At 42.3% G+C, this 57,671-nt stretch carries 50 protein-coding genes and 6 tRNA genes (2 of these 56 cut by a window edge); 29 read left to right on the top strand and 27 right to left on the bottom strand.

Going from position 1 to position 57,671, the window contains the following annotated elements; all coding sequences use genetic code 11:
* The 4 genes in view from G457_RS0113520 to G457_RS0113505 are tightly spaced (at most 30 nt apart) and all read right to left on the bottom strand, a layout consistent with a single transcriptional unit that may run on beyond the window.
* Nucleotides 1–269, bottom strand: partial view of a gluconate 2-dehydrogenase subunit 3 family protein gene (locus G457_RS0113520; RefSeq protein ID WP_026946955.1) — the 5' portion only. Its footprint begins 289 nt before the window's first position; 269 of the gene's 558 nt are visible here — the first part of the coding sequence; the start codon lies at nucleotides 267–269; its stop codon lies beyond the left edge, outside the window.
* Nucleotides 270–287: 18 nt separating this feature from the next.
* On the bottom strand, nucleotides 288–1,967 hold the full coding sequence (locus tag G457_RS0113515) for a GMC oxidoreductase (protein ID WP_026946954.1): 1,680 nt from the start codon (nucleotides 1,965–1,967) through the stop codon (nucleotides 288–290).
* Between the two features lie 30 nt (nucleotides 1,968–1,997).
* Nucleotides 1,998–2,879 carry a hydroxypyruvate isomerase family protein gene (locus tag G457_RS0113510; RefSeq protein WP_035483901.1) on the bottom strand — a complete coding sequence of 294 codons (882 nt, stop codon included), beginning with the start codon at nucleotides 2,877–2,879 and terminating at the stop codon, nucleotides 1,998–2,000.
* 17 nt (nucleotides 2,880–2,896) lie between these two features.
* On the bottom strand, nucleotides 2,897–4,111 hold the full coding sequence (locus tag G457_RS0113505) for a nucleoside permease (RefSeq protein WP_026946952.1): 1,215 nt from the start codon (nucleotides 4,109–4,111) through the stop codon (nucleotides 2,897–2,899).
* A gap of 220 nt (nucleotides 4,112–4,331) precedes the next feature.
* Here G457_RS0113505 and G457_RS0113495 point away from each other — a divergent pair, with 220 nt between their 5' ends.
* The 4 genes from G457_RS0113495 to G457_RS0113480 all read left to right on the top strand — a co-directional run bounded on the left by G457_RS0113495 (nucleotide 4,332) and on the right by G457_RS0113480 (nucleotide 7,893).
* Nucleotides 4,332–5,501 carry a Gfo/Idh/MocA family protein gene (locus G457_RS0113495; RefSeq protein WP_026946951.1) on the top strand — a complete coding sequence of 390 codons (1,170 nt, stop codon included), beginning with the start codon at nucleotides 4,332–4,334 and terminating at the stop codon, nucleotides 5,499–5,501.
* A gap of 31 nt (nucleotides 5,502–5,532) precedes the next feature.
* The gene (locus G457_RS0113490) at nucleotides 5,533–6,585 is read left to right on the top strand and encodes a sugar phosphate isomerase/epimerase family protein (protein ID WP_026946950.1); all 1,053 of its coding nucleotides are present in this window, start codon (nucleotides 5,533–5,535) and stop codon (nucleotides 6,583–6,585) included.
* Nucleotides 6,586–6,711: 126 nt separating this feature from the next.
* A complete protein-coding gene (locus G457_RS0113485) occupies nucleotides 6,712–7,143 on the top strand; it encodes a c-type cytochrome (protein WP_026946949.1) in 432 nt (143 codons plus the stop codon).
* 6 nt (nucleotides 7,144–7,149) lie between these two features.
* Nucleotides 7,150–7,893: a 3-keto-disaccharide hydrolase gene (locus tag G457_RS0113480; protein WP_026946948.1), complete on the top strand. Its 744-nt coding sequence runs from the start codon at nucleotides 7,150–7,152 to the stop codon at nucleotides 7,891–7,893.
* A gap of 145 nt (nucleotides 7,894–8,038) precedes the next feature.
* On the opposite strand, the gene G457_RS0113475 is transcribed toward G457_RS0113480, so the two are convergent.
* Nucleotides 8,039–8,653, bottom strand: a complete 615-nt coding sequence (locus G457_RS0113475; RefSeq protein ID WP_248602862.1) for an SH3 domain-containing protein — start codon at nucleotides 8,651–8,653, stop codon at nucleotides 8,039–8,041.
* Between the two features lie 233 nt (nucleotides 8,654–8,886).
* Here G457_RS0113475 and G457_RS0113470 point away from each other — a divergent pair.
* From G457_RS0113470 to G457_RS0113450, 4 genes are all read left to right on the top strand, one after another.
* Nucleotides 8,887–8,959 (top strand) — tRNA-Lys (locus G457_RS0113470).
* A gap of 285 nt (nucleotides 8,960–9,244) precedes the next feature.
* Nucleotides 9,245–9,319, top strand: a tRNA-Pro gene (locus G457_RS0113460).
* An 11-nt stretch (nucleotides 9,320–9,330) separates the two neighbouring features.
* Nucleotides 9,331–9,404: transfer RNA gene (locus tag G457_RS0113455), tRNA-Arg, on the top strand.
* Between the two features lie 41 nt (nucleotides 9,405–9,445).
* Nucleotides 9,446–9,518 (top strand) — tRNA-Lys (locus tag G457_RS0113450).
* Nucleotides 9,519–9,674: 156 nt separating this feature from the next.
* Here the strand turns inward: G457_RS0113450 and G457_RS0113445 are convergent.
* Nucleotides 9,675–10,301, bottom strand: a complete 627-nt coding sequence (locus G457_RS0113445; RefSeq protein WP_026946945.1) for an LON peptidase substrate-binding domain-containing protein — start codon at nucleotides 10,299–10,301, stop codon at nucleotides 9,675–9,677.
* A gap of 83 nt (nucleotides 10,302–10,384) precedes the next feature.
* On the bottom strand, nucleotides 10,385–11,389 hold the full coding sequence (gap, locus tag G457_RS0113440) for a type I glyceraldehyde-3-phosphate dehydrogenase (protein WP_024283313.1): 1,005 nt from the start codon (nucleotides 11,387–11,389) through the stop codon (nucleotides 10,385–10,387).
* A 246-nt stretch (nucleotides 11,390–11,635) separates the two neighbouring features.
* On the opposite strand from gap, the gene G457_RS0113435 reads away from it, so the two are divergent.
* A complete protein-coding gene (locus G457_RS0113435) occupies nucleotides 11,636–12,508 on the top strand; it encodes a S1 family peptidase (protein WP_026946944.1) in 873 nt (290 codons plus the stop codon).
* Nucleotides 12,509–12,542: 34 nt separating this feature from the next.
* Here G457_RS0113435 and G457_RS0113430 read toward each other — a convergent pair whose 3' ends face one another.
* The 5 genes from G457_RS0113430 to G457_RS0113410 all read right to left on the bottom strand — a co-directional run bounded on the left by G457_RS0113430 (nucleotide 12,543) and on the right by G457_RS0113410 (nucleotide 17,470).
* Nucleotides 12,543–14,786: an NADP-dependent isocitrate dehydrogenase gene (locus tag G457_RS0113430; protein WP_026946943.1), complete on the bottom strand. Its 2,244-nt coding sequence runs from the start codon at nucleotides 14,784–14,786 to the stop codon at nucleotides 12,543–12,545.
* A 167-nt stretch (nucleotides 14,787–14,953) separates the two neighbouring features.
* Nucleotides 14,954–15,751 (bottom strand): amidohydrolase, encoded by a 798-nt coding sequence (locus G457_RS0113425; RefSeq protein ID WP_026946942.1) that lies wholly within the window; start codon nucleotides 15,749–15,751, stop codon nucleotides 14,954–14,956.
* On the bottom strand, nucleotides 15,748–16,302 hold the full coding sequence (gene def, locus G457_RS0113420) for a peptide deformylase (RefSeq protein WP_026946941.1): 555 nt from the start codon (nucleotides 16,300–16,302) through the stop codon (nucleotides 15,748–15,750). The genes G457_RS0113425 and def overlap by 4 nt, the downstream gene beginning before the upstream one ends.
* Nucleotides 16,299–16,712, bottom strand: a complete 414-nt coding sequence (ruvX, locus tag G457_RS0113415; RefSeq protein WP_026946940.1) for a Holliday junction resolvase RuvX — start codon at nucleotides 16,710–16,712, stop codon at nucleotides 16,299–16,301. Before ruvX ends, def begins: the two co-directional genes overlap by 4 nt.
* Complete coding sequence (locus G457_RS0113410; protein WP_026946939.1) at nucleotides 16,712–17,470, bottom strand: hemerythrin domain-containing protein; 759 nt, start codon at nucleotides 17,468–17,470, stop codon at nucleotides 16,712–16,714. The genes ruvX and G457_RS0113410 overlap by 1 nt, the downstream gene beginning before the upstream one ends.
* A gap of 159 nt (nucleotides 17,471–17,629) precedes the next feature.
* On the opposite strand from G457_RS0113410, the gene G457_RS0113405 reads away from it, so the two are divergent.
* Both G457_RS0113405 and G457_RS0113400 read left to right on the top strand, forming a co-directional pair.
* A complete protein-coding gene (locus G457_RS0113405) occupies nucleotides 17,630–19,285 on the top strand; it encodes a S41 family peptidase (RefSeq protein ID WP_035483897.1) in 1,656 nt (551 codons plus the stop codon).
* A 107-nt stretch (nucleotides 19,286–19,392) separates the two neighbouring features.
* Nucleotides 19,393–19,830: a VOC family protein gene (locus G457_RS0113400; protein WP_026946937.1), complete on the top strand. Its 438-nt coding sequence runs from the start codon at nucleotides 19,393–19,395 to the stop codon at nucleotides 19,828–19,830.
* A gap of 211 nt (nucleotides 19,831–20,041) precedes the next feature.
* Here the strand turns inward: G457_RS0113400 and G457_RS0113395 are convergent, their stop codons facing one another.
* Nucleotides 20,042–21,994: a M1 family metallopeptidase gene (locus tag G457_RS0113395; protein ID WP_035483894.1), complete on the bottom strand. Its 1,953-nt coding sequence runs from the start codon at nucleotides 21,992–21,994 to the stop codon at nucleotides 20,042–20,044.
* A 162-nt stretch (nucleotides 21,995–22,156) separates the two neighbouring features.
* Here G457_RS0113395 and G457_RS0113390 point away from each other — a divergent pair, with 162 nt between their 5' ends.
* On the top strand, nucleotides 22,157–23,983 hold the full coding sequence (locus G457_RS0113390; protein ID WP_026946935.1) for a TonB-dependent receptor plug domain-containing protein: 1,827 nt from the start codon (nucleotides 22,157–22,159) through the stop codon (nucleotides 23,981–23,983).
* 65 nt (nucleotides 23,984–24,048) lie between these two features.
* Here G457_RS0113390 and G457_RS0113385 read toward each other — a convergent pair.
* Both G457_RS0113385 and G457_RS0113380 read right to left on the bottom strand, forming a co-directional pair.
* Nucleotides 24,049–24,123: transfer RNA gene (locus tag G457_RS0113385), tRNA-Val, on the bottom strand.
* Nucleotides 24,124–24,146: 23 nt separating this feature from the next.
* Nucleotides 24,147–24,221, bottom strand: a tRNA-Val gene (locus G457_RS0113380).
* A gap of 279 nt (nucleotides 24,222–24,500) precedes the next feature.
* Here G457_RS0113380 and G457_RS0113375 point away from each other — a divergent pair.
* Complete coding sequence (locus G457_RS0113375) at nucleotides 24,501–24,989, top strand: hypothetical protein (protein WP_026946934.1); 489 nt, start codon at nucleotides 24,501–24,503, stop codon at nucleotides 24,987–24,989.
* 38 nt (nucleotides 24,990–25,027) lie between these two features.
* Here the strand turns inward: G457_RS0113375 and amaB are convergent, their stop codons facing one another.
* Together amaB and G457_RS0113365 are read right to left on the bottom strand one after the other, a co-directional pair.
* Nucleotides 25,028–26,572, bottom strand: a complete 1,545-nt coding sequence (amaB, locus tag G457_RS0113370; protein ID WP_026946933.1) for an L-piperidine-6-carboxylate dehydrogenase — start codon at nucleotides 26,570–26,572, stop codon at nucleotides 25,028–25,030.
* Between the two features lie 130 nt (nucleotides 26,573–26,702).
* Nucleotides 26,703–27,740 carry a DUF4421 domain-containing protein gene (locus tag G457_RS0113365; protein ID WP_026946932.1) on the bottom strand — a complete coding sequence of 346 codons (1,038 nt, stop codon included), beginning with the start codon at nucleotides 27,738–27,740 and terminating at the stop codon, nucleotides 26,703–26,705.
* A 247-nt stretch (nucleotides 27,741–27,987) separates the two neighbouring features.
* On the opposite strand from G457_RS0113365, the gene G457_RS0113360 reads away from it, so the two are divergent.
* Together G457_RS0113360 and G457_RS0113355 are read left to right on the top strand one after the other, a co-directional pair.
* Nucleotides 27,988–28,776 carry a glycosyltransferase family 2 protein gene (locus G457_RS0113360; RefSeq protein WP_026946931.1) on the top strand — a complete coding sequence of 263 codons (789 nt, stop codon included), beginning with the start codon at nucleotides 27,988–27,990 and terminating at the stop codon, nucleotides 28,774–28,776.
* A gap of 50 nt (nucleotides 28,777–28,826) precedes the next feature.
* Nucleotides 28,827–29,642, top strand: coding sequence for an FkbM family methyltransferase (locus G457_RS0113355; RefSeq protein ID WP_026946930.1), 816 nt, complete (start codon nucleotides 28,827–28,829; stop codon nucleotides 29,640–29,642).
* Nucleotides 29,643–29,645: 3 nt separating this feature from the next.
* Here the strand turns inward: G457_RS0113355 and G457_RS0113350 are convergent, their stop codons facing one another.
* The gene (locus tag G457_RS0113350; RefSeq protein ID WP_026946929.1) at nucleotides 29,646–30,356 is read right to left on the bottom strand and encodes a glycosyltransferase family A protein; all 711 of its coding nucleotides are present in this window, start codon (nucleotides 30,354–30,356) and stop codon (nucleotides 29,646–29,648) included.
* Nucleotides 30,357–30,433: 77 nt separating this feature from the next.
* Entirely contained in the window at nucleotides 30,434–31,636 is a 1,203-nt protein-coding gene (locus tag G457_RS0113345; protein WP_026946928.1) for a pyridoxal phosphate-dependent aminotransferase, read from the bottom strand.
* Nucleotides 31,637–31,767: 131 nt separating this feature from the next.
* On the opposite strand from G457_RS0113345, the gene G457_RS0113340 reads away from it, so the two are divergent.
* Nucleotides 31,768–32,622, top strand: coding sequence for a toxin-antitoxin system YwqK family antitoxin (locus tag G457_RS0113340; RefSeq protein WP_026946927.1), 855 nt, complete (start codon nucleotides 31,768–31,770; stop codon nucleotides 32,620–32,622).
* On the opposite strand, the gene G457_RS21495 is transcribed toward G457_RS0113340, so the two are convergent.
* A complete protein-coding gene (locus tag G457_RS21495; protein ID WP_051260825.1) occupies nucleotides 32,619–33,170 on the bottom strand; it encodes a lipid-binding SYLF domain-containing protein in 552 nt (183 codons plus the stop codon). The two genes, G457_RS0113340 and G457_RS21495, sit on opposite strands and share 4 nt — an antisense overlap.
* A complete protein-coding gene (locus G457_RS0113330) occupies nucleotides 33,157–33,513 on the bottom strand; it encodes a YraN family protein (RefSeq protein ID WP_026946926.1) in 357 nt (118 codons plus the stop codon). The genes G457_RS21495 and G457_RS0113330 overlap by 14 nt, the downstream gene beginning before the upstream one ends.
* A gap of 79 nt (nucleotides 33,514–33,592) precedes the next feature.
* Between G457_RS0113330 and lipB the strand changes: the two genes are divergently transcribed.
* The 6 genes from lipB to G457_RS0113300 are packed head-to-tail and all read left to right on the top strand — an operon-like array spanning nucleotide 33,593 to nucleotide 39,300.
* Entirely contained in the window at nucleotides 33,593–34,309 is a 717-nt protein-coding gene (gene lipB / locus G457_RS0113325) for a lipoyl(octanoyl) transferase LipB (protein ID WP_026946925.1), read from the top strand.
* Nucleotides 34,310–34,323: 14 nt separating this feature from the next.
* Nucleotides 34,324–34,725, top strand: a complete 402-nt coding sequence (locus tag G457_RS0113320) for a hypothetical protein (protein WP_026946924.1) — start codon at nucleotides 34,324–34,326, stop codon at nucleotides 34,723–34,725.
* Nucleotides 34,726–34,731: 6 nt separating this feature from the next.
* Nucleotides 34,732–35,481, top strand: coding sequence for a 3'-5' exonuclease (locus G457_RS0113315; protein ID WP_026946923.1), 750 nt, complete (start codon nucleotides 34,732–34,734; stop codon nucleotides 35,479–35,481).
* A gap of 41 nt (nucleotides 35,482–35,522) precedes the next feature.
* Nucleotides 35,523–37,718 carry a ribonuclease R gene (rnr, locus tag G457_RS0113310; RefSeq protein ID WP_026946922.1) on the top strand — a complete coding sequence of 732 codons (2,196 nt, stop codon included), beginning with the start codon at nucleotides 35,523–35,525 and terminating at the stop codon, nucleotides 37,716–37,718.
* Nucleotides 37,681–38,667: a polyprenyl synthetase family protein gene (locus G457_RS0113305; protein WP_026946921.1), complete on the top strand. Its 987-nt coding sequence runs from the start codon at nucleotides 37,681–37,683 to the stop codon at nucleotides 38,665–38,667. The genes rnr and G457_RS0113305 overlap by 38 nt, the downstream gene beginning before the upstream one ends.
* Before the next feature lie 3 nt (nucleotides 38,668–38,670).
* Nucleotides 38,671–39,300: a rhomboid family intramembrane serine protease gene (locus tag G457_RS0113300; protein WP_026946920.1), complete on the top strand. Its 630-nt coding sequence runs from the start codon at nucleotides 38,671–38,673 to the stop codon at nucleotides 39,298–39,300.
* A gap of 34 nt (nucleotides 39,301–39,334) precedes the next feature.
* On the opposite strand, the gene G457_RS0113295 is transcribed toward G457_RS0113300, so the two are convergent.
* The 4 genes from G457_RS0113295 to rplU all read right to left on the bottom strand — a co-directional run bounded on the left by G457_RS0113295 (nucleotide 39,335) and on the right by rplU (nucleotide 45,957).
* Nucleotides 39,335–42,397: a WD40/YVTN/BNR-like repeat-containing protein gene (locus G457_RS0113295; protein WP_026946919.1), complete on the bottom strand. Its 3,063-nt coding sequence runs from the start codon at nucleotides 42,395–42,397 to the stop codon at nucleotides 39,335–39,337.
* A 92-nt stretch (nucleotides 42,398–42,489) separates the two neighbouring features.
* Nucleotides 42,490–45,198 carry a S9 family peptidase gene (locus tag G457_RS0113290; RefSeq protein WP_155847156.1) on the bottom strand — a complete coding sequence of 903 codons (2,709 nt, stop codon included), beginning with the start codon at nucleotides 45,196–45,198 and terminating at the stop codon, nucleotides 42,490–42,492.
* 151 nt (nucleotides 45,199–45,349) lie between these two features.
* The gene (gene rpmA, locus G457_RS0113285) at nucleotides 45,350–45,610 is read right to left on the bottom strand and encodes a 50S ribosomal protein L27 (protein ID WP_024283344.1); all 261 of its coding nucleotides are present in this window, start codon (nucleotides 45,608–45,610) and stop codon (nucleotides 45,350–45,352) included.
* A 35-nt stretch (nucleotides 45,611–45,645) separates the two neighbouring features.
* On the bottom strand, nucleotides 45,646–45,957 hold the full coding sequence (rplU, locus tag G457_RS0113280; protein WP_024283345.1) for a 50S ribosomal protein L21: 312 nt from the start codon (nucleotides 45,955–45,957) through the stop codon (nucleotides 45,646–45,648).
* A gap of 597 nt (nucleotides 45,958–46,554) precedes the next feature.
* On the opposite strand from rplU, the gene G457_RS0113270 reads away from it, so the two are divergent.
* From G457_RS0113270 to G457_RS0113260, 3 genes are all read left to right on the top strand, one after another.
* Nucleotides 46,555–47,532, top strand: coding sequence for a ribonucleoside-diphosphate reductase small subunit (locus G457_RS0113270; protein WP_026946917.1), 978 nt, complete (start codon nucleotides 46,555–46,557; stop codon nucleotides 47,530–47,532).
* Nucleotides 47,533–47,574: 42 nt separating this feature from the next.
* Nucleotides 47,575–49,971, top strand: coding sequence for a ribonucleoside-diphosphate reductase subunit alpha (locus G457_RS0113265; RefSeq protein ID WP_026946916.1), 2,397 nt, complete (start codon nucleotides 47,575–47,577; stop codon nucleotides 49,969–49,971).
* A 78-nt stretch (nucleotides 49,972–50,049) separates the two neighbouring features.
* Nucleotides 50,050–50,490: a DUF1569 domain-containing protein gene (locus G457_RS0113260; protein WP_026946915.1), complete on the top strand. Its 441-nt coding sequence runs from the start codon at nucleotides 50,050–50,052 to the stop codon at nucleotides 50,488–50,490.
* Nucleotides 50,491–50,627: 137 nt separating this feature from the next.
* Here G457_RS0113260 and G457_RS0113255 read toward each other — a convergent pair whose 3' ends face one another.
* On the bottom strand, nucleotides 50,628–53,153 hold the full coding sequence (locus tag G457_RS0113255) for an ABC transporter permease (RefSeq protein ID WP_026946914.1): 2,526 nt from the start codon (nucleotides 53,151–53,153) through the stop codon (nucleotides 50,628–50,630).
* Nucleotides 53,146–53,823, bottom strand: coding sequence for an ABC transporter ATP-binding protein (locus G457_RS0113250; RefSeq protein ID WP_026946913.1), 678 nt, complete (start codon nucleotides 53,821–53,823; stop codon nucleotides 53,146–53,148). The genes G457_RS0113255 and G457_RS0113250 overlap by 8 nt, the downstream gene beginning before the upstream one ends.
* 196 nt (nucleotides 53,824–54,019) lie before the next feature.
* Between G457_RS0113250 and G457_RS0113245 the strand changes: the two genes are divergently transcribed.
* The 4 genes from G457_RS0113245 to G457_RS0113230 all read left to right on the top strand — a co-directional run.
* Complete coding sequence (locus tag G457_RS0113245; protein WP_026946912.1) at nucleotides 54,020–54,721, top strand: arylesterase; 702 nt, start codon at nucleotides 54,020–54,022, stop codon at nucleotides 54,719–54,721.
* Between the two features lie 122 nt (nucleotides 54,722–54,843).
* Complete coding sequence (locus G457_RS0113240; protein ID WP_026946911.1) at nucleotides 54,844–56,586, top strand: GMC family oxidoreductase; 1,743 nt, start codon at nucleotides 54,844–54,846, stop codon at nucleotides 56,584–56,586.
* A 3-nt stretch (nucleotides 56,587–56,589) separates the two neighbouring features.
* Nucleotides 56,590–57,294, top strand: coding sequence for a gluconate 2-dehydrogenase subunit 3 family protein (locus tag G457_RS0113235; RefSeq protein WP_026946910.1), 705 nt, complete (start codon nucleotides 56,590–56,592; stop codon nucleotides 57,292–57,294).
* Nucleotides 57,295–57,364: 70 nt separating this feature from the next.
* A protein-coding gene (locus G457_RS0113230; protein WP_026946909.1) for a DUF4221 family protein crosses the window boundary here: on the top strand, nucleotides 57,365–57,671 show its 5' end (the start). Its footprint extends 890 nt past the window's final position; 307 of the gene's 1,197 nt are visible here — the first part of the coding sequence; it begins with the start codon at nucleotides 57,365–57,367; its stop codon lies off the right edge, out of view.

The following is a 57,671-nucleotide window of genomic DNA, read 5'->3' as shown; positions in this document are numbered from 1 at the left end:
AAGGTCTTCTGTTGGTTTTCATCGTAAGTGTCTTTGACCATCATGACCATGAAAGTGCCGATTCCGGCAGCTTTTGCCCCTGGAGTATCAGTCTCTGGAATGATCGTATCTCCAATTTCATCCAAAAAAGCGATGTCCTCTGGACTGAAATCCAATCCTTCAATTTGTTTATCCGGTGCACATCCTGTCAGAATAGCGGTAGCTCCGACCATGGTTCCTCCCATCATCAGTACTACGCTTTTGAGTGCATCTCTTCTATTCATATTCATAGTTTCTCTGTTTTCTGATTAAAGATTCTGACGCTTCAATTCTTCTACTGCAAAATTTGCTGCTCTCGCTGTCAACGCCATGTAGGTCAGGGATGGGTTTTGAGCAGCAGCAGAAGTCATGCAAGCTCCATCAGTGACAAATACATTTTTGGCATCCCAAACCTGATTATTTCCATTCAGTACCGATGTTTTTGGATCGCGACCCATACGAGCGGTTCCCATTTCATGAATACCCTGTCCAAATGTATAACCTGCATCGTAGGTTTGTACGTCTTTGAATCCAGCTACTTCAAGCATTTCAGCTGCATCAGCCATCATGTCTTTCCGCATGTTTTTCTCATTCTCCTTGATCTCCGCGTTCATTACCAAAGCTTCCATTCCCCACTTGTCCTTCACGGTATCACTGAGACGGATATGGTTGTCATGATAAGGAAGAATCTCTCCAAAAGCAGTAAATCCAATACTCCATGGACCTGGCTGAGTCAAAGCATCCTTCATTGGCGCCCCAAAGTTCAATTCGGCAACGTCTCTACTCCATCCACTGCGGCTCGCACCACCTTGATAACCGAACCCACGTACGTAATCTCGTTTTTCACCATTTAAGTTTCGGAATCTAGGGATGTAAAGGCCTGTAGGTCTTCTACCGAAATAGTATTTATCCTCATATCCATCGATGGTTCCTCTTGCTCCTAATCGGAAATGGTGATCCATCACATTATGACCCAATTCACCCGAGCTAGATCCCAATCCGCCTGGCCAAATATCAGTGGCAGAACGCATCAAGATCGCAGTGGAGTTGAAGGCTGAAGCACAGAGGAATATGATTTTGGCATCATATTCTACAGTCTGGTTAGTCTCTGCATCCAGTACCTCTACTCCGGTAGCTTTTTGAGTATCCTTATCATAGATTAATCTTCTCACGATAGACCAAGGTCTTAGCGTAAGATTTCCTGTCGCATCTGCAGCTGGTAAGGTTGAGGCTTGGGTACTAAAATAACCCCCAAACGGACAGCCCAATGAGCATTTATTTCGGTATTGACAGCCTACCCGGCCTGGAAGTGGCTGAGTAATGTTGGCTGGTCGGCCCATGATCCAATGGCGGGCCCCCTTGTAATGCTCCTTGATCCGCTTCACTGCATCCTCTTCCACACAGTTCATCGGCATTGGTGGCATAAACTCCCCATCTGGAAGGATATCTAAGCCATCCTTATTTCCAGAAATCCCTGCGAATTTTTCTACATATGAATACCAAGGTGCCAAATCTTTGTATCGAATGGGCCAATCCACAGCTATTCCTTCCTTCGCATTTGCTTCAAAATCAATATCTGCCAAGCGGTAGGATTGTCTTCCCCAAAGCAAAGATCTTCCACCAACTTGATATCCTCTGAACCAGTTGAATGGCTTTTCCTCCACATATGGAGACTCGTCCTCGTGTGCCCACCAGTCTACATTCAGTTCATTCAGCACATAATCTCTACGGAGAACAGGATGCTTTTCTAGCATTTCAATAGTTCTCCTACCTCGATGGGGTACTTCCCAAGGTGGCAAGGTTGCTGTCTTGTAATCTTTTACGTGCTCGACATTCGGTCCTCTCTCCAAGAGCAATACTTTCAGCCCTTTTTCCGTCAACTCTTTGGCGGCCCAACCGCCACTTATTCCTGACCCGACTACAATCGCATCATACTTTTCATTTGCCATAAATTATATGGTTTATTGGTTAATTAATTTTCAAACATCGCAGACTTCAATCGCTTGCTGCAAAGCAAGCAATTTATCCTCCTGTTTTGGAACAAATTCATGGGACACAAATCCCTTGTATCCAGTATCAACTATGGCCTGCATGACGGCAGGGTAATTGATCTCCTGATTTTGATCCAGTTCGTTTCTTCCAGGATTACCCGCAGTATGATAATGCCCAAAGTACTGGTAATTGTTTTTAATTGTGCGAATAATATCCCCTTCATCGATCTGCATATGGTAAATATCATAAAGCAGCTTAAAGTTTTCGCTATCAATCCTTTTGCACAATTCTATGCCCCAAGGGGACAAATCACACATATAGTCTTTGTGGTCAACCTTACTATTAAGTAGCTCCATTTGAATCACGACACCATGCTTTTCAGCTGTAGCCATAATCCGCTTTAGACCTTTGACACAATTTTCCAAACCCGTTTCATCATCCATCCCTCTTCGATTACCGGAAAACGCAATCAAGTTCTTGTACCCATTTTTTGCGACGATGGGAATGACTTCTTCATAGTTTTTGACCAATTGATCGTGGAATTTTGGATCATTCCAGCCATCGGCTATACTAATTTCGGCACCATTTGACATGGAGCACTGAAGCCCATATTTCTGAAGCGTGGGATAGGCATCCGGGCCTACAATATCCACACCTTGTATTCCGAGTTTCTTAGCTCCTGCACATAATTCCTCCAAAGAAAGGGGACGCATGGACCACAGGCAAACTCCGTGATTGATATTTCCTTTGAGAGATAAAGGCTTCTTTGATTCTTCAAAATCAAATGAACTTAGGCTCCCGAGAGCTGCTCCTCCAAGCAAAACTTTCTTGAAAGACTCTCTTCTTCCTGGGTTGATAGGTTTGGTCATGATGGGTTATTTTGAGGTTAGATTTTTTCTTTTTTGAAAAAGAGTATGAAAAATAGTAAAACCAAAACGGAAATACCAGAAGGAATTAGCCAAATCGACTGCCAGTCATGTAATCCTGGCGAAATGAGGTAGTAATCTGAGATTTGCCCGGCAGCCCAAAAGCCGATCAACATCCCCACCCCGTAAGTAGCTAAGGTAATTAATCCCTGAGCGGAGGATTTATATTTATGCCCAGCATGAGCATCCGTGTATATCTGCCCGCTGACAAAGAAAAAATCATAGCAAACTCCATGAAGTGCTATTCCTACTAGTAGCATCCAAACATTTTCGTTCGCATTACCATAGGCAAAAAACACATACCGAATAGCCCATGCAAGCATTGCAACAATCAATGTTTTTTTGATTCCAAACTTTGAAAAAAAGATCGGTAAGGCTAGCATAAAGAGCACTTCGGAAATCTGTCCGATTGTCATTTTTCCGGTAGAGTTCTCTACTCCAATTTCGGTCAGAAATGGACTGGCATTTTGATAATAAAATGCAAGTGGGATACAGATCAGGACAGAACTCAAAAAGAAAATGGCATAATTCCGGTTTTTCAAAAGAGCCAAGGCATCCAGACCCAACAACTCGGATAGTTTGATCTTTTCACTGCTACTTGCACGAGGGGGTGCTGCTGGTAAGGTGAAACTGAAAATCCCCAACACCAAAGAAACAATTGAAGCCATCAGCCAAGTATTGCCAAGCAGTCCGCTTTCGAGCCCATCTGTACTATCCCATGCTAAGGTACTGATGAGAATTCCTGCTGCTATCCATCCGATTGTACCCCAAACACGAATGGTAGAAAATTCCTTTGCCGGATCCTTCATTTGATTGAAAGAAATGGAATTGACCAAGGCCAAAGTCGGCATGAATAGAATCATGTAAGCGAGTAAAAGCGGGAAAAAGCCTGAAAAATCCTCACTTCTATACAATAAATACATCAGTACGGCCCCCAAGAGATGAATCACTCCCAAGATCCGCTGCGCATGGAAATACCTATCTGCAATCAATCCCACAATAAACGGGGCTATGATTGCTCCAAAAGACTGGGTGGAGAAGGCCAGGGAAATTTCTTGATCTTTTGCTCCTAGATTCGCTCCCAAGAATGTACCCATCGTCACATACCAAGAGCCCCAGACGAAAAACTCCAAAAACATCATAAAAGACAGGCGCATCCGCACAAATAGACTCATAGAAAAACTGGGTTGGGAATTAAGTCAAAGTTTAGAATTCGGTGAATTTAGCGTATTTTAAGCAAGTCCTTTGAATTTTCGAAATTAGGCCGATAATTATTTTGAAAAAGCCACTCATAACGGGATGGGGCTATTTGTAAACATAATCTGTGAAGCTCAGCAAAAAATGGCTTTTTTTCGATTATTCAACTATTTTCAAATCCAAATAACCTGATAACCTATGTCCACAAATAAGAAACTTAAAATTGGTCTTGTCGGTGGTGGTCCGGGCTCTTTTATCGGAGCGATTCACCTCAACGGCGCACTGATGGACGGCCTGTTTGAACTTGCGGCTGGAGCATTTTCATCTAATCCTGAAAAGTCTAAAAAAAGAGGCGAAGAGCTCAGACTCAACCCTTCCCGGGTCTACTCCAGCTACGACGAGATGTTCGAAAAGGAGCTACAGCTTCCCGAAGATGAGCGAATTGATGTAGTGGTGATCGTCACCCCAAATAATGTTCATTTTGATCCGACTGCAAAAGCCATCCGGGCTGGATTTCATGTGGTGCTTGACAAGCCCCTCACACTCAACTATCAAGAAGCAAAAGAGCTTTATCATATCGTCAGCAACAGCGATCGGAAGTTTTTACTGACACATACTTATTCTGGCTACCCGATGATTAAGCAAGCCAAGCAAATGATCGAAGAGGGCAAGCTGGGAAAAATTCACAAAGTATATGTAGAGTACCCACAAGGCTGGCTGTATAAACTCCTTGAAAAAGAAGACAACAAGCAAGCCGAATGGCGAACAGACCCCAAGCGAAACGGAATGGCTGGATGCATGGGAGATATTGGTACCCATGCCTTTCACCTGGCTGAATATGTCTCGGGGCAAAAAGTAGAAAAAATCTGTGCTGATCTTTACATCAAAGTCGAAGGACGCCCGATTGACGATGACGGTGTTGTTTTGATGCGGTTTGAAAACGGTGCATCCGGAGTTCTAATGGCATCTCAGACCGATACTGGTTTGGAAAACAATCTAAAAATCAGGGTGTTTGGTGACAAAGGCGGAATCGAATGGCAACAAGAAGACAACAACAGTCTAATTGTTCGCTACCCAGGCCAACCTGCACAAATTTTCAGAGCTGGAACTGGCTATCTCGGGTCCCTGGCACAAGAAAACACCCGGACTCCTGCCGGTCATCCCGAGGGTTACGTAGAAGCCTTCGCCAATTTGTACAGAAATTTTGCCCGGTGTATTTATGCAGAGCGAAATGGGGAGACTCCTAAGGAGGAGTGGAAGGATTTCCCAGGTATTGAAGATGGTATCCGTGGGATGGCCTTCATCGAACATGTCTTGAAAAGTACCGAGACCGAATATAAATGGACTTCTTTTGTAGTTGAAAAATAAATAACTCTTAAACCTAAAATAAAAATTCATAATGAAAACGATCAAAGGACCAGCCATATTTTTGGCGCAATTTGCGGATGACCAAGCACCTTTCAATAACCTGAAGAATATCTGTAAATACATGGCAGATTTAGGTTATAAGGGAGTTCAAATCCCCTCTTGGGACGCGAGAATGATTGATCTTCAAAAGGCTGCGGAAAGCAAGGATTATGCAGATGAAATAGCTGGAACGGTCGAGGAGGCAGGGTTGGTCATTACTGAGCTCTCCACTCACCTGCAAGGTCAGCTTGTCGCTGTTCACCCAGCCTATAATGAACTTTTTGATGGATTTGCACCTGCATCGATGGCAGGCGATCTGAAGGCAAAAACCGAATGGGCTACTCAGCAATTGAAGTATGCTGCAAAAGCTTCACACAATCTTGGACTTTCTGCGCATGCGACATTCTCTGGAGCGCTGATGTGGCATACTGTTTATCCATGGCCACAGCGTCCTGCAGGTTTGGTCGATACAGGATTTACTGAATTGGCCAGAAGATGGACTCCCATTTTGGATGAGTTTGACAAATATGGCGTAGATGTCTGCTATGAATTACACCCTGGCGAGGACCTTCATGATGGTATCACCTTTGAGATGTTCCTTGAAAAAGTGAATAATCACAAACGTGCAAATATACTCTACGACCCAAGTCACTTCGTGCTACAATGCTTGGATTATCTACAATTCATCGATTTCTATCACGACCGGATCAAAATGTTCCATGTGAAAGACGCTGAATTCAATCCAAGTGGAAAGCAAGGTGTCTATGGAGGATTCCAAGGATGGGTAGAGCGTGCAGGTAGATTCCGATCATTAGGTGACGGTCAAGTTGATTTTGGTGGAATTTTTAGTAAACTTTCGCAATATGATTTTGACGGTTGGGCGGTACTAGAATGGGAATGCGCGATCAAGCATCCAGAGCAAGGAGCTGCAGAAGGTGCTCCATTCATCGATGCTCATATCATTAGAGTCACAGAGAAAGCCTTTGATGACTTCGCCGGAAGTGGCGCAGATGAAAATTTCAACAAAAAAATCTTAGGAATTTAAGAAATCAAGAAATCAATATTTCGGAAATTAGCAAAATAAAAAAGTCAAGTAAAGACTTAGGATAGTTGTACGATATCCTCTTCAAGCCTAAAGAAAAACGACATTTAAATATCAAATTACAATCGAATGAAAATTAAAAATCAAATCAGTTTGGGAGTACTAGCATTGGCTAGTTTGACATTTGCCTGTGGCGGTGGAGAAAGCTCTTCCGAGTCTACTTCTACCACTTCTCCAGCTGCTAGCAGTTCTGCTCCCGCGAAGGAAATGAGTTTGGAGGAAAAATATCAGGATGACCCGATTTATATCAAAGGCTTAGAAAAAGTGAAAGGATCGGATTGCCAATCCTGTCATATGGTAGAGCGGAAAATCGTTGGACCTTCTTATGCTGAAGTAGCTGCAAAGTATGAAAGCACAGAAGAAAATGTAACAATGCTCGCTCAAAAAGTAATCAATGGTGGAGTCGGTGTATGGGGAGAAGTTCCTATGCCAGCACATCCAGGATTGAGTGAAGAGGATGCAAAAGATATGGTTAGATACGTTTTACTTTTGAAAAAATAATTGACCATGCAACGAATCAAATACCTACTAGTAGCAGGACTAGCAATGGCTTGGGGATGCAGCTCCCCAAGTACCGATACAGCATCCGAGGAAACCATGACTGAAACAAGTACTCCCGCTGAGTCTGAATGGATTTCCCTTTTCGATGGAGAAACTTTCACAGGCTGGCACAAATACGGAGGTGGAGAAGTTGGTAAAGCCTGGAAAATAGAAAATGGAGAGCTTTATCTAGATGCAGCCAATAAAGACGGATGGCAGACTGGAGATGGAGGTGATATCGTCACTGATCAGGAGTTTGAAAACTTCCACTTTCAGACAGAATGGAAAATAGCCCCTAATGGAAATAGCGGTATCATCTTCCTCGTCAATGAATCTGAAGAGTATGATTACCCGTGGCAGACAGGTCCAGAAATGCAAGTTCTGGACAATGACGGACACCCTGACGCAAAAATCATCAGTCATCGGGCAGGAGACCTATACGATCTAATTTTGAGTAGTGAAGAAACTGTCAAGCCGGTAGGCGAATGGAATCTTGCTGAAATCATCGCAAACGAAGGTGAGTTAACGCTTCGTCTCAACGGGGTTGATGTCGTAAAAACCACGATGTGGACTCCAGAATGGGAAGCAATGATTGCAGATAGTAAATTCAAGGATATGCCTGGATTTGGGAAGTACAAAAAAGGACGAATTGCTCTTCAGGATCATGGAGACATCGTTCACTTCCGAAATATCAGAATAAAAGAACTTTGAGTTTAATATCTTTTTGAAACAAGAAATCCCGAAAAAATTCGGGATTTTTTTATGCTTTAATACGGATTAAGAATTAGGTTCTAAAATTAGCCTGGCCCTACCCGATTTATTTGGATTCAGGAAGAAAGCTAATTCATATTCCGGATCAAAGTCTAGTAATATGATCCTTCCGGATATAGGCTCGCTGATTTTTCCATTCTACCTCAAACCAAATATCTTTTGAGGATTTGATTTTGACACGGTGACCAGGCTCTATCTGATCGACTAGCTCGCCCCCTGCACTTGGATGTGTGGTAATGTAGGTAGGACTATGTGTAATCAAGCCCGTACTTGGCTTATCCAAAAAATTATTGACAAGAAAGATCAAAATCATCAAAGCAGCGGTCGGCCAATAACTGACACGAGATTCATTTTTTCGACTCGTCCAAAAAATCATGATTACTGAAAGAAGCAAGATAGCTGAGAGAGCCATCAATAGGTATTGCTTGTAGTTCACTAGAAAAAGAACAAATCTATCTCTATCGTCTACCTCATATCCAAACAGCGTAGTCTGCCCTGTCAATGTCTTAATTTTGGAGATAATTTGTTCATTGGGATTGAGATCATAATACTTACCCAAATAATGTGTAGCCTGCTCCTTGTCGCCCATCCCTTCAGCAATGAAGGCCATTTTCAAAAGCATGGCTGGAGAATAGAGTCCTTCCTGATAGTTTTCAGAGTAAATTTCGAAGGCTTCCTTGTAACTTCTGCTTTCAAACAAAGAATCTGCTTTAAGAAGTGAATTCGTAACCCCCTGTGAATAAACAGGTTGAAAAACAATCAAGAAAAAGAACAGAAGATTTACCAGAAAGATTGGTCTAGTGCTTTGCATTTAAATTCAAGAGTCATAAATTTGCAGTCCAATTAAGGCAATGATCTACCAAAAAGCAAGGTTGGGAGCCAGATTTGACAAATATTTACATGGAAATTCGAGAGGATTTCTAAGCCAAAAATGATTCCGTAGCTCAGCTGGTAGAGCATAACACTTTTAATGTTAGGGTCCTGGGTTCGAGCCCCAGCGGGATCACAGTTATTTAGAGATTCTTAATAGGGCGAGAAGTCTATCCCGATGAGCAAAGCGATTTCGGGAAGCCCCAGCGGGATCACAGTTATTTAGAGATCTTGGTAGGGCGAGAAGTTTATCCCGATGAGCGAAGCGATATCGTCCCGATAATGATCGGGACCAGCGGGATCACAGTTATATTGAGCTTCTTGACTGATCGAGAGACTCATTCTGAAGAGCAAATCGATATCGAAAAGCTCAAAGAAAAAAAAGAGAAAACTTACAAAAGTGTAAGATCAAACTAATTCTCGGGGTGTAGCGTAGCCCGGTTATCGCGCCTGCTTTGGGAGCAGGAGGTCGCAAGTTCGAATCTTGCCACCCCGACAATTTTACTGGGTCCTGTAGCTCAACTGGATAGAGCAACTGCCTTCTAAGCAGTAGGTTTCAGGTTCGAGTCCTGACAGGATCACTTTACAAGGCGGATATTGTCCGCTTTTTATTTGAAATTTTGATTCCGTAGCTCAGCTGGTAGAGCATAACACTTTTAATGTTAGGGTCCTGGGTTCGAGCCCCAGCGGGATCACAGTTATTTAGAGATTCTTAATAGGTCGAGAAGTCTATCCCGATGAGCAAAGCGATATCGGGAAGCCTTTTAGGAGAATCCAAAGCAAAAAGCAGGTTTTGAAACCTGCTTTTTTTGTTTCCAAGAATTTTTCGAGTATGATTTATTCTAACCCTCTCAGAAGTTCAAGGGATCTAGGTTTTTGAAATGACCGTTTTGACGGATGATTTCCTTAGCCCGCTCAATACTCTTTACTACAGGAATGATTCGCTTAAAATGTCTAATGAGGTATTCCATCCGCTTTCCTTCTTCTTCAATCTGAAGTAACTCTAATTCTTCTTCCAACTTAAGCCCTACCTTGTGAGCATAAGTAAAAGAAGTAGTGGCCGAAGGATCGATTTCATTTGGAAAGTGGAGTAGGTAGAGCAATTCCTTGAGATAAAATATAAACTCGTGATTCTGGACTGCATTTGTGACAGGAATATTTTCAATAAAATCTACCTCTCCTCCCGCATACAACTTTCCTTCCATAGGATTATGAAAAGAGAGTATTTTAAAGGCCCTTTTTCCCTTAGTCTGAACATCGAGTCGGCCATCTTCATAACGCTTATAAACCTTTTCGAGGGTTACTTCCGTTCCGAATCCGGAAAGTTTATCCAAATACGCACAAACCCCAAAGGAACCTCCTGAGGCTTCAACATCCGCTAAAAGCTCCCTGTAACGTGGCTCAAAAATGTGTAGATTAAGCTCTTCTCCGGGAAAAGCGATAAGTTTCAATGGAAAGAAAGGAAGATAAGTACTCATAATAGATTAATAACTTCTAAAGCTTCATTTAGTTCTTTCCATTCAGCCATAAAAAAAGCTCCTTCTCAGGAGCTTTCTATGAATTACTTATTAGCGATGTAGGCTAGCAAGTCTAAGACTTTGCAAGAATAGCCCCACTCATTGTCATACCAAGAGACTACTTTCACGAAGGTATCGGAGAGTTGGATACCTGCTCCAGCGTCAAAAATGGATGTACGGGAATCACCAAGAAAGTCATTGGAAACCACAGCATCTTCCGTGTATCCTAAAACTCCTTTCATTGCTCCCTCAGAGTATTCTTTCATTTTTGCACAGATCTCTTCATACTTCGCAGGCTTCTTCAGTCTGACAGTCAAATCGACTACAGATACGTCCGGAGTAGGAACTCTAAACGCCATACCTGTCAACTTTCCGTTAAGATCAGGAATAACTTTACCTACGGCTTTTGCTGCACCTGTCGAAGAAGGAATGATGTTTTGACCTGCTCCTCTTCCACCTCTCCAGTCCTTTGCTGAAGGACCATCCACAGTTTTCTGGGTTGCAGTGGTAGCGTGAACGGTAGTCATTAGACCTTCTTCGATTCCCCAGTTATCATTAAGAACCTTAGCGATTGGAGCTAGACAGTTCGTAGTACAAGATGCATTAGAAACAAAGGTCATGTCTGGAGTGTAAGAACCTTCATTTACACCCATGACGAACATCGGCGTGTCATCTTTAGAAGGTGCAGACATAATTACTTTTTTGGCACCAGCATCGATGTGAGCTTGTGCTTTATCCTTAGTTAGGAAAATTCCGGTAGACTCGATCACGTAGTCAGCTCCTACTTCTCCCCACTTCAAGTCGGCAGGGTTTCTTTCTGAAGTCACGCGAATAGACTTTCCATTTACCACCAAATGGCCGTCTTTGACATCCACAGAGCCCTTGAAAGTCCCGTGGGTGGAATCATACTTCAACATGTATGCGATGTAATCTACATCGATCAGGTCATTGATTGCTACCACTTCCATATCATCCCGCTCTTGGGCTGCACGAAATGCCAATCGACCAATTCTTCCGAATCCGTTAATTCCAACTTTGATTTTGCTCATGATTTTATTGTTTTTGATATAGGTTTGATCTAAAAGCTAGTTCACCTAGTCAGGTTTAAAATATAAGAATTGGCTTAAAGTTATTACAATTTTTTGGCTAGCCCAAAACAAAACAACTGGCTCATTTACACATCACGCTTGTTTCCTTTTTCAATCGATTTCGAAGATTTTTTCAAATAATTCTCCATTTCAAAGGCTTTTGGAAAATCAATCCCTAATTTGAAATTTGTCCAATAAAACCTTTTTATGTTTGTAAAAGCTATTCAGGAAGTCGCCGGATTCACCCGGGCTATCCATTCAATTTCGAGAAATTTTGGAGGAAAAAATATCCAACGGGGATCGGCTACTTTATTTTTTGTCAATCAGGATGGCTGGGCTCTCACTTGCAAGCATGTCGCACAATGGATCATGCAAGCGGATGCTATCAATAAGAATTACAGAAGCTTCTTGGACCAAAGTCCTTCCTTGAGTGGAAAGCAGCAAAATATTTTGGCAAAATCACTCAATCTCTCACAAGATAAAGCCTGCGAAATGCGGATTACCTTTGTGGACTGTGTAGATAAAATAAAAAACATCAAGTTTGTCCTTCATCCTACCTTTGACCTGGCTCTATTAAAATTTGAAGGGTTTGACAAGTCCCTATCACAGGGAAAACCACGCTTTTTGAAAGATGATCAGAGTGTTCAGCCGGGAGCAATGCTGTGCCGCCTGGGCTTTCCCTTCCCGGAATTTTCCAATTTTCAGTTTAATGCTGAGAAAAACCAACTTGAATGGACCTCAAACGGAGTAGCCCGATCCCCAAGATTTCCGATTGAAGGAATGCTTACCCGATTTTTGGGAGACCAAAACAAGAAAATATACGGCATCGAACTCAGCACTCCGGGTCTTCGCGGTCAAAGTGGCGGTCCATTATTTGATGATGAGGGCAGAATAGTCGGCATGCAAAGCCGGACAAAGCATCTTCACCTGGGATTTGATATTGAGGATAAGGAAATAGTTGCCCATGGAAAGACAAAAAAAATCAACGACTATGCCTTCATTCATCTAGGTGAATGTATTCATATAAGTATCATCAAAGAATTCCTCAGAGCTCAAAATGTCAGTTTTGAAGAAGGATAAAAAAAGCCGCAGTTTGAGCTGCGGCTTTGATTTTTTACGCTTCCACGAAATTTAATGAGTCTAAAATCTGATTAAAGAGAACACTCGGCTGCATGGCCTTGGCAGTCTTTTCTGTATCTGGACGGAAATAACCACCGATATCGACCTTCTTGCCCTGTGCTGCGTTCAACTCCTCTTCTATCTCAGCAGCCTTGCTATTCAAAGCAGCAGCAACCTGAACAAATTTCCGCTTCAATTCCTCATCTTTCTCCTGAGCAGCCAAAGCTTCGGCCCAATACATTGCCAAGTAGAAATGGCTTCCCCGGTTATCGAGTTTGCCCACTACCCTCGCAGGTGACTTATCATTTTCAAGCCATTTTCCGGTAGCCTGATCGAGTGTTTCTGCCAAAATCATAGCACGGTCATTCTGGTAGGTTCTGCCCAAATGCTCCAAAGAAACCGCCAAAGCCAAAAATTCACCCAAAGAATCCCATCTCAAATGACCTTCTGCAGTGAATTGTTGCACATGCTTTGGTGCAGATCCTCCCGCACCAGTTTCGAATAGACCTCCTCCGTTCATCAAAGGAACGATTGAGAGCATTTTTGCAGAGGTACCCAATTCTAAAATTGGGAACAAGTCTGTCAAGTAGTCTCTAAGGACATTTCCCGTGACGGATATAGTATCCAATCCTTCCTTGATTCTAGCAAGAGAAAAATTAGTAGCCTCAATTGGAGACATAATATGGATTTCTAGTCCCTCGGTATCATGGTCGAGTAAGTAGGCATTGACCTTTTTGATCAATTCAGAATCATGGGCTCTCTGTGGATCCAACCAGAATACTGCAGGGGTATCAGAAAGCCTTGCACGCGTTACGGCAAGCTTAACCCAGTCTTGAATTGGAGCATCTTTGGTTTGACACATTCTCCAGATATCTCCTTTTTGCACGGAGTGCGAAATCAAAACATCACCATCCTGATTAATCACTTCCACTTCCCCGTCATGGGAAATCTCGAAAGTCTTGTCATGTGACCCGTATTCTTCTGCCTTTTGAGCCATAAGACCGACATTGGGTACCGAACCCATCGTCGAGGGATCAAATGCTCCATGCTTCTTACAAAAATCAATGGTAGCTTGATAAACTCCCGCATAGCTTCGGTCAGGAATCACCGCAAGCGTATCCTGCAGCTTACCTTCTTTATTCCACATTTTTCCGGACGAACGAATCATAGCCGGCATAGATGCATCAATGATCACATCAGATGGAACATGAAGATTGGTAATTCCTTTGTCAGAATTCACCATTGCCAAATCAGGCTGATCGGACAAACATGCTTCAATCTCCTCCAAGATTTCAGCTTTCAGATTCTGATCTAGTTTATCAATCGCTGCAAGTACATCTCCGAAACCATTATTGGCATCAGCACCCGCCTCCTCAAGTTGATTTTTATATTTTGCAAATACAGGCTCAAAAAAGGTCTTAACTCCATGTCCAAAAATAATAGGATCAGAAACCTTCATCATGGTTGCTTTCATGTGAAGAGAGAAAAGCACACCCTCTGCCTTTGATTCGGCTATAGCTTTTTTGAAGAAGTCACGCAGTGCAGATACACTCATGGTAGAAGCATCGATGATTTCACCTTCCAAAAGCTTAAGACCTTCTTTCAAAACGACCTCTTCTCCGTTCGTTGCCTTGAGCAAAATCTTGATTTCATCTGCTTTCGTCAAGGTGTGGGACTTTTCACTTCCGTAAAAATCCCCACTTTCCATGCTTGCTACCCGGGTTTTAGAATCAGCAGACCACGCGCCCATGGAGTGTGGATGCTTTTTGGCATAGGCCTTAACTGCCTGCGGAGCCCTTCTGTCTGAATTTCCTTCCCTTAGAACCGGATTTACCGCAGAGCCTTTGATTTTATCATAAGTGTCTTTGATAATTCTTTCCTCATCATTTTTGGGCTCATCCGGATAGTTTGGAAGTGCATATCCTTTCTCTTGCAATTCTTTGATAGCAGCTTTGAGCTGGGGAATAGAAGCAGAGATATTGGGTAGTTTGATGATATTAGCCTCAGGGGTTTTAGCAATGGCCCCTAACTCAGCCAAAGCATCATTAAGCTGCTGTTCCGGCTTAAGGTAAATGGTGAAATTTGCAATAATTCTTCCTGAAAGAGAAATGTCGCGAGTTTCAACTTCAATACCAGCTGATTGGGTAAAAGCTTTTACTATAGGTAAAAAAGAATAAGTTGCTAGTGCTGGAGCCTCATCAGTGAGAGTGTAAAGAATTTTTGGAGTTTGTGTGCTCATTTATAATCGAAATGTTTGAATGTAATCCTGTCCTATCAACAGGATGAAATTAGGTTTGAAATCAGTAAAATAGGTGATAACAGGATGATTTTGAGGTCGCAAAAATACAGATTTTACAATGCTTTCAAATTCCGGTCGTGGAATTCAGGGAAAAATCAAAGAATAACTTAAAGCAACTTAAAGTTATCCGCATCTGTCCATGCTGGAAATTTTTTGCGATAGCCATCCAGGTTAGCTTTATCCAACTCAATAGTGGAAATCAGTTCCTTTTCTCCCAAATCCAACAATCTTTCTCCTTTGAAATCGTAAACTACCGAATGTCCAACATAGGGAATTTGGTTTCCATCTGTACCTAATCGATTTAAACCCACAGAATAGGCCAGGTTTTCAATAGCTCTAGCAGGAAGCAAAGCATTCCAGGCAGAAGTACGTACAGCAGGCCAAGAAGCTACATAAAAAATCAAATCGTAGTCCATTCTTGACTCTCCCATTCGGTTACGAGACCAAACCGGGAATCTCAAATCATAACAGATTTGAGGGCAAATTCTCCAACCATTCAGTTCAAAAATTGGAAGATCGGTTCCGGCAGAAAAATAATGATGCTCTTCAGCCATGCGAAACAAATGGCGTTTATCATAGGAAGATATCTTCCCATCAGGCTGAACCCACAGCAGGCGGTTGAAATAATTTTTCCCATCACGAATAATCACACTTCCAGCAATCACAGCTTTCTTCTGCGCTGCAAGCTGCTGCATCCATCTACACACATGAAAATTCATGGGTTCACTAACTTCCTCCACATCCATGGTAAAGCCCGTAGGAAACATCTCCGGGAGCAAAATCAGATCAACCGATTCTTCCATTTGCCAGAGTTTCTCTTCGAGCATGGCAAGGTTTGCTACCTTATCCTTCCAATAAAGATCAGTCTGTACGAGGGCTAAAGTCAGTTTGGGATTTTGGATCATTTGAGAGGGTAAATCATTCGATAGTCTGTAGGAACCTTCCCTTTACTGATATCGATCAATTTTGACTTGAGAAGTCTTTTTTTCAATCCTTTGAGGTAATCAACAAAAAGAATCCCTTCCAAATGATCGTATTCATGCTGAATCACACGGGCGGTCATTCCAGAAAACTCTTCCTCCTTCAGATTCCAGTTTTCATCATAGTATTCCAATGTCAATTTCTCTGGGCGGATGATTTCTGCACGCACATCAGGAATACTCAAGCAACCCTCTTCAAATCCGTAGTCGTCGCCGTATTCATCCAAAAGTATCGGATTGATAAATGCTCTTCTGATCCCTTTTTCAGAGTCATCCTCATCCAGCATCAAGCTGCTGTCAATCACAAAAAGTCTTACGCCTTGATTGATTTGGGGTGCAGCTAGGCCTACACCATTTGCATGATCCATGGTAGCGAACATCGAGTCGATGAACTCTTTCAGGTCTTTGCCCTCCTCTATGTCTTCAGCTTCTTTGGTGAGGATGGGGTTACCGTATGATACGATTGGATAAATCATTTTTGTGATAGAAAGGATTGTAATATGATAGTTGCACTTATTTTATCGAGGTTACCCGACTTCTCTCGTCTGTCTTTTTTCTTACTACCCATCGAAATCATGGACTGCATAGCCATTTTTGAAGTAAATCGCTCGTCCATGAGATGAATGGAAATAGCCGGAAATTCACTTTCCAAATTAGCTTTGAGATCGTAAACGGGCTTTGTCATTTGGGTGGCCTCACCTTGAAGGTTTCGAGGAAGACCTAGAACAATCGCCTCGATTTCTTCGCTCGAAGTATATTTTTTCAAGAAGGGCAACAAGTCTTGCGTAGGGATAGTTTCAAGTGGATTTGCCACTAGCTGCAATGGATCAGTCACGGCAAGCCCAGTCCGTTTGGAACCCAAGTCAATCGCCAAAATTCTAGGCATTAGTTAGTTCGTATTTTTTGATAAATTCTTCTTAGAACTTCCTTCTCCAATTCCACGGCCTTGGGAAAAAGTAATTCATCTTCGATCTGAGCATGGATGGTGAGTTCCCTTTCAAAATTTTGAAGCTCGTGAAAAAGTACTTTCATGGTTAAAGGAGCCGACTCTTCCAGTGAATAATCATTGGTGAGTTTTCGAATACCTTCCATCTCATCATCATGGATTTCATGCTGCTCGGCCAGAAGTCTCACAGGGTCTTTTTCTAAAATGGTCACAGCATCATGCAGCGCAAAATTCCCATCTTCCACATCCTGCAATAGCTCAATTCTTTTGAAAAGCCTGCTTTCCTCCTCATGGATGTGATGAATGAAATCCTCCACAAAAAGCGGAAACATAATCTTCAAATCAGCCATGAGCGCTTCAAAACCAGGTTCTGGCTTTACTCCACTAATCATATTGGATAAGAAGGGGAGTTCTTGTCGTACAAAGTAGTAGTGCTTTTTCTTCAGGTAAGCGACCAAGACTTCGATCGGATTCAGATAAAGTTGCTCTGGCGTTGGCTCCTGATGCAGTGCCCATGATTCGAGCTCTGCTATTAATTGATTGGGATTAACTTTATGCTTTTTACAGACATGTTCCAGAGAGTCAGCTGGATATTGATAAAAACTGATCCCAAAGTAATGCAAGACAGAAGCAAAAACATAATTATGGGAGACTAAGTCTTCCAAAGATGTTTTATTAAGCTTTTGGGGGTCTTGCATTGGACAAAAATAATTATTTTTAACAGAATAATGGAGACAATTCCATCCCAATATCAGTTACATTCGTATAATCCTTGTTTAGGATTATCATAAATTTCTGTTTATTGGAAGAAACACCATCGTTTATCAGGTGTTTAGAATAATAAAACCAACTTTAACGTGAGCCATACAAAAAACTCAAAATCTCAAATTCGCCTACCCATTTTCCTAGCCCTGGCCATCTCGGCAGGTATTTGGATTGGTGCCACTTTTGCCGAACCCGAAAACAATCAGAATGATCTCCGAGCAGCATTATACAAAATGCAAGAGATCATGACATACATCAATCGAGATTATGTCGATAGTGTCAATACCAATGATTTGGTCGAATATGGGATAACCAAAATGCTCGAGAATCTTGATCCACACTCTAGCTATATACCGGCAAGGGATGCTACTCTGGCTCAATCGCAGCTTGATGGTGAATTTGATGGAATTGGTGTAGAGTTTGGGATCATCCGTGATACCATTTATGTGGTTGCTCCGCTCACGGGAGGCCCTTCGGAGGCATTGGGGATCCAATCTGGAGACCAAATCATCAATGTAGATGGAGAAACAGTAGCTGGGACAGGTATTACGAATCGAGATGTGTTTGACCTATTGCGTGGACCAAAAGGATCTAAAGTCGTGGTAGACATCAAACGTAAAAATCAGCCTGAACTCATCACTTACGAAATCACCCGCGACAAAATCCCTCAATACAGCATTAATGCCTCATACATGGTCAACGATGAAATCGGCTATGTGAAAATCACCCGATTTGCCGCTACGACCTACAACGAATTTCAAGAGTCTATCACAGACTTGAAAAATCAAGGAATGAAAAAACTCATTATAGACCTTCAGGGAAATCCGGGGGGCTACATGGGGGCTGCTATCAATATCGCAGATGAAATCCTTGGGGATAGGGCTCTGATAGTTTCCCAAGAAGGAAAAGTAGAACAGTACAGCCAGAAAGCCTATGCCTTCAGACCTGGTTTGTTTGAAAATGGCTCCGTAATCGTATTGGTGAATGAGGGTTCCGCCTCAGCATCTGAGATTCTTGCCGGCGCAATTCAGGATAATGATCGCGGTTTGATCGTGGGCCGGAGATCATTTGGTAAAGGACTTGTACAAATGCCTATCGACTTATCTGATGGCGCAGAACTCAGACTTACCATAGCCAGGTATTTCACTCCTTCAGGAAGATCGATTCAAAAGCCTTACGGACCAGACTATGAAGCCTATGAGCGAGATTGGATGGAGCGCTTCGAGCATGGAGAGTTTTTCTCTGCTGATAGCATCAAGTTCAATGATAGCCTGAAATACGAAACCACAAAAGGTAGAATCGTATATGGCGGAGGTGGAATCATGCCTGATTATTTTGTGCCGCTAGACACCACCTATTCTTCAGCTTATGTAAGCAGGCTTTTCAACTCCGATTCCTCAAGAGAGTTCATTTTGGATTACACCAACAAGAACAAGGATAAGTTTTCAGACATGAGCTTGGAGGAATATTATAGAGACTTCGAAGTCAGTGATGCCATGCTGAAAGACTTGGTAGCAGTGGGAGAAAAGAATAAAGTCAAATTTGACTCAAAGGACTTTAATGAATCAGTAGATTATCTCAAGGTACTGGTGAAAGCACATTTGGGTCGTCAGATTTATGATGATGATGCATTCTACATGGTCATCAATGACATCAACGAAGTCTATCAGCAAGCCATCAAACTATTCGATGAAGCAGAAAGAATTGCCATGGCTACTGATCTTAGCGAAATGGCAGAAGAAGAATAAGCCGATTGTGAAATTATAAATAAAAGGACCAACCTTAGGTTTAAGGTTGGTCCTTTTTGCTTTCGTTCAGATTAGGCCTATCTTGAGAAAACTCAAATTAACTATTTATGAAAGTTTTCATTCTTTTGTTAGCTCTATCCTTGGCCATGTCAATCCCCCTATCTGCTCAAATCAAAGTCAATCATATTGCCGTGCATGTTTCTGATCTGGAAAAGAGCATGGCCTTCTACCAATCCATTTTGGACTTACAAGAAATTGATGAACCTTTCAAAGACGGTTTACACGCTTGGTACAATATCGGTGGAGGGGCAGCTTTGCATTTGATCGAGGCTGATCGAGTTCCTACCGAAATATCCAAAACCAATCATCTTTGCTTCAGCATGTCTGATATGGACAGTTTTATTCAGCGACTCAAAGCTACCGATTATCCATTTGAGGATTGGCCAGGAAAAAAAGGACAGATTACCACTAGACCTGATGGAGTCAGACAGATTTACATTCAAGATCCAGATGGATATTGGCTGGAAATCAATGATGACTTTTAGTCTTTGTGAATAAACGTACTTCAGGCAGTAGCCTATTTTCTTAACTCCTCTGGTTGGAAGTTGGAAGTTTGAAGCACGTAGCTTCCAGAAGCTGAACATTTGAGGTTATTCTAGTCTCTCCCCCTTGTTTCTGACAGAAAAGTGGATATAATCTAAAAAGCCCGATCAGCTATGAACTGATCGGGCTTCTAGTTTTTATCAAATCGGGTATTTAATCCTCATAGATTGGCTGTGGCCAGCTATCATTCCCTAGATTAATATCCGGAAGCACTTTGTCTGGATCAATCACCACAGACTTCACTTTCTTGGTGGTCTTAATCAAATGATTCCAAGTATCTCCACGCTGCCAGATCTCCACAGGTAGCATTTGACGCTCCTTGCTACCATCTTCAAATTCTATTTCCAAGAGTACCGGCATTGGAATGTCTCCTTTATTGTTGATTACGGCTACATAATTCCCTGCGTAAGGAACCACGGCATTTAAGCCCAAATCGATATTTCCATTTCCATAAAACCATCCCTGCCAGAACCAAGAAAGATTTTCGCCAGCTACATTTTCCATGTGATTGAAGAAGTCGGTTGGCTGAGGATGCTTGTAGGCCCAAGTTTCGATATAGGATCGGAAGGCATTGTCAAATCGCTCTGCACCAAGCACATATTCCCGAAGCATAATCAAACCAATCGCTGGCTTCATGTATGCTACCATACCCAAGTTGGAGGTATTTGCTACATCTGGATAGGTATCGATTCCTTCCCGATTTTCATTGAGGAAGTAATTATTGAATCGACGAGTCTGATTCAGTGTCGAAGGATATTCTCCATCATTGAAAGCTAGGGTGCTGTAGTGATTGATAAAGGTATTAAAGCCCTCATCCATCCAAGCATAGCGACGCTCATTATTCCCCACAATCATCGGGAACCAGTTGTGTCCAAACTCATGGTCAGTCACTCCCCAAAGACCTTCACCCTTTGAAGTGTAGCGGCAGAAGTTCAAGCCTGGATATTCCATTCCACCAATATCTGCAGCCACATTGGTAGCGGCATCGTATGGAAATTCATACCACATCTCCGAGTAATGCTCAATTGAAGCCTTGGAATACTCCGTGGAACGGGACCAAGCTTCTTCTCCGTCAGATTCCTTTGGATAGACAGATTGAGCTAAAATAGTCTTTCCACTTGGAAGGTTGATTTTAGCAGCATCCCAAATGAATGTTTTGGAGCTAGCAAAGGCTATATCACGAGAATTTTGGATCTGAAAATGCCAAGTAATCATTCCCTCCTGCTTTGGGCGGGTCAATTCTGTGTTTTGAATCTCTTCAGGAGAGACCAAGTATAAAGTCTCGTCGCTATTCTGAGCCTTTTCGTATCGGTCCATCAATTCCGAAGAAAGGACCTCCTTCGGATTCATTAATTTCCCACTTCCCACTACGATGTGATCATAAGGGACTGTCACCTTGTAATCAAAATTTCCATATTCCAGGTAAAACTCTCCCGCACCTAGGTAAGGCTCCACATTCCATCCTTCGATATCATCAAAGACTGCCACTTTGGGATACCACTGCGCAAAGGCATAAATCCAGCCATCCTCAACCTCTAGCCTTCCCATTCGATCCATACCTTTTTGAGGTACTTTGAAGGAAAAATTCATGGAGATGGTAGCAGTTCCTCCCTTTGCTGGAATAGGCTCATCGAACCAAACCTGCATACGGGTATCTGAAATCAAATACTTGGAAGACACATTGCCTTTTTTCCCAACTTTCGCCTGGACAGCGGAGATTTCATAGCCTCCATCGGTATCACCATTGTAGCGATTACCTTGAATTGGTGTAGTTAAAGTACCACGTGAATCCTCAGTGAATCGGTTTTGCTCCAGCTGCAACCAGACAAAATCCAATTCCTCCGGGCTGTTGTTGATATAGTCGATGGTTACTTTTCCTGCAAGGACGTGCTCCTCTTCGTTTAGCGTAACTTCAATTTGATAGTTGGCGGCATTTTGCCAGTAATTTTCGCTTGGCTTACCAGAAGCCGTCCGGGTATAGGTACCCTTGCGATTCATAAATTCTCCAAAGTCAGCCTGGTTATTATCCAGACCTTGTTGAGCTATCACATTGCTCATGCCAAGGCTACTAGTAAGTACCAGACCTAAGAATAATTTTTTGATCATAATTTTTCGATTTTTTAAAGCTTTAAAATTAAGGACTCTATCGCTATCCTCAAGCTAATTTTACAATAGATGATAGAGATTAACGATTTTTTACATGGGTCTAAAAATAGGATTCTTTAGTTTTTGAGCTCAAATTTGCCTCACTATTACGCAAATCAAAAAATGAGATTACAATTTTCATTAATTATTCTTTTGCTTTCCTTCGGGAAAGTTTACAGTCAACAGGATAGCTTATCACAGGAATTGGATGAAATCGTGATTCAGGAAAACCGAATCCAAATCCCATTTTCCAAGCAAAGTCGAAACATCTCTGTCGTAACCAAACCTCAGCTCGAAACCACTCCGGCTCGTAGCCTGCAAGAAGTATTGACATTCGTGCCAGGGGTAGACGTCAGACAGCGTGGAGTTTCCGGAGTGCAGGCAGATGTCGGAATCAGAGGAGGATCTTTCAATCAGACCTTGATGCTTTTGAATGGGATCAAACTGACCGACCCTCAAACGGGCCATCACATGATGAATATTCCAGTACCCATGATCAATATCGATCGTGTGGAAGTTCTTAAAGGACCTGGAGCCAGGATTTTTGGTCAGAATGCCTATGCAGGAGCCGTCAATGTGATTACGGAACTTTCTGATCAAAAAAGTCTACGCTTACAAGGATATGCAGGTGATTTTGGAATGAAGGGACTGACAATGGCGGCCTCCCTTCCAACCGGAAAATACCGTCAAAACATCAGTGCATCCTATGATGATTCGAATGGTCACTGGTACAACTCGGATTATCAAGTTACCAATCTGTTTTATGAGGGTGGCTTGGAATTGAATGAGCACCATGAATTCCGAGGAATGCTTGCCTACGCGGACAGGAGTTTCGGAGCTAATGGATTTTACACCTCCGCATTTCCGGATCAATGGGAAAGTCTACAGACAACTCTGGGAGCTTTGAGTCATCGCTATTCAAAAAACGCATTCAATCTATTGTCTCGAGTATATTGGCGTCAAAACAAAGACGAATACCGTCTGAGAAGAAATGAGCCTGAATTTTTTCAAAACTTCCACACCTCGAATACTTATGCTGCTGAAATCAATGGAAGCATCGAGTCAAAATTGGGAAAAACTGGATTTGGACTGGAAATAAGAGAAGAAAGACTGGAAAGCAACAATCTAGGCAATCGTGACCGTACACTTGGAGGATTGTTTTTGGAGCATCTTATCCAACTTGGAGACAAAGTTGACTTCAGAGCGGGAGTATACAGCAATTATTTCGATGACTGGGGATGGAAGCATTTTCCTGGAGCAGAACTTGGATTTCAGGCCAGCGAGTTTCTTCGATTTTATTCTAGTATTGGCAATAGCTTCCGAATCCCCACCTATACGGATCTTTATTACGTCGGCCCAACTAACATCGGAAACGCTGAGCTTCTGCCTGAGGAAGCCGGTAATTTTGAAATTGGCTCAAAATGGATCAAGGGAGGATTTTTCGCTGAGCTGGTTTATTTCCAGAGGAACACTGATAATCTGATCGAGTGGACGCGAACCGATTCAGAAAGTCCATGGCAACCCCAAAACTTCAATGCAGTCAAATTCGAAGGGATAGAATTTGCCCTTTCTTACCGTTTCCAACCAAAAAATCAACTGCTCTTCCTAAAGGAAGTTCAATTTTCCTACAATTATATAGATGCCAGCCTAACCCCTCAGGAGGGAGTAGAAACCAGATACGCCCTGACTGCTTTGAGAAATCAGGTAATAGGCGGCGCCTTGATTGGGGTCGGTAAAAAAATTGAATGGAACACCAAAATGCGGTATACCGAACGGATGAGCTTAGATCCGTATTTTCTATTGGACATGCGAGTAGATTATAATCGTGCCGGAAAAGTGGGGCTATTTACTGAAATATCTAATATCACCAATGCAGACTATATTGAGGCTGGAACTGTCCAAATGCCCGGCCGGTGGTTTCGAGCTGGGGTGATGGTTAATTTAGAGTGAAACAAAAAAGAGCCAAGCAATATAAACAATAAAGCCCCGAATTTCTTCGAGGCGATTTGTGGGTGTGGGAGCTGAGGGATTCGAACCCCCGACCCTCTGCTTGTAAGGCAGATGCTCTGAACCAACTGAGCTAAGCTCCCTAATGGGAAAAGAAAATTAAATGTGGGAGCTGAGGGATTCGAACCCCCGACCCTCTGCTTGTAAGGCAGATGCTCTGAACCAACTGAGCTAAGCTCCCATTTGCTTTCCGAATGGGACTGCAAATGTATACTCAATTTTTAAATCAGCAAATAGCCAAATTAACATTTTTCTTAAACCACTGATATTAAGAGAAATATTTTTGCAAAAACCTTAAAAAAGTTTCTCTCAATTAGAGAACATTTTTCAATCCAGCAAATAAAGACCATTTGCCATGAGATATTATGGAATTGTATTCTAAAAAGCTATACACGAAAAAATCATCATCTATGTCCTATAAACTAGCTTTTCCCCGACTACTTTTTAAAACCAGAAAACCATGATGAATTATTTTCTATCTACCATTTGCTTGTTTTTCATTTTTTCAGACACTTGCTCACAGGGCCTCGATACCAAGCTTCTTGGTAAATGGAAACTAACCAAGGATGAAGGCTTTGAGTTTTTTATCAATGCTCCTGAATCCCAAAATCAACCTGAAGACCAACAGGAGGCGTTTTTTGAGTTGATGGAGAGGTTTCATGATCAGTCTTTTAAAAATTTCTTTAGCCTAGACTCAATGACTTCGACTGTCTTGGATGGCAAAAATATTCTTCAGGAAAAATCCATTTGGAATGTAAGGGAAGCCGATTCTGTCATCACCTGGACGTCCCAGTTTCAACCTAAAGTACTTCAAGCAAAAATCATCAAATTGACGGAAAATGAATTAATCTTGACCTATCTACTTCATGATCAAACTCTGGGCAGATTCAAAACTCACTATGAAAAAGCAATCGATGAATCTCCACTAATAGAAAAAAGTCCTCGATAAACTTGTATCGAGGACTTTGATTCAGATTAGTTGTATGATCAAATATCAAACTTAATTCCTTGCGCCAAAGGTAGCGCGGTAGAATAATTGATCGTATTGGTCTGTCGACGCATATAAGCTTTCCAGGCATCGGAACCTGACTCTCGACCTCCACCAGTTTCTTTCTCACCTCCAAAAGCACCTCCAATTTCAGCTCCTGAAGTACCAATATTGACATTGGCAATTCCACAGTCAGAACCTGCGGCCGAAAGAAAAGCCTCCGCTTCACGCATATTGGTAGTCATGATCGCCGAAGACAATCCTTGAGGAACACCATTTTGAATGGCAATTGCCTCTGCAATAGTTTTGTATTTAATCAAATAAAGAATTGGTGCAAAAGTCTCATGCTGTACGATTTCATAATGGTTTTCTGCTTCAAAGATCGCAGGTTTGACATAGCAACCTGACTCATATCCTTCTCCAGACAACACTCCCCCTCCTACGATTTCCTTCCCTCCTTCAGCCTTGACCTTTTCGATGGCCGCTTCATACATTTTGACAGCATCTTTGTCGATTAGCGGCCCTACGTGGTTTTTTTCGTCCAGTGGGTTACCAATCACCAACTTGCTGTAAGCGGAAGCCAACCGCTTTGCTACCTCATCAAATACGTTCTCCTGAATGATCAGACGACGTGTACTGGTGCATCGCTGTCCCGCAGTGCCTACTGCCCCGAAAAGAGCACCTCGAATAGCCATATCCATATCTGCGTTTTCGGTGATGATAATTGCATTATTACCCCCAAGTTCTAGCAGGGATCTACCAAGCCGCTCTCCTACTGCCTTACCGACCAGTTTTCCCATTCGGGTAGAACCTGTAGCCGAAACTAGCGGAACACGGGAATCATGAGAAAGCATTTCTCCTACTTTGTAGTCGCCTATAATCAGGGAGGAAATTCCCTCAGGCATTCCATGCTTTTTGAAAATTTTTGCCACGATATGCTGACAAGCTATCCCTGAAAGTGGCGCCTTTTCCGAAGGCTTCCATACAGTAACGTCACCGCAGACCCAGGCTAAAGCCGTATTCCATGACCAAACAGCAACAGGAAAATTGAAAGCTGAAATAATCCCTACAATCCCTAATGGATGCCATTGCTCATACATCCGATGTCCCGGACGCTCTGAATGCATGGTCAACCCATACAATTGTCTGGAAAGCCCCACTGCAAAGTCACATATATCGATCATCTCCTGAACCTCCCCGAGACCTTCTTGGTAGGATTTGCCCATTTCAAAGGAAACCAGTTTTCCTAGATCAGCCTTAACTTCTCTCAGGGCATTTCCAATCTCCCGGACGATCTCACCTCGCTGGGGTGCTGGGACAAGTCTCCACTTTTCAAAAGCAATCTGTGCTGTAGAAATAATCTGCTCATAGGTCTCAGAATTAGCTTCTTGAACCTTTGCGATAGATTTCCCATCAACGGGTGAATCAGATGAAAAATAGGCTTGACCGGAATCCAGCCAGTTTTCACCAGTCGAAGATCCAAGATTTTCAGATTTGATACCTAGCCTTTCAAGAGCAGAAGAGATTCCAAAGCGATTATCCATTTTTATAAAATTTTGATTGACCCAAAGCTAAATTAAATGGGGATGAGAAAAAATTAAGATTCATAGAAATCAACCTCATGAAGCGAGAAATTAGTACAGGCCAAATCGGAATGCTAAAGAGAGAATGCGGTTAATCCTTGGATATCAATCTCATAGGATTGATTTTCTGAAATTTCCTTTCGAAGTTTTTCCCGACTGCAAACTTGTAGATCAAATTGATCCGATAGTTTCCCGTGTTAATGGATTGGTCAAAAAGGCTCGCTTCTGCAAGTGGAAGATTTTTCCAAACGTAATTAGCATTGATTGAAAACCTCCTGGAGTTATATCCAAAAAATCCTCTCAAGAAATACGTCGGAAAGACTTTCCAAGTCTGAGTGGAAGTCCCGTTTTGCCATCTTGAATGACCCAGACTGACATTGGCAGAAGCTACACCAGAAAGAAAAAAACCATTTCCGAAAACCAAAGTGCCTGCAAGTCCAGCATTTGGACCGAATTGAAAATAATTCACTTGCTGAAAATTGGTAAAGGCCAATTCTTCAGAATCAGGAACCAATAAAGAATCTCCAAAAACCTTTCCCCCATAAATCTCAAAACCGTAAAAGGGTGAAAAAGCGGATCTTTTTTGAATTTGGGACTGGTTGAAGGCCGCTTGGATTGAAAGCTTATCCCCATTTGGGAGATAGTTAAAATTCAATCCGATCTTTCGCATTTTCACATCTTGTCTCAAATAATCTTCATCTGAGCCTGCCAGTTGGTCTGCACTTAGCACAAATCCATTGTAGAACTGCCCAAATAAATCCACAATCATTTTCCGAGGGTAGATGTGAGCCTGAAGGTCCAAGTAGGCTGGAAAATCTCTTTGACGGTCTGGATTGAGAAAGCCAACTGGTCCGGCTATGTTCAAAGTAAACTTCTGGTAGGTAAAACCTATTCCAAGGTTATTACCGGAGTTTGGCCGATAGATCAATTTATCAGAGCTATTCGGGGCATTAATTAAGAAATCGGAATACTTTTTAGAAAAATAAAATCTCAATAAAAAAGTCTCAGGGCTGACTTCCACATAGCCTGAATCATATTGAGACGTCTGAGCTTTTAAAGCCAAATTACCAAGGCAAAAGACGACGATTAGTGTACAAAATTTGAATAATCCGGTGAAGCTTTTTTGCATTAGAAATCAAATAAACGAAAAAATCCGGATGGCTATTCCGGATTTTTTCAAAACATTTAGAGTTCGAAAATGAGGTTTTTCCCCTCGTTATTTGAAAGAATAGTTAACAAAGTTGTTTAATCACCGAAATAAATTTACTGAGTTAATTTAATAATGCAAATAAATATTTGGATTATTTTGAAAAAGGAGAGTGATTATTACAATTTTATCAGAAATACAAATCCCCATCTATCCATCAGATATTTATATGCAGGACCCACAGAAACCCATTGTATCCGTCATTATTCCTTGTTACAACCAGGCCGGTTATTTATCCGAAACCATTCAATCAGCCTTCGAGTCTGATCACAGGCCGCTGGAAGTAATTGTAGTTAATGATGGGTCTACGGACTCAAGTCTACAAGTCGCTCTTTCCCTTCTAGAAAAATATGAGGGGTTAGAAGTGATTGATCAAGAAAATGCTGGGGTGGCAAGTGCAAGAAATGCCGGAATCAGGCAGGCAAAGGGCGATTTTATTTTACCACTTGATGGGGATGACAAGATCCATCCGCAGTACATTTCAAAAGCCGTTTCAGTTCTTATCTCAAGGCCAGCGGTAAAAGTCGTTTACTGTAAAGGCAAGAAATTTGACGAAAACGGATTTAAAGATTGGAACCTAAAACCCTTTTCCAGAAGAGCTTTAGCACGGGATAATATGATCTTTGTATCAGCACTTTTTCGAAAAAAGGACTGGAAAGAAGTGGGGGGATTTTCGGAAGACATGACCATGGGAAGGGAAGATTGGGAGTTTTGGATCAAAATGCTAAAAAATGGAGGCGAAGTAGCTCAACTTCCCATGGTGGGTTTCTTTTACCGACTGACCCCAAACAGCAAAAGAAAGCGAACAGGCACAGATCAAAAAAAACGAGAGCGAATCGCCTATCTGAATGAAAAACATGCTGATTTTTTTGAACAGGAATTACTTGGCCCGCTCCGTTTTCAGCGCACTTGGTCAAGACCCTACAACAGACTTATGAAATTGCTTGGAAGACTCTAAGTTTTTCAAAGAATAAGAATTGATTTATTTTGCTGCTCACAATTTCCACCATGTCGATAAAATCCAGCTTCAAAAACTTTTACAAAGACCTTAGAATCTCCCTAAGCGCCAATGAAAATCCGCTTTTCATGGCTTACTATCGGAATTTGTACAAACCCAAAAAAGGGAGTCTTTCCGAATTTCTTTCTGAATTTTCACTTTCAAAAAAAGGAGATTTTACCGTCATACAGGTGGGGGCAAATGACGGTATCACCAATGACCCCATCCATAAGTTTATCAAGCGGGATAGGTGGAAAGGGGTACTTTTGGAGCCTCAGCCAGCCGTTTTTAATCAGTATTTGAAAAGAATCTACCAGAAGAATGAAGGGCTACACCCTATCTGCGCTGCAATAGGAAAAGAGGACGGTAAACAGAAGCTCTACAAAATCGGATTTAGCGATATGCGTTGGGCTACGGGCTTGGCTTCTTTTTCAAAAGAGAAAATCGAGGAGCTTTTTGACAACGGAATTGTGGATAAAAACTGTAAGAAATTTGGGATCCCGATTCCGCAGGAACCTGAAAAGCGGATCAGCTTTGAATGGGTAGATGTCGTCTGTCCCGATACACTTATCAAACGATACCAAATCAATCAGATTGATCTCTTACAGATCGATGCGGAAGGTTTTGACCTGGAGGTAATCAAGATTTTTGACATAGCAAAAAACACCCCAAAAGCGATCATTTTTGAAAATGTCAATCACAGCCAAAAAGACCTTGATGAATGCTATGAAATGCTAAAAAATCAAGGCTATAGCCTGAAGGAATTTGGTCGAGATACCTTAGCGATGCGATACCCTGAGGACGCATTTAAGCCTTTCTTTGATTAATAATTAAATCTTATCCAGACCTTTCCAATACTTCAAAAAGTAGTATTTGAGGGGATTTTTATACTTCAATTGTTTCCAAGGTCTACTTCCATGGGGTCTGTGCCATACAGGGGCATCCATCAAAACATAGTTTTGGAAGCCACAGTCCAGTGACTTAGAAGAAATAAAGGTATCATACCAATCCTTTGCATCGTCCAATCCTGTAAAGTCATATGCGGACAAAAACTCCTTCGAGAAAAGTGTGCAGCAAAAGCTGAGACTTCGTTGGGTATTGATCTCGGCTTCCTTTCTCCCCTTAAACTTAAGGTAAGGAAAATTGACCTCTCCTGACTCATCCACTGTAACTGACCCTGTCAGCCCTGAGGAGGAGTGAGATTTCTGGTGAGCCAAAAGCTTACTAATTGTATCCTTCTCGACAACCACATCCGATTCGATTACTAAAAGCGGAAGACCAAGTTCCAAGGCTTTCTTTTGTGCCATCTGAAGTACCAATTTGTAATTGGGGGAGGGCGTATCCGTGATATCTTCTAGATGAATTAACTCATAGCTGATCGAATCCTTATTTCGCTCCAGTTCCAGCTTTGTCTCTTCCGAACTGAAGTCATTAAAAATAATGTGAAGAACTTCCAGATCCGAGTTTGCAATGGCCCTGGCGGTATCCAAAGTGGTTTCTATGGAATTTTTTACGGGAGTAATGACAAGAACCTGCGGCATGGGTAAGATTTTGAACAAAAATATACTTTTATGAAGCTGTAAAAAAATAACCCCGGTTCTTACCGGGGTTAAATCTCTTAGGCCAGTTCCGCAAGTGCCTTTTTAATTCGCTTTAGCGCTTCTTTCAATTCATCCTCCGAAGCAGCATAGCTCAATCTCACACAATTGGGAGCTCCAAAGGCCCCACCAGTCACAAGTGATACATTTGCTACTTCGAGTAGGTAAAGACACAAATCATCCGCATCCTTCACAGTATGTCCGTGCGCTGTTTTTCCAAAAAAAGCAGTTACGTCAGGGAAGAAATAAAAGGCTCCTTCAGGAATATGAGTTTTGATACCTGGGATTTCCTGAAGTAGATCTAAAACAAGTTGTCTTCTGTTGAAATAGGCCTCAGCCATTTCTTTTGATGGAGACTGATCTCCTGAGATTGCCGCCAAAGCTGCTCGCTGAGCAATGCCTGTTCCACCGGAAGTAAATTGTCCCTGGATTTTCTCACAGGCTTTGGCAATTGCCAATGGTGCACAGATATACCCAACTCTCCAGCCTGTCATTGCATATCCCTTTGAAAATCCGTTGACCGTGATCGTTCGATCAAACATTCCCGGAAGTGAGGCGATGCTGAAGTTTTTGCCTGTGAAGTTGATAAGTTCATAGATTTCGTCCGCAATCACCATGATACCTTCATGACTTTTAATCACATCTGCTATTGCTTCAAGTTCCGATTGACTGAAGACTGAACCTGTAGGATTGCAAGGTGAGGAATAAATCACCGCCTTGGTTTTGTCTGTAATCGCTTCCTCTAGCTGCTGAGCGGTAGCCTTGAAGTTATTTTCCAAAGTTCCCTCTATCAAGACCGGTACGCCACCTGCCAACTTGATGATCTCTGCATAGCTCACCCAATACGGAGAGAAGATCACTACCTCATCACCTTCGTTCAAAAGACACATGAATGTATTGGCGATGGAATGCTTCGCACCGGTAGAGACGACGATATTTTCGGCTTTAGCCTCAGAGATATTATTCTCTTCCCTTAGTTTTTTAGCAATTGCTTCTCTCAGATCCTGATAGCCTGCTACAGGGGGATAAGAAAAGTATTTTCCCTCGTCAATGGCATCCTTGGCTGCTTCTTGCACATGTTTAGGAGTCTTAAAGTCCGGCTCGCCTAGGCTAAGCCCGATGATATCAATACCTTTGGACTTCAACTCGCGAGCCTTTTTTGCCATGGCTAGCGTAGCGGATTCCTCCATGTTCAAGATGCGATCTGATAGAATAGAATTCATTTTTTGATAGGTTTTTTTACAAATTCCTCAAAAATAGGCAGAAGATTATTAATTCTAAACAAACAGATAGATTTGATCTTGAAATGTTATTTTTGAAGAGAATACAGCAGGAAAATCACCGTTAATTGAGTATGAAGCAATTCATTCTGTTTAGTCTTTTGACCATGGGTACTCTATCCGTGTGTTTTGGGCAAAAAACTGAAGAAAAGAAAACTGATCCAGACAGCTCGGGAGTAGTGGATTCCTACTTGCTTCCTACAACTATGCCTTTGCTTTTGTTTGATGATTCGGAAGAAAAGGAGGAGAAAAAGGCCAAAAAGAAAAAAATTCGGAAAAACATCTATTTCGGAATCAAAACTCGACGAGGCTTTCTCAGAAGGGATTTGAGAGGGCAAGACATTGTCGAACTATTCAATTACACCGATGCCGAGCGTCAACCTGATCCGTACATTCGGGATGTATTTTGGTATGATCCGGGTGAAAAGAGTATTCAAAATGAAAATTATCAACCTGGCCAAGGCTATCTTCTTCACGGTCCGTACGAGCGAAGAATCAATGATGTGGTAGTAGAAAGCGGGATGTATTACTATGGCATGAAGCACAAAACCTGGATGCTATTTGATCAGCGTAATGTTCTTCAGGATAAGAATCATTTCGAAGAAGGGTGGCCGCGTGAGTCACGGATCACCTATTATAATCAAAGCAGTAAATCCATCGAAAAAATTATTCCTGTTCAATACGGACTAGAAGAGGGCTACTTTTTCCACTTTTATGAAGATCAGCAAATAGCCGTCACTGGCGAGTACCAATTTGGGCAGAAAGTTGGTCTATGGACAGAATATTGGGACACAAACAACGCGAGGGCTATTCGGAAGCGGGAGATTCAATACCAAGAAGAACCCTACATGGATGACTTTAGACCCTACATCCGTGCCGAGTGGGATAAGGATGGAAATTTGATCTATCGAAGCGAAAGAGCCAATTAATTCTCTCGGAATTTGAATTGCTGCCCTCCTACTGAAGCCTCATACATCAACCCTCCCTTCGTTCGAGTAAAAACCGCAACGCCATCCACATATTCGGCATTGGCGGAAGCACCTGATGCAGCAGCTACAGCAGAGACCTGTGCAGCCATTTCTATCTTTCCAGTCTTGAATCTATCCCAAGACTCTTCATCCTCAAAAAACACCACCTCGCTGTAGGCCTGTCCTCCCGCCTGAAAGCCGATCGTGATTTGAGTCATCTTTGCAAATCCAACAAACTGGCCTTGCTCATAGGCCACTCCATTTCCGGCTGCACCTCCTACTCCAAGTCCGCCTTTACCTACATTGGGTAAAATGATATAGCCATAAGCATTTTCAAAAAGCTCACTCATAGTGGGATCGTCCTCCAAAAATTCCGCTTTGGCCTCTTGGGAGTCCTCTATAATTTGTTGGTCTTTTTTACTGCTTTGAGCATTTGCAAAGGTTGAAATCATCAAAAAGCTCAGGCAAAGCAAAAAGAGTTTCGTGGGGCGGGTGTTAGTAAAATGCATCTTCAAACTGTTTGAAATTAATGTTTCCTGATTTGTCTTTATAAACGCCGACAATATCAAATCTGATATCTTTATGCCAATCAATCTCATGAATATAGGCATCTGCGGCTTTTACGATCAGCTTTTTTTTGCCGTAGTCCACAAATTCCTCTGCAAAGCCATAGCCGGTACCAGATCGGAATTTGACCTCAATGAAAATCAACAATCCTTGATACTTCATGATCAAATCAATTTCAGCATGCTTGTAGCGATAGTTTTTTTCCAAAAGCTCATAGCCTTTCGATACTAACCATTCACATGCCAACTCTTCAGCGCGTTTTCCGCTCTCATTGTGCTCAGCCATGCTAGATTTGATTAATTTTGAAAAATCCGAACGAATGCACCTAAAGCAAGGTTTCTACTTCAACTTCGGAGAAAGAATTATGAATGAAGTTATCAATAAAAAAGTGAATTTCATAGACCTAGGCCCCATGGACTACCAAGCCGCCTGGGACTATCAAGAGTCACTTTTTGATGAGATAGTCAAGCTGAAAATCGCAAATCGGAAAGCAGAACTTTCCGAGCAAAAAACCAGTAAAAACCACCTGCTGTTCGTAGAACATCCTCACGTCTATACCTTGGGAAAAAGCGGAAAGCAAGAAAATCTACTTCTGGATGAAAAAGGTCTGGCAAAGCATCAGGCAAAATTTTACAAGATCAACCGGGGTGGCGATATCACCTATCATGGCCCGGGACAATTGGTGGGGTACCCCATTTTAGATTTGGAAAACTTCTTCACGGATATTCACAAGTACCTCCGTTTTTTGGAAGAAGCCATCATCCGAACCCTTGCTGAATACAAGGTCGAAGCCGGTCGAATCGAAGGACTTACAGGAGTATGGCTCGATCATATCAAACAGGAGAATCCACGGAAAATTTGTGCCATGGGTGTTAAATCTAGTAGATGGGTGACCATGCATGGATTTGCATTCAACCTCAACGCAAACTTGGAATATTTTGGCCATATCGTCCCCTGCGGCATTGACGACAAAGCGGTCACATCCCTCCACCTTGAACTTGGCCATCATGTGGATGAGGCTGAGGCTAAAGAAAAAGTAAAAAAACACCTCGCTGATCTATTCGAATGGGAATGGGTCTGAATGATTATTAAAGGATGAAGAAAGACATTGATTTTTCTCCAGTGACTGGAGTAAAACTAGCGATTGCAAAAACGGAAACGGAATCAGGGGAAGATTGGGCGGTTTACATCATCAACCTCAACCTGATCGAACTCAAAAATGTCATGATCACTTCGAGAGGGTATGGCGAATTGGAAGGAGAGCAACGAAAAACCTCCACCCTACGTCATCTAATTGAGGAATTAGGGGCACAAAGCATAGCTAAAATCGAACCCATTGACCCTGCAGTTTTTGAATTGACCAATGAATTTTGGGTGAGCTATTACATCCTCGATCAGATTTTTGACAAAAAGTTTATCTTTACTCCAGGCAGTTTTCACCCCTCACTGCAGCGGATGATACCCGAACTTGGATTGGAAGGGGTTTTACATAGTTAGAAATCCATGGCAGATTTTTTTGATCAACTTGGCGATATATTGTTTTTGGACATTGAAACAGCCTCTCTTACAGGGCGGTTTGATGAGCTCAATGAACGACTGAAAGAAGAATGGGTGAAAAAAGAACAACATCTCCAAAAGGATCCCGAGGGCCTCATAGAACCCGGCTCGCTATATTTTGACCGAGCAGGCATTCATGCCGAATTTGGCCAAGTCATTTGTGTTGGAGTTGGCTATTTTCAATGGAAAAAGAAAGATAAAAAGCTGATCTTCAGATCGAAAGTATTTCAAGATGAAAACGAACGGGAACTATTAGTCTCCTTTTCGGAGTTACTCCAAAAGAAAAAATGGGTTCTCTGTGCACACAATGGCAAAGAGTTCGATTTCCCCTACCTTTGTCGACGAATGCTCATTCAGGGAGTTCCTTTACCTGAACCCTTACAAATAGCCGGTAAAAAGCCTTGGGAAGTCCGCCATCTTGATACCATGGAACTTTGGAAATTTGGGGACTATAAATATTACACCCGTCTAGAATTAATAGCATCGGTATTTGGCATACCTACCTCCAAGGATGACCTCGACGGAAGTCAGGTAAATGCAACTTTTCACCTTGAAAAAGATACGGAACGAATCAAGAAGTATTGTCTCAAAGATGTGGAAGTCACCGCTAGAGTGTACCTTGCAATGAACCCTACCCTGGATGAAATGGAAATAGAAATAGTACACCTCGAGGAGCTCAAAAAATCACATAAATAAACCGGGGAAATTTTTATCATTTAAATTAAACAAGACCCTTTATGGGAAGAAAATCTAATCGAAACCAAAACAACCAAAGAGGCAAATCACCCAGTGCTTCGCAGTTGGCTAGAAAAATCAAAACATTTTTAGACAATCATTATGGAGAGGAATACTCTGCAAAGCAGATTATCAAAAAACTGGAAATTAGAGACTCGCTCTCCAAAAATGCAGTAGAACCCATCCTTATCAAACTGGTAGAGAATGGCACACTATCCAAAAGTCCACGGAATTATTACGCGTCGAAAAAGGATCCGGATTTTATCATTGGAAAAGTGGATTATGTAAATCCCCGCTTCGCCTACATCGTTCCTGAAGACCCTGAAAAAACAGACGGAGATATCCTGGTAAAAGAAGCAGACCTCAAGCAAGCCCTGGATGATGACCGCGTCCGAGTCATGGTCTATCCAAATAAAGGTCGAAGCGGAAGAAGTGAAGGCCGTGTATTGGAAATTCTGGAGCGGGCTCGCGATGAGTTTGTCGGAAGAGTGGAAATTTCCCCTCGTTTCGCTTTTGTGGTTCCTGATTTTAAAAAGATGCATAAGGACATCTTTGTACATCGAGGAGACCTAGAGGGTGCTCAGCACAATGAGAAAGTGGTTGTCAAATTGACCGAATGGAGAGAAGGTGATAAGAACCCAACCGGAAAGGTAACTCGAGTATTAGGAAAAGCCGGAGTCCATGAAGTAGAAATCCACTCCATCATGGCAGAATTTGGGCTTCCCTTCGAATACCCAAAAGAAGCGGATGCTGAGGCAAATGCTATTTCGGAAGAAATCAGCAAGAAGGAAATTCAAAAAAGGGAGGATTTCAGAGAGGTAACCACCTTTACCATCGACCCAGCAGATGCCAAAGATTTTGATGATGCCATTTCCTATCGAAGACTGGAAAATGGAAATCTCGAAGTAGGCGTGCATATCGCCGATGTGACACATTATGTTCAGCCCAAAACGGCCTTAGAGCGGGAAGCCTACGATCGTGCTACCTCGGTTTACCTCGTAGATCGTACGATTCCCATGCTTCCTGAGCGATTGAGTAATGGCCTTTGCTCTCTTCGCCCAAATGAAGATAAACTCACCTTTGCCTGTGTTTTTGAACTAGATGAAAATGCGAAAGTGCTCAAGCACTGGATAGGCAGAACAATCATCCACTCGGATCGGCGCTTCGCTTATGAAGAAGCTCAAGAAAATATTGACAAGCAAGAAGGTGACTTTTTTGAGGAGGTCACCCATCTAAATAATCTGGCGAAAAAAATCAGAAAACAGCGCTTCCAAAACGGTGCGGTAAATTTTGAGACGGTTGAAGTCAAATTCAAACTGGATGAGAAAGGCACTCCCCTAGGCTTGATGGTCAAGGAGCGGAAGGACATTCATAAACTGATCGAAGAGTTTATGCTGCTGGCCAATAAGTATGTAGCGGAATTTATCATCAAAAAGAACAACGGCAAGGATACCTTTGTCTATCGTACGCACGATTCGCCGGATATGGATCGATTAGAGGTCTTTTCTGGATTTGCAAAGCGATTTGGACACAATCTCAACCTAGACAATGAACGACAAGTATCTAGTTCATTGAATAAGCTCATGGATGAGATTCAAGGAAAACCTGAGCAGAATGTGCTAGAGCAACTTGCTATTCGATCCATGGCAAAAGCCAAATACACGACCGAACCAAAAGGTCACTTTGGCCTTGCCTTTGCCCATTATACTCATTTCACCTCGCCCATTCGACGCTATCCTGACATGATGGTTCATAGACTTCTTCAGCATTACTTGGATGGTGGAAAATCACCTGATGCAGAAGACTGGGAGAAAAAATGTCTTCACTCGTCGGATCGAGAAAAAAGAGCCGCTGATGCTGAGCGAGCATCCATCAAATACAAGCAAGTGGAATATATGTCGCTGGCAGAAGATAAAGACTATGAGGGAATTGTCTCGGGAGTCACCGAATGGGGTGTTTTTGTAGAAATCACTGAGACAAAGTGCGAAGGAATGGTGCGGGTATCAGATATCTCGGATGATTACTACGAATTCGATGAACGAAACATGCGACTCATCGGAACCAAATCAAAAAAAATGATCACTTTGGGCGACAAAGTCTCGGTTCGTGTAGTTAATACCGATATCGACCGTAGAACCATCGACCTGGAATTTGCAGATAATGACGAAAAACCCCATCGCACCCGAACTCCTAGATAAATTAGAGAATTTCCTCAGTACCTATTCATTCGGAAAAAAACCCGATGAACTTTATGACCCCATCCGGTATATTTTGTCACTTGGAGGAAAAAGAATCCGGCCATTGCTCAGCCTTTTGTCCTATGGACTTTATCAAGATAATCCTGAAAAAATCCTCAGTCAGGCTGCGGCAATAGAAGTTTTTCACAATTTCACCCTGATGCATGATGACATCATGGACGAAGCGCCTCTCCGCCGTGGAAAGGCCACTGTTCATGAAAAATGGAATGCCAATGTGGCTATTTTATCCGGTGATGTCATGCTAGTAAGGGCCTATGACCTCTTGCTGCCGAGTCCGGCTGATATTCTGGGTAAACTTATTAAGGAATTCAATCAGACGGCGGCTGAAGTATGTGAAGGACAACAGCTAGACATGAACTTCGAACTTCGAGATGAAGTTCATGAAGACGAATACATCGAGATGATCCGACTCAAAACAGCGGTGCTTTTGGGTTTTGCTCTAAAGCTCGGGGCAATGCTGGGCAGAGCTTCAGAGGAGGATCAAAAGCGCTTGTATGACTTTGGTGTGAATATCGGAGTAGGTTTTCAGCTTAAGGATGACTTATTGGACGTATTTGCTGACCAAGCAAAATTCGGTAAGCAGGTAGGTGGAGATATCATTTCAAACAAGAAAACCTTCCTCTTGATTAAGGCACTTGAGCTGGCAAATGGTGAAGATGAGAAAGTTTTGAAAGATTGGTTAGCTAAGAAGGAATTTGATCCAGAGCAGAAAGTGAAAGCCGTCAAGGAGCTTTATGAAAAATTGGGTGTACGAAAGCTAGCCGAAAATAGAATGAATGAATATTTCCAGAGCGGGTTCGAGCTTTTGGAAACTTTTGCTCAATCGGAAAACCCGTATTACCAAAGCCTGCTGGAAATCACACAAGCCCTAGTCCACCGAGAAAAATAAATCATGAACGTATCCATCACGGTTATCATTATTGCGATTACGGCAATCAGTAGCTTTTTGGCTTTCTCAAACCTTCCACTGATCGAACGCTGGATGTTCACTCCCTACTTGATCAAGCGGAGAAAGCAATGGGATCGCTTTATCTTATCAGGCTTTATTCATAAAGACTACATTCACCTACTCTTCAACATGTTTACCTTCTACTTCTTTGGAAGGGTTGTGGAGCAGTTTCTTGCTTTCAAATATGGAAGTACTACGGGAGGGATCATCTTTATCCTATTCTACCTCTTGGGGATAATCATTGCGGATATTCCTACTTATCTGAAGCATCAGGACAATTCCTATTACCGAGCATTAGGTGCCTCAGGCGGGACTGCCGCTACGGTTTTTGCCAGTATTATCATTCTTCCACTGGCAGATATTTGCCTTTTCGGAATTCTATGCTTGCCTGGATTTATCTTGGGAGCCCTTTTTCTAATTTATTCCTATACCAAAGGAAAGCAGGATAGCGACGGCATCAATCACGATGCTCACTTATACGGGGCTTTGTTTGGGATTTTATTTATCCTAATAATCTCTCCAAACAGTGCGCTGGACTTTGTGGATCAAATCAAAAATTTCAGGATATTCTAAAAAAACCTCCCTGAAAAATCAGGGAGGTTTCAACTTATTTTTTAATATCCAGCTTAGTTCTGAGCTCCTCAATATTCAGGAGTTTTGAAATCTCCTCCTGTTCGAGCCGCTTGAATCTTGCTAATTGAACATCTATCTGCTCTGTCAATTCTGCTCTGACCTCCTCTGCTTGATCTGTAGGCTTGTAATCTCCATTGCCTGCGATTGAGTTCAAGTGAGCCAATTTATTATTCAGTCGAATCGGGAAATTCAGTGGATCTTGACCGCTTCGATTTTTGGTCTGATATAAAGTTTCCTCTATCTCAGTCATCTCAGCTTGAATGGCCTCCAAATTGGCTGGCTTAGTTTCCATACTATCCAACTCAGCCCGATACTGACGAATCAGCTTGATGGTTTGATGAGTTTCTGTCAGTTTTCTATTGACATTCATCAGAAACTCAAACTGCTCCTCCAAATCGGCTTGGGTAGAAGGATATCTCGGATCAGCTAACACCTTGAATGGTTGAACCTGAGATTGACCATCTAAAGTCATTTTCACTTTATAATCCCCTGGAGTCACTTTTGGACCTCTTAGATTAGCAGCCCACATGATCAAACCATCAAAACCTTCTGCATCCTCTACTCGAAGGTTCCAGTTGAACTCATTACTTCCCGTTTTGACTTTCAACGTATCTCCGTTGTAACCTTTGGTAGAGAATGTCCTGAGAACATTATCCTTGCTATCCATGAATTCGATTCGAAGCTCATCCTTTGGTTCTTCTTTCATGAAATAATAAACCAAAACTCCACCATCACGATTTGTTCCGGCGTAATTTGAGCTTCTGCTTGACCCATCAATTCGATACGAATCCTGTGGTTTGAAAAGGTGTAAAGCCTTGTTTTCAATTCCCGGTTCAGCCTGATGCAGCACGGTCAAATCGTCAATGATCCAAAAGGAACGTCCCTGAGTTGCTGCAATGAGGTTATTCTCTTTAATGGCTAAGTCTGTTATTGGGACGATCGGCAGATTCATCTGAAGAGAGTGCCAAGAAGCTCCATCATCTTTGGAATAATACATGCCAGTCTCCGTACCTGCGTAAAGCATTCCACGCTTCACTGGATCGGCTCTTACCACTCTGGTAAAGTGCTCCGGGTCAATCCCGGATGTGATTTTGGTCCAGGTTTTTCCATAATCCTTTGTTTTGTACAGATATGGCTCGTAGTTCCCCATTTTGTAGCCTGTAGCAGCAAAATAGGCCTCAGCTGGGTCAAATGGGCTCGCTTCGATGCTATTGATCTGTAGCCATTCCGGCATATCACTTGGAGTTACATTTTGCCAAGTGGCTCCATTATCTGTGGTCACATGCACCAAACCGTCATCCGATCCAGCCCAAATCACACCTTGCTTTAAAGGAGACTCAGCAGCAGTGAAAATAGTCGCATAGTATTCCACGGAGGTATTATCCTTGGTGATCGGTCCTCCTGAAGGCCCTAGCTTGCTCTTATCGTTTCTCGTTAGATCCGGGGAAAACACCTCCCAGCTTTGCCCCTCATCTGTGGATCTGTGAAACTGATTACTTGTCGTATACAATAAGTCTGAATCATGCGGAGAGAAGAAAATAGGGAAATTCCACTGGAATCTGTATTTCATGTCCTCAGCTCCATGACCCATAGGATTATCAGGCCACACATTTACAGAGCGAGTGATTCCTTTGTCATGATCTACACGAGTCAAATATCCACCATAAGACCCTCCATAAACGATGTCATTATTATCAGGGTCTGGTGCAATCCAACCAGACTCACCACCGGCAGTGGGTTCCCAGTCATCCTCAGTGATCCCTCCTCTTCCATCAATTCTATGTCTGATTCTCACTGTGGAATTATCTTGCTGTGCTCCATAGATTCTATATGGGAAAGAGTTATCAGTCGTGACGCGGTAAAACTGAGAAGTTGGCTGATTCATGTAAGTTGACCAGCTTGCACCACCATCTTCAGAGATTTGGGCACCACCATCATCTGCGATAGCCATTCGCTGATTGTTGTTTGGATCGATCCAAAGGTCATGATGATCTCCGTGAGGAGCATTGGCTCCTTTGAAGGTTTTACCACCATCGGTGGATTTGTGATAGCTTACATTCAATACATAGACCGTTTCCTCATCCTGAGGGTCCGCATAAATTCTTGAATAGTACCATGCACGCTGACGTAGACTTCGGTCTTCATTGGTGCGAGTCCAAGACTCACCTGCATCCATGGATACATATACGCCACCGTTTTCATTTTCGATGATAGTATACAAGCGATCTGAATTCAGAGGAGAAACTGCAATACCCATGATACCTAGAGTGCCTTCTGGAAAGCCTTCTTTTTGGGTTAGGTCTTCCCAATTTTTACCTCCGTCTGTGGACTTGAACATTTTACTGCCTGGTCCTCCACTCTCAAGTGAATAGGGTGTGCGCTTGATTTCCCAAGTAGTGGCATAGATGGTTTCAGGATCATTTGGATCCAAAACCAGATCCACTGCTCCAGCTACATCACTGACATAAAGGACTTTTTCCCAATTGGCACCGCCATCGGTCGATTTATAGACCCCTCTGGTTTCATCAGGCTTAAAGATATCTCCCATCACAGCAGCATAAACTACATCAGGGTTTTCAGGATGGATTCGCAGTCTTGCCACAAATCGTGACTTATCAAGTCCGGCTCTATCCCAGCTTTTTCCGGCATCGGTACTTTTCCAAATACCATATCCAAAAGAGACATTTCCTCTTACGGTTTTTTCACCGCCTCCTGCATAGACGACACTAGTATCACTTTCTGCAACGGCTACTGCTCCAATGGATCCACCGAAGTAGCCATCAGAAACGGATTTCCAGGTTTTACCGGAGTCTACTGTTTTCCAAACTCCTCCACCTGTACTTCCGAAATAATAAGTGTGGTCTGATCCACTTACCCCTGTAACGGCATCGGATCGCCCACCCCTAAATGGGCCGACTAAGCGCCACTCCAGCGCTTTATACACCTGAGGATCAGGGACATTTTGAGCTTTTGCTTCAAAGAGAAATAATGATGCTATGAAGAGCATCACTAATCCCAATTGCTTTGTTTTGTTCATAGATATTAAGGTTGGCAATTTGTTATGGTTAAAACTTACTTAATTTTTTCTATTAGGTCAGAATCTAGTGGGAGATTTATTATCAAAATCGATCAATCGGCTCTTTCATACTGCTTTTCGAGATGAGGAACACCATCTATCATCCATTTAGGAGCAGGCTTGTCCATGAGGTAATGATCAAAATAAGCCTTCATTCTTCTTTGAAAATCCTTTTGATTCGCTTCGTTGGCCAAGTGATGCCCTTCCTTGGGGTAGGAAAGGAAAATCACCTCTTTACCATTTCTTCGAGCCGCATTGAACAACTCCAAGCCCTGAGACCAGTCTACAGCACCATCATCCGTTCCGTGAAGTATCATGAAAGGTGTCTTAATATTGGGCACATGGTGCATGGGGTTCTCTCGCTGATAATCCTCTCGATGTGTCCAAGGGGTCACATCTCTACCCATTCTCACCTGACCAATTTCCATGATGCCATGGTGGACTGTCCCGGAGCTTCCATAAATATTATTGTAGAAACTCTCCAGGTTTGTTGGCGGAGCTCCTGTGACAATACATCTAAACATATCCGTCTGAGTAAGTATAAAAGAGGTCTGATATCCACCCCAACTGTGACCTTGAAGCCCAATTCGATCTGCATCGGCATATCCTAGCTTGATTAATTCCTTGGCTGCTGAAGTAATGACATCCAACGAACTGGTTCCCGGACGACCCTCATCAAAAACGATATCCGGCATGAATATCAAATAGCCATTACTCGCGTAAGTAGAAAAATGAGGGCGGTCATCGTAAACAGGCATGGAATACTGGTGATGGCGATTGGACATTTTTTCATAGAAGTACATAATAGTTGGATAGGCTTTGCCCTCCTCATACCCTGCAGGAAGCGTCAATGTCCCTTGTAATTTATTACCTCTGCTATCGGTAAAATCAATAAGTTTTCTTGTACCCCAAGCATATTCTGCCTGTTGAGGATTGGCATCGGTAATCCTTTGCTGACTTTTGAAAACAGTATTGGCGACGTAATAATCAGGAAAATTCTCAAAGGTCTGTTTGGTAAAGAAAACCCGATCAGATTCCTCGGCCTTCATAGGGTTTCCATAGCTCCAATCTTCATAAACCAATGGTTTTGGAGATTTACCCACCTCTAATTCATAAAATCCTTCCTTTTTAGTCCACTCTCCATAGGCTGATAAAAGTAGAGCTTGATCATTATCCACCCATTCTTGGTTTGGATCAAGCTGTACCAAGCGGAATCTTATTTCCTCAGCATCTCCAATTTTGGTGATATTTTCCACCAAGGATCCATCCAAGGCAAGCTGCCAAAGGTCATATTTGTGATTGACAATTACATACTTACCATCCTTAGTCCAGCCAGCCACTCCATAGGGAGGCTTTTCATGCGGATAAGGATGCTCCAAATCCATAAATACTAGGGGAGCTTTCGAAGAAACATCTGTGATCTCCTCAGTATCAAAATCATAAACCATCAAGGCTGTATCTTTCTGATACAAATAATATCGACCGTCAGGCGAGAAGCCTAGAGGTCGTTTGACCTCTTTCTCAATAAGCTTTTTATCACCGGAAGTAATATCGACTCGATAAAAATCAGCCGGAGAAACTCCCCAATTCACATCACTGATGTACGGGGTTTCATCTCTTCCCAATCGGTATTTTGGATGCTTAGAATCCAAAACCGTCCTCATTTCCTCATCAGCCAATTGCTTGAAATCGTTATTTTGGAAATGATAAACGGATTGATAGGTAAAGTTTTTATTCCTATTGGCTCTTACAATCTGTACTGACTGAATGTAGGGATCTTTCCAATGCCATACGTCCACATTAGCAATTGTATCCTTACTCATTTTGATTTTCTCCTTCTGCTCCTTAATTCCAAAAAAGATAGACTTACCATCTTCGGAAAAGGAAAGAGTTTCTTTATCACTGATGACAAAGTCTGTTGGAAAGCCAGATGATTTGGAGCTCAGCGTAGCCATCTTCGTTTCCACATCCAGATTATAAAAAACCAACAAATCATTGGGCTGCTGCCAAAGAGTATCCACTTTATTACCTCTTAAAACCGCAAGCTGGTTTCCTTTCTCTTCATACTCTTCCTTTTTGGCATTTTGGTCATCCCAAATAAGGCTTTGATAGCTGGCCTTGGAAGCATCCAACAGATCAGTGGACTTTGAGCTCAATGACAACAGGTAAACACCGTTGCCAATTTGGTCTTCCGCATCGACAAGGTAAGCCAAATGCGAACTCTTCTGATTAAAAGCGAATTCACTTACGTTTCCTATTGACATGGCCTGCTCCTTTTGGAGATCATAGAGAATCAGGTCTGCGCCTTTGGCACCCTCAGGCTTTTTCTTCAAAACTGCCCAAAACTTGCCATCATTTGAAAATGCCATTGAAGCTGCATTGGCAATTGAGTACTCTGTGTCTCCGGAAAGCTTACGCACATGGGCTTTTTGCTCGATCGGTTTTTTGGCCTTTTTGAGCTTTTCAGCTTCTTCTTCCAGAGGTTGGGTAAAATAGGCCACATAGTTCCCTTTTTTGGAAAATGCAGGCCTCGAACCGTTTGGAACACGGATAATGGATCGATCCGCTACTGACATAATATGAAGCGTATCATCAGATCCATTTGGTCTAAGGGAATAGGCAAACCAGTCTCCCGTCGGAGATACTTCCGGCGAAATAATCCTAGACCACTTGGGATAGTCTTCTAATTGGAGTGTCTTCTGCTGAGCCTGAAGGTTCAGATAGGAGAAAACAAATAGACAGATTAATGTAAATATTCTCATATGCAGTGGATTAAGCTATTTATAGACAATAGACAAGATTGACCACTGCAGTTAAAAAACAAACACAAATTACATCTGAGGTAAAAATAAAATCATCGGGCACAAAAAAAGGGCGATCTCTCGACCGCCCTTTCATTTGAATTTATAAAACTTAAGCTTCAGCAGGAAGCACGTTTACAATTGACTTACCGTCAGCTTTCTTTACGAAAGCAACTTTACCGTCCGTCAATGCAAACAACGTGTGATCTTTACCCAATCCTACGTTTTCGCCAGGATGATGCTTAGTACCTCTTTGTCTTACGATGATGTTTCCGGCGATTACAGCCTCACCACCAAACTTTTTCACGCCCAATCTCTTGGAGTGGGACTCTCTACCGTTTTTGGAACTACCTACACCTTTTTTGTGTGCCATGGTTTAATACGTTTAATGTTTTCTAAAATGAAAACTTAGAGTGAAATATTTTCGATCAATAACTTAGTGAAATCTTGTCTGTGACCATTCTTCTTTTTGTAGCCTTTTCTACGCTTCTTTTTGAAGACGATCACTTTATCACCTTTAACATGATCCAGCACCTTGCCAGATACCTTTGCACCTTCTAGAAGTGGTGCGCCTATTGACACATTTCCGTCAGCTTCAGCCAACAGTACTTGGTCAAATTCCACGGAAGCGCCAGCCTCTGCGTCCAATTTAGGAGCGTAGATGGACTGATCTTTAGTTACTTTGAACTGCTTACCAGCGATGTTTACGATTGCGTACATATTGTGATTTTGATTCTTTATGAAAATCGGAGTGCAAATATAGATAACTATCTGATAAGAAAAAAGCTTACTTAAAAATTCGATTTTGGAATTACTATGATTTCTATTTGAGACCATCCAATTCGATAAATCGGTACCTTTAGGACTCGAAAATAATCATCAAGAAAATCTAGACCTTACAAAATAATATTTTTTACTCAAAGACATTTCCATATTCTGTTGATTTTCAATGATTTAATACAAGCCAAAAAATTGACCTTTGTTCAAATTTTTGATTGAACAGAATTAAAAAATTTTTTTTTGAAATAATTGAAAAAACTTTTCACCCCCTGTAAATTGATAATTTTTTAAACCTTAACTTGATTTATAGCATATTTAAATATTGATTTACAATCTATTATGTTGTTTTTGACCTTTGGTCAACTACTCAATTCAAGTTCCTATTCAGGGGTTTTATTTATCCGATTTGGTTCACATATTTGTTCAGAGGCTGTTCTGAAAAGGCAGCCTTTTCTATCCCAGAAGGCCAGATCCTTCGCCCAGCCAATTTTGAATCAGGAGATAAATTTTCCATTGAATAAATAAACAGAGAGAACGATGCAAGAGGAACCCATTTTAGTAGACAACAAGAATCGATTTGTTTTATTCCCCATTCAGCACCCTGATATTTGGCAATACTATAAAAAGGCGGAGGCAAGTTTCTGGACAGCCGAAGAGATTGACCTAAGTCAGGATTTAACTGATTGGAAAAACCTGAATGACGGCGAACGCCACTTTATCTCACACGTATTGGCCTTCTTTGCGGCCAGCGATGGGATTGTAAATGAAAATTTGGCTGAGCACTTCGTGGCAGAAGTTCAATATACAGAGGCTAAATTTTTCTATGGTTTTCAGATTGCCATGGAAAACATCCACTCTGAAACATACAGCCTTCTCATCGACACTTATATTAAGGATGCTGTTGAGCGAGACAGACTACTCAATGCCATCGAGCATATTGACTGTGTAAAGAAAAAAGCAGACTGGGCACTACGATGGATTGACAACGGAAATTTCCAGGAGCGACTGATTGCTTTCGCAGCAGTTGAAGGTATTTTCTTCTCCGGCTCTTTCTGTTCTATTTTCTGGATGAAAAAGCGAGGCTTGATGCCAGGACTGACTTTCTCCAATGAATTGATTTCCCGTGATGAAGGATTGCACTGCGATTTTGCTTGTCATCTATACACCAAGCATGTGGTCAACCCACTTCCAAAAGACACCGTCCGTGAAATCATTATGGATGCGGTAGCAATCGAGAAAGAATTCGTGACTGACGCACTCCCAGTAAGATTGATCGGAATGAATGCAGATTTGATGTGTCAATACATCGAGTTTGTAGCTGACCGATTGTTGATGGAGCTTGGATGTGATAAAGTCTGGAACAGCACCAATCCATTCGACTTTATGGACATGATTTCCCTTCAAGGAAAGACAAATTTCTTCGAAAAGAGAGTTGGAGATTATCAAAAGGCAGGAGTAATGAAATCCCAAGAAACATCCAGTGCTTCTCGTTTTTCTATCGAAGAAGATTTTTAAACAATACCCATAACCTATCCCACCACCTTAACCCAAATCGAAATGCTAGTAATCAAAAGAGACGGAAGACGCGAATCGGTCCGGTTTGACAAAATCACTGCCCGGATAGAAAACCTATGCGATGGATTGGATCCAAAATATATTCAGCCCATCGAAGTAGCCAAAAAGGTCATCGATGGTCTTTACGACGGAGTGAGTACTTCCGAGCTAGACAATCTTGCCGCGGAAGTCTGTGCATCCTTGACGGTCAAACATCCGGATTATGCCATCCTTGCAGCCCGTATTGCAATCTCCAATCTCCATAAGACGACTAGCCAGTCTTTTTCTAATACGATGAAAAGACTATACACTTATGTGAATCCAAAGACTGGAGAGAACGCTCAGCTTTTGGATACTGAAGTGTATGGAATTATCAAGAAAAATGCTGCTCGCTTAGATGAGGCAATCGATTATAAGCGTGACTTTGGTTATGATTTCTTTGGATTCAAAACACTAGAGAGAAGTTATCTGATCAAACTGGATGGGAAAGTAGTGGAGCGTCCTCAGCACATGCTGATGCGGGTTTCTGTGGGAATTCATAAGAATGACATTGATTCAGTAATAGAGACTTATAATCTCCTTTCTGAGAAGTGGTTTACACATGCCACTCCTACCCTATTCAATGCTGGTACTCCAAAACCACAACTATCTTCTTGCTTCCTTTTGACAATGAAGGAAGATAGTATTGACGGTATCTATGATACACTAAAGCAATGTGCTAAAATATCGCAGTCAGCTGGTGGGATCGGACTATCTGTACACCATGTGCGGGCAAAGGGATCCTATATCAAAGGAACCAATGGCGTATCAAACGGTATCGTTCCGATGCTCCGTAACTTCGACATGACCGCTCGATATGTAGATCAAGGAGGAGGAAAGCGTAAAGGATCATTTGCCATCTATCTAGAGCCATGGCATGCAGATATCAAAGACTTCCTGGAGCTAAAGCGAAACCACGGAAAAGAAGAGATGCGTGCAAGGGATCTATTCTACGCACTTTGGATTCCAGACTTATTCATGAAGCGAGTAGAAGCCAACGAAAGCTGGTCACTATTCTGTCCTAACGAGGCCCCTGGACTTTCAGATTGTCATGGAGAGGAGTTTGAAAGACTCTATGAAAAGTACGAGCGGGAAGGAAGAGCTAGAGAGACGATCAAAGCCCAAGAGCTATGGTTTGAAGTTCTTGAATCTCAAATCGAGACAGGAACTCCGTACATGCTATATAAAGACGCTGCGAATGGAAAGTCCAATCAGAAAAACCTTGGAACTATCAAGTCTTCCAACCTGTGTACTGAAATCATCGAGTACACTTCACCTGATGAGGTAGCTGTTTGTAATCTAGCTTCTATTGCACTTCCAAAATATGTGGCTACGGGTCCTGACGGAAAGCGATATTTCGATCATCAAAAACTCTATGAAATCACCAAAGTAGCCACCCGAAACCTCAACAAAGTAATCGATGTCAACTACTACCCTGTAGAAGAAGCTAGACGATCTAACTTCCGCCACCGACCAATCGGCTTGGGAGTTCAAGGCTTGGCTGATGCTTTCATCATGCTCAGAATGCCTTTCGACTCAGAGGAAGCTAAAGGGCTAAATGAAGACATATTTGAAACCATCTACTATGCTGCTGTGGAAACTTCCATGGAACTAGCGAAGGTGGAAGGTACTTATGAAACTTATGAAGGATCTCCAGCCTCTCAAGGAATCCTTCAGTTTGATATGTGGGGTGTAAATCCAAAGTCAGGCAGATGGAATTGGAATGAGTTGAAAGATAAAGTGAAGAAATTTGGACTTAGAAACTCCCTTCTAGTAGCTCCTATGCCTACGGCTTCTACTTCACAAATTTTGGGAAATAATGAGTGCTTTGAGCCTTACACCTCCAATATCTACACAAGAAGAACCCTATCTGGAGAATTCATTGTCGTGAATAAGCATTTGATGCATGACCTAATCAAGTTAGGCTTGTGGGATGATAAAATGCGTAACAGATTGATTTCTACCAATGGATCTGTACAGGATATTCCAAACATTCCTCAAAACATCAAGGATCTGTATAAGACCGTTTGGGAAATCTCACAAAAAGTCATCATCGATATGGCGGCTGACAGAGGTGCTTATATCTGCCAGTCTCAAAGTATGAATGTCTTCCTTCAGGATCCAAACTTTGGAAAACTTACTTCAATGCACTTCTACGCCTGGAAGAAAGGCCTCAAGACAGGTATGTACTACTTGAGATCTCAAGCTGCAGCTGCAGCGATCAAGTTCACACTTGATAAGAGCGCCTTGGTGGATCAGGAAGAAATTTCCACTCCTACTGCACAAGACTTGCAAGACAAACAAGCTGCAATCACTTGTTCTCTGGACAATCCAGATGACTGCGAAATGTGCGGCAGTTAAAAACTTTAGAGTTCGTCAATTTGAAAAAGCGCCTAGTAGTTCTGGGCGCTTTTTTTAGCTTTGAAAAAAACAAAAACAATGACTTCTGTAGAAATAGCCAAAAAAATCCAAAATCTAAGCGCTGAGCAAAAGCCAATTTTTGGAAGAATGACTCCCCAACATGTACTGGAGCACCTGACCATCACAGTCAAGCTTTCCACCGGCAGAATTAAAATCCCTGAATTCACCCCTTCGGAAAGGCACCTAGAGATGAAGCGCCTTTTACTCGATACTGAGATGGAATTTCCCAAAGGGGTCAAAGCTCCAAATGATACCGGTGAGCTTCCTGAGCTTCGCCATCCAAACTTGGATACTGCCAAAGAAAAGCTGGTACAAAGCCTCGAAGAGTTTGAGGAAAAATATAAGCAGGAACCTGAATTTAAGGCTATTCATCCTCGCTTTGGCTATTTAAATCATGACGAATGGTTACGCTTTCATGCGAAGCACTTCAAACATCATCTCAGCCAGTTTGGAATTTGACATAAAAAAGAGGCTGTCTCATAAATCGTTTGTTTGTCAGCCTGAGCGGAGTCGAAGGCCATTTCCGGAATGATGGAGTACATTTCGACTTCGCTCAATGTGACAGGCTTTTCTTTTGAGACAGCATATTTTTTATTTTATCCATTCCCTCTCAGTATTTCCATCGGAGGTTGATTGATGATTTTTCGACCATTCAACCAGCCCAGCACAATCGTAAGACCTGTTATCGCCAAATAGAGTACTAGGCCTGCGCCCCAAGCTGGTCTAAAGTTCATATCGAACACAAATGCGCTCAGTAGCCAAGTTGCAGCAAAAGACAAGATTATCCCTGACAGTGAGGCTAGACTACCTAGGAAGAAATACTCCAGCGTATTGATCTTACTTACAGTTCCAGAACCAGCACCGAGTGTTCGGAGAAGAATACTTTCTCGCATACGCTGATATTTACTGATGATTAGAGAAGAAATCAATACCAGAATACCTGTAGCAATACTGAAAAATGCCATAAACTGGATCACAAAGCTGATCTTATTCAAAATATCCTCGAGCGTTTCTACAATTACTCCCAAGTTGACCACTGAGATATTGGGGAATTCCCTCACCACTTCTGACTGAATAGCTGCAGATTCCCGGTCATTTTTGGTCCGTGTAATGATCACATGGAATTTAGGAGCTTGCTCTAGTACCCCATTTGGAAACAGTACAATAAAATTGGTCGAGACTTGATTGAACTTCACATTCCGAAAGCTTCCAATGTAGGTTTTGATTGGTCGGCCCTGCACATTGAATTCGATCTCATCACCGATTTTCAGATTATTTCCCTCTGCAAAACTGGTCGAAAGACTCACAAAAATGGAATCTCCCCGCGCACCAAGCGGAATCAATTCTCCTTCTGCCAGTGTCTCGGTATCAATCAATGTATCCCGGTAAGTGACTCGATATTCCCGATTGTACATCCACCGCGAGTAATTTTCATCATCCGGAAGCTCTTCATTTTCCCGCTTATCCACTCCGTTGATTTCATTTAATTGCATCGTCACAATAGGAACCTCCTGCAAAATCCTCAGATCACGTCCAGTCACTTTTTCCTTTACAGCCTCCAATTGGGGTGTTTGAATATCAAACATTAGCAAATTGGGCTGATCTTCCTTATCAGCAAATTTTGCTTCTTCCAGCAATTGATTTTGAAGAAAGAAAAGCGTACTAATCATCGCTGTACCCAAACCGATGGTAGCAATCAATGAGATGGTTTGATTATTGGGTCTATAAAGATTAGCTAAAGCCTGACGCACGGTATATCGGAGTGAAATCGGTAAAAACTTCCGTACTGCCCACATGATCAATTGGCCAACTCCCCATAGAATACCAAAGGCAAAAACTACAAACCCGGTAAAGCCAAAAGCTAGCTGTGCTGATCCAAGAAGGTAATAGCTAAAACCCCAAATGAATATCAAGATCCCGGCAATCACAGCCCATCGAGAAGGATCCTTCATCAATCTAGAATCTGCCGTCTCAGGACGAAGCGTAGCCATTGGGGACACATTTCGAACCTTTAACAAGGGTAAAAGCGCAAATAATACCGAGACAAAAAGTCCGGTAATCACTCCAAAGCCTACCGAAAGCCAAGAAATTCCGACTGTCACTTCCACAGGCAGGAAATCTGCAAAAACAACAGGGAGAATAAATTGTAACAATGTCCCGAGTACGGAACCTAAAATCGCCCCAAAAAGTCCCATCACAAGAATCTCAAAAAGATAGATCAAAAGGACATCCCGTGAGGAAACTCCCAAGCAGCGTAAAACTGCCACGGAGGCTAGTTTTTCCTTCACAAATACATTGACAGCAGAGGCGACACCTACACAGCCCAAGAGTAAAGCTATAAATGCAACCAAGCTCAAGAAGTTGGACAGATTTTCAAATGACCTCCCTGTTGATCGCTTTCTATCTTCTACCGTATCTGCGTCAATCCGTTCGATTTCCCATTCATCCTCAAAAGGCTCAATGAGTAAATCAATGTCTGTATTTTCGGCAAATACAAAATAGCGGTTATACTCCACACGACTTCCGTATTGGACCAGGCCAGTTTCTTCCAGGTAAGCCATTGGAATATAGACAGCAGGAGCAACGGTGGCGGTGATTCCAGTTTGACCTGGCACGGATTGAAGTTCTCCGGCAATTTCAAATTCTACCTCTCCTACCTTGATGATGTCTCCCACCTGAGCATCAAACTGGGCCATCAAAATTTTCTCGACCAGAGCTTTTTTCCCTCCAGCTCGAAAATCTGCATCCCCCGAAGCTGGAATTGTCTCTAGATAACCGTAAAAAGGAAAATCGCCTTCCAAGGCACGAACCTGAGTCAATCGACTAGCCCCGGAGGCTGGAAAGGCAACCATTGATGCAAAATTGACCTCTGAAGCTGTATTTAAAGCCATCGAATCGATGGGCTGATCTCCTATAGGTTTGTTGTTTTCAAGAACCAAATCCGCCCCTAAAAGCTCTTTAGCTTGATTATCAATATCCGAAGTAAGGTTTTCACCAAAACTGCTGATGGCTACCAAAGCGGCTATACCAACCACGATGGAACTGACAAAGAGGAGTAAACGTGAGATATTTTTTCGGAAATCCCGAAAAGCCATCCTTAAAATCCAAGCAAAATCAGGCATGGGCATCCTCCTGTATTTTTCCTCCTTTGATGTGTATGATTCGCTGAGTCTTACCTGCTAATTCAGTATCGTGTGTGACCAAGACAAGCGTGGTCCCTTTTTCCTTATTCAAGTCGAAGATCAGCTTTTCAATCATTTCACCAGTCTCAGTATCTAGATTCCCTGTTGGCTCGTCTGCGAAAAGAATTTTGGGTTCATTGGCGAAAGCCCTTGCAATTGAAACCCGCTGCTGCTCTCCTCCTGAAAGTTGCGTAGGATAATGAGTCGCTCGGTCGCCGAGTCCTACTTTTTCCAAAAGCTCTAATGCCTTGGTTCTGGCATCTTTTCGCTTTTTAAGTTCCAAGGGAACCATGACATTTTCGAGGGCAGTGAGCGTTGGAAGCAATTGGAAATTCTGAAAAATAAATCCAACATCTTGATTTCTGACAGCTGCCCGTTGATCTTCACTTAGCTTTTCAAGTGCTTGACCATTTAACTGAACAGATCCGGTAGAGGCCGAATCCAAACCTGCACAAAGCCCTAAAAGGGTGGTTTTACCGCTACCTGAAGGTCCGACAATAGAGATAGTCTCCCCTGCCTGGATATCAAAATTCACCTGATCAAGAACAGTCAAACTACGACTACCGCTTTTATAGGTTTTACTCAGGTCTTTTACTGAAAGAATATTCATGAAATGCTATTTCGTTACGTTTTGCTTACAGCTAGATTAACTCTAACTGCCAATATTTTTTGAAAGAAAATTTTTTATTGAGTGAATCTAAACCAATTATTGATGAAAATTGTAGAAGAAACTGTCAAACGGTCCAAATTGGTTCCTATTTGACTACTTATCAGAACATTTAACCACAGAAAGAGCTTTTGAAATAATGAACAAACTCCAAACCTCCTCTTCATACCTACTATTGTTGATTTTATTTTCGATGACCCTAATTTCATCTTGTAGCGAAAATAAAACTTCGAAAACTACAGAGCTTGACAGCGTAGAGAATGAAGCTATGGAAAAAGAATCCAAGAAGACAATCCTTTTTTTTGGTAACAGTTTGACTGCTGGGTACGGGATTGATAAGGAAGATTCTTTCGCTGGTCTTACTCAAAATCGTTTGGATAGCTTGGGATATGAAGAGTACAGGGTCATCAATGGAGGACTCAGCGGGGAGACCACTGCAGGTGGCTTTAGCCGGTTGGATTGGTTTTTGGAAGAAGAGCCTTACATTTTTGTGCTGGAGCTTGGTGGTAATGATGGTCTAAGAGGCATCCAACTTAGCGAAACACGCAGTAATCTGGAAAAAATTATCGATGAGGTTAGAAATAAGTATCCTGAGACTCATATCATTTTGGCAGGGATGCAAATCCCACCGAATATGGGTCAGGAATATACCGATGAATTCAAATCCATTTACCCAGAAGTGGCTGCTGAAAAGAACGTGACACTTATTCCCTTTCTACTTGAAGGGGTCGCAGGAAATCCAGATTTGAACCTACCAGACGGAATTCATCCTACTGAGGAGGGGCATCGGATAGTCTTTGAAACGGTTTGGCCTTATATCGAATCTTTGGTTGAAGCCTAAAAAACATAGTCTACCCCAAAGAAGATTTGGAATTTAAATCAGATTAGTCTTTTTTAAAAAAGCTTACTTTCATTATCTATTTTTTTAACCTATATTTTCGACTTCATTAAAATTTTTAAAAAATGAGCTTTCAAATCAAAGAGACTCCGGATACCTATGATGTGATTATTGTAGGCTCCGGTGCCGGAGGAGGCATGGCTTCTAAGGTTCTTTCAGAGGCAGGCCTTTCGGTAGCCGTTGTAGAGGCAGGTGGCGACTTTGATCCGGCTAAGGATGAAGACCGGACTCAACTCAGACCACCATGGGAATCGCCAAGAAGAGGTGCAGGAACAAGAATTCGCCCATTTGGAGATTTTGATGCAGCTATCGGCGGATGGGATATCGAAGGTGAACCTTACACTAGAAAAAACGGCACTCAATTCGACTGGTTCCGATCTCGTATGGTCGGAGGCCGAACAAATCACTGGGGAAGAATTTCTCTTCGATTTGGTCCGAATGATTTCAAAAGAGCAAGCATTGACGGCATGGGTGATGACTGGCCTATCGGCTATGATGAGCTAAAGCCCTACTATGACCGTGTCGATAAGTTGATCGGAGTTTTTGGTACCAAAGAAGGTATTTACAACGAGCCTGATGGCTTTTTCCTTCCTCCACCAAAACCCAGACTTCATGAACTATTTATAAAGAAAGGAGCAGATCGTGCCGGAATCCCGATGATTCCATCACGCCTTTCTATGCTCACCCGCCCTATCAATAACGAGCGGGGCGTTTGCTTTTTCTGCAACCAATGTAATCGAGCCTGTCAGGCCTATGCAGACTTTTCTGCAGGAACTTGCCTCGTACATCCTGCCATGAAAAAAGGAAAGGTTGACCTTTACACTTTTTCAATGGTACGCAAAGTGACGACCGATGATCAAGGTAAAGCAACCGGCGTTTCTTTTGTATCCAAGGTAGATATGAAGGAGTATAAACTCCGGTCTCGAGTAGTCGTACTTGGAGCTTCTGCTTGTGAATCGGCGCGAATCATGATGAACTCCAAGTCAAAGTCTCATCCCAATGGGATTGGTGGGGACTCAGGCGTACTGGGAAGATACTTACATGATTCTACAGGAGCTGACCGAATGGGAATCATGCCTGACTTGATTGATCGAGAGCGATACAATGAAGACGGTGTTGGTGGCATGCACATGTACACCCCTTGGTGGTTAGATAATAAGAAGTTGGACTTTGCAAGAGGCTACCACATTGAATACTGGGGTGGTATGGGGCAACCTGCCTACGGTACTGGTATGAGCATGGACAGTATGCGAAAATACATCAAGGATGAATTTGGCAACCCAAGTCCTAACGGAGGCTATGGAGAAGGATTGAAAAAGGACATTCGACGAATTTACGGGTCCACATTAGGTATGTCAGGCAGAGGAGAAAGTATTCCTCGCTACGACAACTACTGTGAGATCGATCCGAATGTAGTCGACAAATATGGAATTCCTGTACTTCGTTTTAATTATACTTGGTCTGATCAGGAAATCAAGCAGGCGAAACATATGCAGGATACCTTTGAGGAAATCCTGACCAATGCTGGGGCAATATTGCTGGGTTCAAAACCCGGACCTGAAAGCAAGTATGGACTAGCGGCACCTGGACGAATCATTCACGAGGTCGGCACAACCCGAATGGGAAATGATGCTAAATCGTCCGTGGTCAACTCCAATTGCCAAGCCCATGACTGCGACAATCTGTTCGTAGTGGATGCAGGGCCATTTGTCTCACAAGCAGACAAAAACCCAACCTGGACCATTCTTGCCCTTTCTTGGAGAACTTCCGATTACATAGTCGATCAGTTGAAACAAAAAAATATCTAAGCCATGAACAGAAGAGAAAACCTCAAATTGCTTTTCACAGGCTCTCTGGGAGCGGGCTTGTTTATGACCGGTTGTGAAACAGAGGAGCAAGCTGTAAGCGGACAGATTTTCGAAGGCGGCACTCCGGGAGGTCGAACCGCTGAGGAAAAGGCAAGAGACGCCAAACTTTTAGCTGACTCCTTTTTCACAGAAGAGGAGCGCAAAAAACTGGATACACTGGTAGATATCATTATGCCGGCAGATTCCGAATCTCCGGCAGCTACTGAATTGAAAGTGACTGATTTCATGGATTTTATGATGCTAGACCAGCCCAGCTATCAGACTCCAATGAGAGGTGGTTTGATGTGGCTGGATTTCGAGGCAGATGAAAAATTTGGAAAACCTTTCAATGAGCTTTCCAAAGATCAGGTCATCGAAATCATTGAATTGGTCGCTTGGCCTGACAAAGCCGACCCAGCTTATGAAGGTGGAGTCAGGTGGTTCAATTTACTTCGAAATCTAACCTGCACAGGCTATTTTACCACAGAGGCAGGCTGGAAGTATATGGGATACAAAGGAAACACGCCAAATGTCTGGGACGGAATTCCACAGCAGGTCTTGGATAAACATGGACTTTCCAATCCCGAAAAATACACGGCATTTTATCTGAAACCCGAGGATCGGGGCAAAGTCGTCAAATGGGACGATGAAGGAAATATTATTGGTTAATCAACTATAAAATCCACGATAACTTCGTGGATTTTTTTATTTTTAAAATTAAACTTAACCAACTCCTTTGATGAAAAACAATGGATACTCCCTTCCTGTAGTGATGATTGCTGCTTTTTTTCTTTTTTCCTGCGGAGAAAGTAATCAAACAGCAGAGGGACTTGAAGAAATGGATTCCCTCTCCATCGAAAAAGTGGACTCAGTAGACTACAAACTTCTGGGAGACCCCATTTTGGCCGATGTAAGTCAGGATGGTAGTCGGATTTTAATCTATGACTATGCTGCTAGCGAAATCATTTCGCTGGATCAAAGCGGAAAACTTCTGGGAAAATTTTCAAAAACTGAAGACACACCGGACGCTTACGGCTTCATGATGG

Source organism: Algoriphagus marincola DSM 16067 (assembly GCF_000429405.1).
GTDB classification, from domain to species: Bacteria; Bacteroidota; Bacteroidia; order Cytophagales; family Cyclobacteriaceae; genus Algoriphagus; species Algoriphagus marincola.
Note: the sequence above shows the minus strand (reverse complement) of the source record. Positions and strands in the feature narration are given on the sequence as shown.

What these genes read in the sequence shown, in the direction of transcription:
- G457_RS0113515 (WP_026946954.1), bottom strand. Translation starts at nt 1,967, where the DNA reads ATGGCAAATGAAAAGTATGATGCGATTGTAGTCGGGTCAGGAATAAGT.
- G457_RS0113510 (WP_035483901.1), bottom strand. Translation starts at nt 2,879, where the DNA reads ATGACCAAACCTATCAACCCAGGAAGAAGAGAGTCTTTCAAGAAAGTT.
- G457_RS0113505 (WP_026946952.1), bottom strand. Translation starts at nt 4,111, where the DNA reads ATGAGTCTATTTGTGCGGATGCGCCTGTCTTTTATGATGTTTTTGGAG.
- G457_RS0113495 (WP_026946951.1), top strand. Translation starts at nt 4,332, where the DNA reads ATGTCCACAAATAAGAAACTTAAAATTGGTCTTGTCGGTGGTGGTCCG.
- G457_RS0113490 (WP_026946950.1), top strand. Translation starts at nt 5,533, where the DNA reads ATGAAAACGATCAAAGGACCAGCCATATTTTTGGCGCAATTTGCGGAT.
- G457_RS0113485 (WP_026946949.1), top strand. Translation starts at nt 6,712, where the DNA reads ATGAAAATTAAAAATCAAATCAGTTTGGGAGTACTAGCATTGGCTAGT.
- G457_RS0113480 (WP_026946948.1), top strand. Translation starts at nt 7,150, where the DNA reads ATGCAACGAATCAAATACCTACTAGTAGCAGGACTAGCAATGGCTTGG.
- G457_RS0113445 (WP_026946945.1), bottom strand. Translation starts at nt 10,301, where the DNA reads ATGAGTACTTATCTTCCTTTCTTTCCATTGAAACTTATCGCTTTTCCC.
- gap (WP_024283313.1), bottom strand. Translation starts at nt 11,389, where the DNA reads ATGAGCAAAATCAAAGTTGGAATTAACGGATTCGGAAGAATTGGTCGA.
- G457_RS0113435 (WP_026946944.1), top strand. Translation starts at nt 11,636, where the DNA reads ATGTTTGTAAAAGCTATTCAGGAAGTCGCCGGATTCACCCGGGCTATC.
- G457_RS0113430 (WP_026946943.1), bottom strand. Translation starts at nt 14,786, where the DNA reads ATGAGCACACAAACTCCAAAAATTCTTTACACTCTCACTGATGAGGCT.
- G457_RS0113425 (WP_026946942.1), bottom strand. Translation starts at nt 15,751, where the DNA reads ATGATCCAAAATCCCAAACTGACTTTAGCCCTCGTACAGACTGATCTT.
- def (WP_026946941.1), bottom strand. Translation starts at nt 16,302, where the DNA reads ATGATTTATCCAATCGTATCATACGGTAACCCCATCCTCACCAAAGAA.
- ruvX (WP_026946940.1), bottom strand. Translation starts at nt 16,712, where the DNA reads ATGCCTAGAATTTTGGCGATTGACTTGGGTTCCAAACGGACTGGGCTT.
- G457_RS0113410 (WP_026946939.1), bottom strand. Translation starts at nt 17,470, where the DNA reads ATGCAAGACCCCCAAAAGCTTAATAAAACATCTTTGGAAGACTTAGTC.
- G457_RS0113400 (WP_026946937.1), top strand. Translation starts at nt 19,393, where the DNA reads ATGAAAGTTTTCATTCTTTTGTTAGCTCTATCCTTGGCCATGTCAATC.
- G457_RS0113395 (WP_035483894.1), bottom strand. Translation starts at nt 21,994, where the DNA reads ATGATCAAAAAATTATTCTTAGGTCTGGTACTTACTAGTAGCCTTGGC.
- G457_RS0113390 (WP_026946935.1), top strand. Translation starts at nt 22,157, where the DNA reads ATGAGATTACAATTTTCATTAATTATTCTTTTGCTTTCCTTCGGGAAA.
- G457_RS0113375 (WP_026946934.1), top strand. Translation starts at nt 24,501, where the DNA reads ATGATGAATTATTTTCTATCTACCATTTGCTTGTTTTTCATTTTTTCA.
- amaB (WP_026946933.1), bottom strand. Translation starts at nt 26,572, where the DNA reads ATGGATAATCGCTTTGGAATCTCTTCTGCTCTTGAAAGGCTAGGTATC.
- G457_RS0113365 (WP_026946932.1), bottom strand. Translation starts at nt 27,740, where the DNA reads ATGCAAAAAAGCTTCACCGGATTATTCAAATTTTGTACACTAATCGTC.
- G457_RS0113360 (WP_026946931.1), top strand. Translation starts at nt 27,988, where the DNA reads ATGCAGGACCCACAGAAACCCATTGTATCCGTCATTATTCCTTGTTAC.
- G457_RS0113355 (WP_026946930.1), top strand. Translation starts at nt 28,827, where the DNA reads ATGTCGATAAAATCCAGCTTCAAAAACTTTTACAAAGACCTTAGAATC.
- G457_RS0113350 (WP_026946929.1), bottom strand. Translation starts at nt 30,356, where the DNA reads ATGCCGCAGGTTCTTGTCATTACTCCCGTAAAAAATTCCATAGAAACC.
- G457_RS0113345 (WP_026946928.1), bottom strand. Translation starts at nt 31,636, where the DNA reads ATGAATTCTATTCTATCAGATCGCATCTTGAACATGGAGGAATCCGCT.
- G457_RS0113340 (WP_026946927.1), top strand. Translation starts at nt 31,768, where the DNA reads ATGAAGCAATTCATTCTGTTTAGTCTTTTGACCATGGGTACTCTATCC.
- G457_RS21495 (WP_051260825.1), bottom strand. Translation starts at nt 33,170, where the DNA reads ATGCATTTTACTAACACCCGCCCCACGAAACTCTTTTTGCTTTGCCTG.
- G457_RS0113330 (WP_026946926.1), bottom strand. Translation starts at nt 33,513, where the DNA reads ATGGCTGAGCACAATGAGAGCGGAAAACGCGCTGAAGAGTTGGCATGT.
- lipB (WP_026946925.1), top strand. Translation starts at nt 33,593, where the DNA reads ATGAATGAAGTTATCAATAAAAAAGTGAATTTCATAGACCTAGGCCCC.
- G457_RS0113320 (WP_026946924.1), top strand. Translation starts at nt 34,324, where the DNA reads ATGAAGAAAGACATTGATTTTTCTCCAGTGACTGGAGTAAAACTAGCG.
- G457_RS0113315 (WP_026946923.1), top strand. Translation starts at nt 34,732, where the DNA reads ATGGCAGATTTTTTTGATCAACTTGGCGATATATTGTTTTTGGACATT.
- rnr (WP_026946922.1), top strand. Translation starts at nt 35,523, where the DNA reads ATGGGAAGAAAATCTAATCGAAACCAAAACAACCAAAGAGGCAAATCA.
- G457_RS0113305 (WP_026946921.1), top strand. Translation starts at nt 37,681, where the DNA reads ATGACGAAAAACCCCATCGCACCCGAACTCCTAGATAAATTAGAGAAT.
- G457_RS0113300 (WP_026946920.1), top strand. Translation starts at nt 38,671, where the DNA reads ATGAACGTATCCATCACGGTTATCATTATTGCGATTACGGCAATCAGT.
- G457_RS0113295 (WP_026946919.1), bottom strand. Translation starts at nt 42,397, where the DNA reads ATGAACAAAACAAAGCAATTGGGATTAGTGATGCTCTTCATAGCATCA.
- G457_RS0113290 (WP_155847156.1), bottom strand. Translation starts at nt 45,198, where the DNA reads ATGAGAATATTTACATTAATCTGTCTATTTGTTTTCTCCTATCTGAAC.
- rpmA (WP_024283344.1), bottom strand. Translation starts at nt 45,610, where the DNA reads ATGGCACACAAAAAAGGTGTAGGTAGTTCCAAAAACGGTAGAGAGTCC.
- rplU (WP_024283345.1), bottom strand. Translation starts at nt 45,957, where the DNA reads ATGTACGCAATCGTAAACATCGCTGGTAAGCAGTTCAAAGTAACTAAA.
- G457_RS0113270 (WP_026946917.1), top strand. Translation starts at nt 46,555, where the DNA reads ATGCAAGAGGAACCCATTTTAGTAGACAACAAGAATCGATTTGTTTTA.
- G457_RS0113265 (WP_026946916.1), top strand. Translation starts at nt 47,575, where the DNA reads ATGCTAGTAATCAAAAGAGACGGAAGACGCGAATCGGTCCGGTTTGAC.
- G457_RS0113260 (WP_026946915.1), top strand. Translation starts at nt 50,050, where the DNA reads ATGACTTCTGTAGAAATAGCCAAAAAAATCCAAAATCTAAGCGCTGAG.
- G457_RS0113255 (WP_026946914.1), bottom strand. Translation starts at nt 53,153, where the DNA reads ATGCCTGATTTTGCTTGGATTTTAAGGATGGCTTTTCGGGATTTCCGA.
- G457_RS0113250 (WP_026946913.1), bottom strand. Translation starts at nt 53,823, where the DNA reads ATGAATATTCTTTCAGTAAAAGACCTGAGTAAAACCTATAAAAGCGGT.
- G457_RS0113245 (WP_026946912.1), top strand. Translation starts at nt 54,020, where the DNA reads ATGAACAAACTCCAAACCTCCTCTTCATACCTACTATTGTTGATTTTA.
- G457_RS0113240 (WP_026946911.1), top strand. Translation starts at nt 54,844, where the DNA reads ATGAGCTTTCAAATCAAAGAGACTCCGGATACCTATGATGTGATTATT.
- G457_RS0113235 (WP_026946910.1), top strand. Translation starts at nt 56,590, where the DNA reads ATGAACAGAAGAGAAAACCTCAAATTGCTTTTCACAGGCTCTCTGGGA.